The following is a 57,671-nucleotide window of genomic DNA, read 5'->3' as shown; positions in this document are numbered from 1 at the left end:
GCGAACCCGTATAGTGCAGGTGGTTCGAGACGAGCTGGTAGAGCCGTTCCTCGTCATGGCGCGTCATGTCGTCGGACACATCGACCATGCCCTTGTGCATGAGGTCGCCGCCATGGTGGTGCAGCTTTTCCAGCATGTCGTCCTCTTCCGGCACCGGTTCGAGTTCGACCATCGCCATGTTGCAGCGGCGGGCGAAATCGCCTTCCTCGTCCAGCACATAGGCGACACCGCCCGACATGCCGGCCGCGAAGTTGCGGCCGGTCTGGCCGATGACGACGACGACGCCGCCCGTCATGTATTCGCAGCCATGATCGCCCACGCCCTCGACGACCGCGACGGCACCGGAATTGCGCACGGCAAACCGCTCGCCGGCCACGCCGTTGAAGTAGCACTCGCCCGAGATCGCGCCGTAGAGCACCGTGTTGCCGACGATGATCGATTCATGCGGCACCGCCCGGTTGTCCTCCGGCGGACGCACGACGATGCGGCCGCCCGAAAGGCCCTTGCCGACATAGTCGTTGCCGGCACCGATGAGGTCGAAGGTGACGCCGCGGGCAAGGAACGCGCCGAAAGACTGGCCGGCCGTGCCGTGCAGCTTCACGGAGATCGTGTCGTCCTTCAGACCCTTGAAGCCGTAACGCTTGGCGACGGCGCCCGACAGCATCGCACCGGCCGAACGGTCGACGTTCTTGATGTCGACCTCGAAGGCGACCGGCGTCTTCGATTCGAGCGCAGGCTTGGCCTCCTCGATCAGCTTGCGGTCGAGTACGTCGTGGATCGGATGGTTCTGCCGCTCGGTCCAGTAGGTTGCCTCCTTCGGCGCTTCGACCTTGTGGAAGATGCGCGAGAAGTCGAGACCGTTGGCCTTCCAGTGCGAAATCATCTTCTCCTTTTCGAGCAGCTCGGAGGCGCCGATGATCTCGTTCAGCGAGCGAACGCCGAGCGAGGCCAGGATTTCGCGCACCTCTTCGGCAACGAAGAAGAAGTAGTTGATGACATGCTCCGGCGCGCCCTTGAAACGCTTGCGCAGCACCGGATCCTGCGTGGCGACCCCCACCGGACAGGTGTTGAGATGACACTTGCGCATCATGATGCAGCCGGCCGCAATCAGCGGCGCGGTGGCGAAACCGAACTCGTCGGCCCCGAGCAGCGCGCCGATGACGACGTCGCGACCGGTCTTCAGGCCGCCGTCGACTTGCAGCGCGATGCGCGAGCGCAGCTTGTTCAGCACCAGCGTCTGGTGGGTTTCGGCAAGGCCGATTTCCCAGGGCGAGCCGGCATGCTTCAGCGAGGTGAGCGGCGAAGCGCCCGTGCCGCCGTCGAAGCCGGCAATGGTGATGTGGTCCGCGCGCGCCTTGGCGACACCGGCGGCGACCGTGCCGACGCCGACTTCCGAGACGAGCTTGACGGAGATATCCGCCTCGGGGTTGACGTTCTTCAGGTCGTAGATGAGCTGCGCCAGGTCCTCGATCGAATAGATATCGTGGTGCGGCGGCGGCGAGATGAGGCCGACGCCCGGCGTGGAGTGACGGGTTTTCGCAACCGTCGCATCCACCTTATGGCCGGGCAACTGGCCGCCCTCGCCGGGCTTGGCGCCCTGCGCGACCTTGATCTGCAGCATGTCCGCATTGACCAGATATTCGGTCGTCACACCGAAGCGGCCGGACGCGATCTGCTTGATCGCCGAACGCTCCGGGTTGGACGACCCGTCCGGCAGCGGCAGGTAGCGGTCTGCCTCCTCGCCGCCCTCGCCGGTGTTCGACTTGCCGCCGATCCGGTTCATGGCGACGGCAAGCGTCGTGTGCGCCTCACGGCTAATCGAGCCGAAGGACATCGCGCCCGTCGAGAACCGCTTGACGATATCGACAGCCGGCTCCACCTCGTCGATCGAGATCGGCTTGCGGCCGGCCGCGTCCGCGCCCTTGATCGAAAAAAGGCCGCGGATCGTGTTCATGCGCAGCGCCGAGCTGTTCACCAGTTCGGCGAATTCCTTGTAGCGATCGGCCGCATTGCCGCGCACCGCATGTTGCAGCGAGGCGATGACGTCGGGCGTCCAGGCATGCTCCTCGCCGCGCATGCGGTAGGCGTATTCGCCGCCGATATCCAGCGTGTTGGCGAGCAGCGGATCGCGGCCGAAGGCCGCCTTGTGGCGATTGAAGGTCTCCTTGGCGATCTCATCGAGGTCGATGCCCTCGATGGTCGTCGCCGTGCCGAAGAAGTACTTGTCGACCAGTTCGGACGACAGGCCGATGGCGTCGAAAATCTGCGCGCCGCAATAGGACTGGTAGGTCGAGATGCCCATCTTGGACATGACCTTCAGGATGCCCTTGCCGATCGCCTTGATGTAGCGATAGACGATTTCCTCCGCATCCACCTCCTTCGGAAACTCGCCGCGCTTGTGCATGTCGGTGAGCGTGTCGAAGGCCAGGTACGGGTTGATCGCTTCCGCACCGTAACCGGCGAGAAGACAGAAGTGGTGCACTTCGCGCGGCTCGCCGGATTCGACGACGAGGCCGACCGAGGTGCGAAGCCCCTTGCGGATCAGATGGTGGTGCACGGCGGCGGTCGCGAGAAGCGCCGGGATCGCCACGCGGTCCGGCCCGATCTGGCGGTCGGAGAGCACGATGATGTTGTAGCCCGAGGTGACCGCCTGTTCGGCGCGCTCGCAGAGCCGGTCGAGGATTTCCGGCAGGCCTTCGGCACCGCGCGAGACGTCATAGGTGAAGTCCAGCGTCTTGGTGTCGAAGCGGTCCTCGACATGGCCGATGGAACGGATCTTTTCGAGATCGCCATTGGTAAGGATCGGCTGACGCACTTCCATGCGCTTGGCCTTGGCCGCGCCGCCATGGTCAAGGATGTTCGGGCGCGGACCAATGAAGGAGACGAGGCTCATGACCAGTTCCTCGCGGATCGGGTCGATGGGCGGGTTCGTCACCTGCGCAAAGTTCTGCTTGAAATAGGTGTAGAGCAGCTTGGTCTTGTCGGACATGGCCGAGATCGGCGTGTCCGTGCCCATGGAGCCGATCGCCTCCTGCCCGGTCGTCGCCATCGGCGACATCAGGAGCTTGGTGTCCTCCTGGGTGTAGCCAAAGGCCTGCTGGCGGTCGCGCAGCGAGACGTCGCGGCGCAGCGCGCGCGGCTCGACCGGGCCGAGGTCTTCCAGGATGATCTGGGTGTTGTCGAGCCATTCACGGTAGGGATGCTTTGCAGCAAGCGCGGACTTCACCTCCTCATCGGAGATGATGCGGCCCTCTTCCATGTCGATGAGCAGCATCTTGCCCGGCTGGAGGCGCCACTTCTTGACGATGCTCTCTTCCTTGACCGGCAGCGTACCGGCTTCGGAGGCAAGGATGACGCGGTCGTCGTCGGTGACGAGATAGCGCGCCGGACGCAGGCCGTTGCGGTCGAGCGTCGCGCCGATCTGCCGGCCATCGGTGAAGGCGACCGCGGCCGGGCCGTCCCAAGGCTCCATCAGCGCGGCGTGATACTCGTAGAACGCCTTGCGCTGCTGACCCATCAACTGGTTGCCGGCCCAGGCCTCGGGGATGAGCATCATGACGGCATGCGCCATGGAATAGCCGCCGCGCACAAGGAATTCGAGCGCGTTGTCGAAACAGGCGGTATCCGACTGGCCCTCATAGGAGATCGGCCAGAGTTTGGTGATGTCCTCGCCGAACAGCGGCGACGAAACAGAGGCCTGGCGGGCCGCCATCCAGTTGACGTTGCCGCGCAGCGTGTTGATTTCGCCGTTATGGGCGACCATGCGATAGGGATGCGCCAGCTTCCACGACGGGAAGGTGTTCGTCGAGAAGCGCTGGTGCACGAGCGCGACAGCCGATTCGAAGCGCGGATCGGCAAGGTCCTTGTAATAGGCGCCCACCTGGTAGGCGAGGAACATGCCCTTGTAGACGATGGTCGTCGAGGAGAGCGAGACCGGGTAGAAGTTGCTCTCTTCGCCCTCGTATTCGTCGTAGATACGGTTGGAGATCACCTTGCGCAGGGTGAAGAGGCGGCGCTCGAATTCGCCGTTCGTCGCGGCCTCACGGCCGGCGCCGACGAAGACCTGAACATGGCGCGGCTCGGTGGCGGCAATCTCAGGGGCCTTGGAGAGGGAAGAATTGTCGACCGGCACGTCGCGGAAACCGATGAGGACCTGTCCCTCTTCGGCAACGACATCCCCGATGACCTTCTTGAAATAGTCGACGAGCGTCTCATCCTGCGGCATGAAGATGTGGCCGACGGCATATTCGCCTGCCTTCGGCAGCGTGATGCCCTGCTTGGCCATCTCCTCGCGGAAGAAGCGGTCCGGAATCTGGACGAGAATGCCTGCACCGTCGCCCATCAGCGGATCTGCGCCGACGGCGCCGCGATGCGTCAGGTTTTCGAGCATGAACAGCCCGTCCTGCACGATCTGGTGCGACTTCTTGCCTTTCAGATGCGCCACGAAGCCGACGCCGCAGGCGTCATGTTCGTTGCGCGGGTCATAGAGTCCCTGTTTTTTCGGCAGGCCCGTTGTAGAAGCGCGCGTTTTGGCGCCCGTCGCAGTCGTCTGCGACCGGGTCTGCCGACAGTCATGTGCTTGGGTCTTCTCCATCATCGTCTTCCCTCCTGTGGCCCATCCTGCGGGCATTCGTTTTCGCCCGTGTGACCGTCATCTGCCTTTCGGCTGGGCCGGCCCCGCGAGCGACTGCTTCATGAACCCGATGCGACCAACAAGCGACGGTCGACCGGAATGATCATCAGGACCGTCTGGACAGCCAGGGTTTCGGAAGAACTCTCTTCCCTCCCCCGGCGCCGTTTCGGCAACGCGCCGCAGTCGCGGACGGTGCCTCTTCGGTCTCTTGACCGAAATAGGACAGTAAACCTGTCCTATTTCATGGGCTCTATGCCAGAAACCCCCCCCGGCCGCAAGGCCATCATGCCAAATAATCACCACCTCATGAAGAAAAATTGCCCGCCCCGCCATATGCTTAAAATTAAATTACGGACGCCCGGCACATTGTTTCCATTCCTTTCATTCTGGAGCCATGCGGCACTTTCGGCGGTTTTCGGCGATTGATCGCCTTCATTTCTCCATTATGGTCCTTTCGCAGCCTCATTCGAACTGGAAACCGCATGTTTTTCGCTTCCGACAACTGGGCCGGCGCCCATCCCGACATCGCACAGAGCCTCGTGACCGCAGCCGGCGGCTTCGCCTCGGCCTACGGCACCAGCGACCTCGACAAGCGTGTGGAAAAGACCTTTTCCGAGATTTTCGAACGCGACGTCGCGGTCTTCTTCGTCGGCACGGGCACGGCGGCCAATTCGCTGGCGCTCGCCAGCTTCAATCGCCCCGGCGGCCAGGTCTTCTGCCACCGCGAGGCCCATGTGAATGTCGATGAATGCAATGCGCCGGAATTCTTCGCCACCGGCGCCAAGCTGGTGCCGATCGACGGCCCCGCCGGCAAGCTCTCCCCGGATGCACTTGCCGCCGCCATCGGCCGCTTCCCACCGGATTTCGTGCATGGCGGGCAGCCGATGGCCGTCACCATCACCCAGGCGACCGAAGCCGGCACGGCCTATACGCTGGACGAAATCGCCGCCCTTTCAGACGTCGCGAAGAAGGCGCACCTGCCGCTGCACATGGACGGCGCGCGTTTCGCCAACGCCCTAGCGCATCTCGGCACGACGCCGGCGGAAATGACCTGGAAACGCGGCATCGACATCCTCTCCTTCGGAGGCACGAAGAACGGCTGCTGGTGCGCCGAAGCGCTGATACTGTTCGATCCCGGCAAGGCGCAGCAGATGCATTTCCTGCGCAAGCGCTCGGCCCAGCTCTTCTCCAAGTCCCGCTTCATCGCCGCCCAGTTCGACGCCTATTTCAAGGACGGCCTGTGGCTGAAACTCGCCCGCCATTCCAACGCCATGGCCGCCCGCCTTGCGACCGGTTTTGCCACATCGGATACGGCACGCCTCGCCTGGCCGACCGGCTCGAACGAACTTTTCGTCGTCATCCGCAACGATGCGATGAAAGCCTTGAAGGACAGGGGCGCGGTTTTCTACGACTGGCCGGCCGGCCCCGAGCTGAAGGCGACCATGCGCGCGGACGAAACCCTCATTCGCCTCGTCACCAGCTTCGCCACGACAGAAGAGGACGTCGACAGGTTCCTGTCAGTGCTTTGACACACGAAAAAGGCGGCGCCCTGCGGCGCCGCCCTTGTTCATTCCCGAGACAGCGAAAAATCAGTTCGTCTGCGCTTCGATCTGCTTGGCTTCGCGCTGGACGGCGGCGATCTCGATACGGCGCGGCTTGGCGGCTTCCGGAATCTCGCGGAGAAGATCGATGTGGAGGAGACCGTTCTTCAGCGAAGCGGCGCGCACTTCCACATGATCGGCGAGCTGGAAGCGGCGCTCGAAGGCGCGCTTGGCAATGCCGCGGTAAAGATACTGGTTTTCCTCAGCCGCTTCGTCCTTCTTCTCGCCCTTGACCGTCAGCGCATGTTCGCGCGCTTCGATCGACAGTTCACTCTCATCGAAACCGGCCACCGCCATGGTGATGCGATAGGTGTTTTCGCCGGTGCGTTCGATGTTGTAGGGCGGATAGGTCTGGGCCTGATCGGGCTGGCCGAGGCTGTCGAGCATGGTGAAGAGGCGATCAAAGCCGACGGTGGAGCGATAGAGGGGGGAGAAATCGACGTGACGCATGGTGTCCTCCTTTAGAGCAACGGTTGCGATCTTCCTGAAGGCGACACCCGATTTCTAAAGGTGCAGCCCGGTTAAACCGGCCTCCGCCCCATTCTGGCGACGGAAACCTCGACGGACCCTGTTGGCGCCCGTGACAATGAGATGGGAATGGGTTTTCGGCCGTTCAAGGGGTCCCAAGCGGCCGAAAAGGCCACGCCCTAAAAATTTTCGAGATGAACGGCGGATGAACGGCGACTTCGGGCAGCGTTCAGATTGATCCCGCTAGAACAGCGTCATCGGAAGCGAAAACTTCTGACGACCGGGGTGTAACGTCCCTTCCTTCCCGGTCAAATTGCGCCGGACTGCATGTGAAGCCACCCCCGTGCCCACATGCAGCCGGCTTTTTTCTTTGACGACACTTGCGCCAGCGCCTATCCATCGATCATCGACGCCCGCCGAGACCCGCCAGCGCCATGGATTCCATCCTCAACGCCACCGCCGACAATCCCGTTCCGGAGAACCATTCCGCCGGTTTCCTGGAGGGCAGTGGCGGCGTGAATATCCGCTATGCCGTGTTCCGCTCGAAGGAGCGCGAGGCCAAGGGCACGGTCGTGCTGCTGCAGGGCCGCAGCGAATGCATCGAGAAATACTTCGAGACGATCAACGACCTCACGGCCCGCGGCCTGTGGGTCGCCACCTTCGACTGGCGCGGCCAGGCCGGCTCGGACCGGCTGATACCGGACAGCCGTGCCGGCCACGTGATACGGTTTTCCGACTACGAAGCCGATCTCTCGCTCTTCCTGGAGAAGATCGTGCTGCCAGATGCCCGCCTGCCCTTCTTCATCGTCGCCCATTCGACCGGCGCGCTCGTCGCCCTCTCGCAGGCGCCGGCCCTTGAAAACCGCATCGAGCGCATGGTGCTCGCCGCGCCCTTCATCGCGCTCGCCGGCCAGTCGATGAGCCAGCGCAAGATCACCATCATCGCCCGCCTCGCGTCGCTGCTGGGTTTTGGCAAGCGCACCTTCCGCAAGGGCGACCCCCCGCTGGACTTCGCGCACAACATCGTGACGTCGGATCAAAAGCGATTTGCCCGCAATGCCGGTATCTTCACCGAACATCCGGAGCTTTCCATCAGCTGGCCCTCCGCCCGCTGGCTGAACGAGACGCTGAAGACCATGGCGCGCGTGACGCACCAGGATCATCTGACGCGCATCCGCATTCCCACCCTGCTGCTGTGCCCGACGCGGGACGCCCTCGTGCCGCGCAAGGCGATCGGCGATCTCGCGCGTATCTTCCGCGCCGCCCGCCTCATCGAGATCGACGGCGCACGGCACGAGCTGTTCCAGGAGGCTGACCGCTATCGCGCGCAGGCGCTCGCTGCGATCGACGCCTTCATTCCGGGAAGCGACGCCGAGCGGACGGGGCTCGGCGCCTGACCGCGAAGCTTCATGCCTTCAGCAGCGCCATCGCCTCGTCATAGACCTTGCGGTTGCCGGCCGCGATAATCTCGCCACCCATTTCCGCCGGGCCGCCATCCCAGGCGGTGATGATGCCGCCCGCCTGCTCGATGACGGGAATGAGGCCGCCGACATCGTAGGGCTTGAGCCCGCATTCGACGACGAGGTCGATATGGCCGGCGGCAAGCAGCGCATAGGCGTAGCAGTCAACGCCATAGCGGAAGAGCCGCACCTTCTCCTGCACGGCTTCGAACCGCGTCTTGCGGCTCTCCGTGAAGAGATGCGGCGAGGTGGTGAAGAGAATCGCGTCGGACAAGCTGTTGCAGGAGCGGGTCGACAGGACCTTGCTGCCGTCCGGCCCGGCATAGTGCGACGCCTTGCCGTCAGCGAAATACCGTTCGCCGGTGAAGGGCTGGTCGATCACCCCCATGACAGCCTCGCCATTGCGATAGAGACCGATCAGCGTGCCCCAGACCGGCACGCCGGAAATGAAGGCCCGCGTGCCGTCGATCGGGTCGATGACCCAGACATATTCCCGGTCGAGACCGACCGAACCATGCTCTTCACCAAGGATGCCATGCTCCGGAAAATGCTGCTCGATCAGCGCCCGGATCGCCAGCTCCGCCGCCCTGTCGCCCTCCGTCACCGGATCGAAGCCAGCAGCTTCCTTGTTGACGACATCGGCACCGGCGCGAAAGCGTGGCAGGGTTTCCTTCCTTGCAGCTTCGGCAAGGCGGTCGAAGAAGGCGCGATCAGGCAACATGGGGGATCTCTCGGAGGGACTGCGGACCGCCCTTCCTTACTGCATCGACACGCAAAACGGAACCGGGATGGTGCGAAAGCCTGCGCAGCGCAGGCAAAGGAAATTGCTTAACGGATCGCAAATTTGTTCCGCAGTTGCGCTTGACATTTGTGCAGCGCAATATTATTGTTTTCTTACAGTCACTCGTGGCTGTAAATACCCTCCTTGGGTGTTTCCTCCCTAGACTTAACCGCGCCCCAAGCGCGGTTTTTTTTGAGAGGAGACCGGCCCCTATTCGGCCGCCAGCGCCCGGTCGACGGCGTATTCCTCGACATGGTCGGAAAAATCCTGCAGGAACGCTGAAATCGCCGTCTGCAGCACCGCGAAGTCTGGTCGCTTGGCCAGTGTCGTTTCATCGACATAAAGGCCGCGGTTCACCTCGATCTGCAAGGCATGCAGCCCCTTGGCAGGCCGGCCGTAATGTTCGGTGATGAAGCCTCCCGCATAAGGCTTGTTGCGCACCACGGAAAAGCCCATGTCCTCCAGAAGCCGCATAGCAGTGCGTGAAAGCTCGCCCGACGCACTGGTGCCGTACCGGTCGCCGATGATGAAATCCGGCCGCATGCCCGTGCCGGAGACGCGGATATTGCCCGGCATCGAATGGCAATCGATCAACACCGAGAAGCCGAAGGTGACATGGGTGCGCACGACAAGACGGCGCAGGCACGCATGATAGGGCTTGTAGACCGTCTCCACCCGCTCAAGCGCCTCCTCCACGGGAAAACGCTGGCGGTAGATCTCCATGTTCTCGGCGACGACCCGTGGCACGGTGCCGAGCCCGCCGGCGACCCGAATCGAATTGATGTTCGCAAAGGAGGGCAGCGCACCCTCGAACATGCGCGGGTCGAGCTCGTAGGGCTCGCGATTGACGTCGAGCCAGGCACGCGGGAAGTGCGCGATCAGCATCGGCGCGCCGAGCGCCGGCGCGACCGAGAACAGCTCATCGACATAATGATCTTCCGAACGGCGGATACCAAGTGAATCGAGACGCGACTGCGCCAGAAAGCCCTGTGGATAACGTCGGCCGCTGTGGGGGGAATTGAAGACGAGGGGCACGCTTTGCGAAACCGGCTCCAGCACTTCGAAGTGGCTGTTTTCGCTCAAAGCCTCCGCCATTGTTGCCCTTTTCCATGCCTTCAAGTCATTGCGTGTGCCATGTTGCCAGCGGCCACCCTGCGTGTCCATACTGAGAAACAAGGGATAAGGGCTTGCCCTGCCCCATTCACCGGATATTTACCGGAATACGCTCTTGTAACAGAACCGCCCGTCCGCGGGCAGACAACCTTAGCAACGGTTCCCGAACTCCATGACACCCAAGATTCTCCTCGCAGAAGACGACAACGATATGCGCCGGTTCCTCGTGAAGGCGCTCGAAAAGGCGGGCTACCAGGTGCTGTCCTATGACAACGGCGCCAGCGCCTACGACCGGCTTCGCGAAGAGCCCTTCTCGCTGCTCCTGACCGACATCGTGATGCCGGAGATGGACGGTATCGAGCTGGCCCGCCGCGCAACGGAACTCGACCCGGACCTGAAGGTCATGTTCATCACGGGCTTCGCCGCCGTGGCGCTCAACCCGGATTCCAAGGCCCCGAAGGACGCCAAGGTTCTGTCAAAACCGTTCCACCTGCGCGATCTCGTTGAAGAAGTCAACAAGATGCTGGCCGCCTAACCCCCGGAAAAGACCGCAAAATCGGCCCGTAAAAAAAGCTTCAAAAAGCTATTGACGCGCCTCAGGGTTTTGTGGTCTATGCCCCTCATCGGATGGGCGTGTAGCTCAGCGGGAGAGCACTACGTTGACATCGTAGGGGTCACAGGTTCAATCCCTGTCACGCCCACCATTCGAATTCCAGAGGCCTTTCGGGAAACCGGAAGGCCTTTTGTTTTTCCGCTGTCGCGTCTTGCCGGCAAGGCCGGGCGCTGGGTACGAAGCATTCTCCCCCACAGCGCAAAACCTGCTTCGCCGACCCGCCCCTGATCCTGACCGGAAACCGGCGCCTGCAAGGTGAGGATCCGGAGAATCCAACAGCGCGCTCCAACTCCCCATCACACCGTCATGTTTTCAGCCCGCGCCGGCGCGGCTCTTGAAAATTGTCCGGCTTTCCTCGCGGCACGCCGCATGCCGCCGGCTTTTTGCTCCGTCCGGATGGCTACGCGGAAATACACATATGCCGTGCAGGAAAGAGTTGACGACGAGGGGTATTTTGCGGTCATATGGGTGGCACGTCCAGCCGCATATCGCACTGCGGACCAGCGCCAAGCAGGTGAAATTACACCCGAATCCGGCAGGTCGGCGGCACGCGGCGCGCATACTCCACCACTCGATTACCCCAGGAAACCGTAAAGTGTTTATCGCCTGGCTATGCTTGCGGCCGTCTACCCCTCTACCAAAGATGGCGCACCCCGTTGGAGGACGGGCATTCGAAAAGTCGACGTGATCGGAGGAGTATCCATGAGCGACGCATCCAGCATACACCCGGTGGACGAGAAACTGCCCGCAGGCAGGCTCGCGACGCTGGGCATCCAACACGTACTCGTCATGTATGGCGGCGCCGTCGCCGTGCCGCTCATCGTCGGGCGCGCCCTGCAGCTCAGCCCCCAGGACGTGGCGTTCCTGATTTCTGCCGACCTCTTCGTCTGCGGCCTCGTCACCATCATCCAGTCGCTCGGCTTTGGCCGGCATGTCGGCATCCGTCTGCCCGTCATGATGGGCGTGACCTTCGCTTCCGTCGGCCCGATGGTCTCCATGGCAACGATGACGCCGGGAACGGAGGGTGCCCGCATGATCTTCGGCGCCATCATAGGTGCCGGCTTCATTGCGCTGCTGATCGCCCCCATCATGGGCCGGTTGCTGCGCTTCTTCCCGCCCGTCGTGACAGGCACCATCATCCTCGTCATCGGCGTGTCGCTGATGCGCGTCGGCATCAACTGGACGTTCGGCAACCCCTTCGGCCCGACCGCGCCCAAGCTGATCGACCCGGCGCATGCCGAATGGCTCGCCCAGATGAAGACGCTCGCCGAAAGTGGCAGCCCTGCCGTGCCCAGCGGTTTTGCGATCGCACCGACCGTGTCCAACCCGGTCTATGCCGAGCCGAGCCATATCGCGCTGTCGGCACTGGTGCTCGTCTCGATCCTCGCCATCGCTCGCTTCGGCCGCGGCCTCATCAGCAACATCGCGGTCCTCAGCGGCGTCGTCATCGGCTGCGTTGCTGCCTCCATCCTCGGCATGATGCATTTCGACCGCGTCGCCGATGCCGGCTGGTTCGCCGTCGTCACGCCGCTGCGCTTCGGCATGCCGATCTTCGATCCCGTGCTGATCGCCACCATGACGCTCGTCATGATCGTCGTCATGATCGAATCGACCGGCATGTTCCTGGCATTGGGCGAAATCACCGAAAAGCCGGTTTCCCAGCAGAAGCTGACCGCAGGTCTGCGTGTCGATGGTATCGGCACGATGATCGGCGGCCTGTTCAACACCTTCCCCTATACCAGCTTCTCGCAGAATGTCGGCCTCGTCGGCGTCACCGGCGTGAAGAGCCGCTATGTCTGCGTCGCCGGCGGCATCATCATGATCATCCTCGGCCTCATCCCGAAGATGGGTGCCCTCGTCGAGGCCGTGCCGACCTTCGTTCTCGGCGGTGCCGGCCTCGTGATGTTCGGCATGGTGGCCGCGACGGGCGTGCGCATCCTCACGACGGTGGACTTCAAGTCCTCGCGCAACAACCTCTTCGTGGTTGCGGTCTCGGTCGGCTTCGGCCTGATCCCGCTGCTGGCCCCGAACTACCTGATGTGGATGCCGCATGCGATCCATCCCATCATCGAATCGGGCATCGTGCTCGCCTCCATCGTCGCCGTGCTGCTGAACGCCTTCTTCAACGGCGTACGCTTCGAGCAGTCCGATGCCGTCGAGGCCGCCCGCATGGCCGACTCGCATTAAAGGCCACTCGCTCACCTCAAACCCGGCTTGCCTCTGCGCAAGCCGGGTTTTTCCGTGAACAAGGGAGCACGCGGCATTCTCCTGAGTCCACTTCCAAGGCATAGCTGAGGGCGTGGCGGACAACCGCCTCCGGGAAAGGCGGTTTCGAGGAGTATTCATGGCCGGCATGCTGAATGGACGCGAAGCGCTCGTGTTGGCCGTCACCCTGTGGACGGCGCTATCGATCAACGACATTCTCATGTTGCCCGGCGGCCTGCCCATCATCGCACCGGGTTGGCTGAGCAGCATCCTGCTCGCGCTGCTTCTCGCAAGGGTGTTGCAGCGCCTTCAAAATCTGTCGAAGGTCCAGGCGATAGGTTTCGGCACGCTTTGCGTGTTCGCCGCCGCGACCACCCAGGCGGTGTTCGACATCACCGTCATCATGACGGTCGGCCCGCACGCCTTGCCCGGCGGCCAGAGCGTGCCGGGCTTCGCCATCGCCAATACCTGGGAGAAGGCTCTCCTGCAGTTCCGCTTCAGCCTGATCTGGAACGGCATTGTCTTCGGCTTCTATGTGGCGGCGCTCTCCCTGCTCAATGCGCAGCGCCGCAAGCTGGACGCGGAGATGCGGGCGCTGCGCTACGAACTCAACCCGCATTTTCTTTTCAATACCCTGAACTCCATCGCCGGCCTCATCGAGGAGGGATCGGCGGGGCGGGCTGACCGCATGGTCCTGTCGCTTTCGCGCTTTCTCCAGAAGACGCTTTCGCTCGACCCGCTCCACGATGTCCCGTTGGCCGAGGAAATCGCCCTGCAGCGCGACTACCTCGAAATCGAGCATGAGCGCTTCGCAGACCGCATGGCCTTCGATATCCGTCTGCCGGCCGAACTGGAAGGGGTGATGGTCCCCAATCTCATTCTCCAGCCGCTGATCGAGAACGCCGTCAAACATGGCGTCGGCCCGTCGCGAAAACACGTCGCGATCGTGCTTGAGGCGAAACGGGAGGGGGATCATCTCGTGCTGAGTGTCGAGAACGACCTTCCAACTGAGGACATGGGCAGAAAGCCGCCTGGAATGGGCATAGGCCTTCGCAACATCCGGGAGCGGCTGCAGGCCCGCTTCGGCAACCGGTGGCGTTTCTCGTCAGGTCCGGTGGATGGCGGCCGCTACCGGGCCACCATCACCTTGCCGCTCCGAAACGCCTGAGGGCGATCACCGGCATCCCATCAATTCAGAGGGATCGAAAGGCCGCCGCCCGAAGCCGCCGGGCGAGCGTAGGTCGTGTTGTTCGCAGCGGTCGTGCTGCATCCTGCCAGCGACAGGACCGTAAGTGCGGCGACGACGAAACCGGTGATAGGGCGCATGAATCTCTCCTTTGCGGTATGCCCGTATGACATAGGCATGACGAAGGCTTGCGTCCACCGCCGCCGCCTTCATATCCCGTGCGTTCATCGTCAAGCCCGGGATGCCACACCCGCCAGCTTCGTCATGGCACCTCGGTGCGCCCCATCAGGCCGGAGATATCTCGCGCGGCGAGATCGAGAATATGGCGCGAGCAGGCCTCCGCGCGCGCACCATCCCGCAAACGCAGCGCATCGACCAGCGCCCGATGCACGCCGAGCGCTTCGTCATGACGCTCCGTCGCCCGGTTGGAGGCGTGCAACGCGTAGGAAAGGGCAGCGTGGATGATCGAGGACAACTGGTGGAAAACCTGGTTGTGACTCGCTTTCAGCAGCGTCTCGTGGAAACGTGTATCGGCGGCGGTGAAGGCTTCTAGGTCGCCTTCGGCATAGCTCATGTCGTCACAGGCGCACTCGAGGTCGGCAATCTCCTGCGCCGTCGCGCGGGCGGCCGCGAGGAAGGCGGCAGCCGGCTCGACGGTGCGTCGTGCTTCGAGGATGGAGCCGAGAAGCTCGGCCGAGAGCACGTCCGGGCCCATCCATTCCAGGATTTGCGCGTCGAGCACGTTCCACTCCGAACGGTCGCAGACCAGCGTGCCGACCCTCGGCCGGCCTCGCACGAGCCCCTTCGTCTCCAGCACCTTCAGCGATTCACGGATGACGGTGCGGCTGACGCCATAGCTTTCGCACAGGTCGCTTTCCCGCGGCAGAGCCCCGCCGGGCGGAAAACGCCCGCCGCAGATATCGCCCCCGATCGCCGCGGTCACGTTATGACGCACCCGGGGTCGGCGCGATGACGGCCGATGCGCCTGCCTTGCGAGCTTCTCCGCCACGTTGCCCCCACCAGTTCAATCATTGATCATACAAATCGGAAGCAATCATACGACAAATTGACGGCCAGGGCCATTACCACCTGTTGCGGAGCACAGGCAATTCGCAATATTGACTTTTGCTGACAAAGTGCATAATGCGCCGACCTCAACAGCAGGAGCCGCCATGCTCGCCGACATCCCCCCCGTGCTCGTCCTCAACCCGAAAGACAATGTCGGGGTCGTTCCTGCCAATGTCGACGCCGGCCGCATGCTGGTGAACGGCGTTTCCGCCATCGAGCGCATACCGCGCGGACACAAGGTGGCAATCGCACCGATCGCGGAAAACGAACCGGTGCGGAAATACGGCCAGATCATCGGATATGCGACACGGGCAATCCGCCCCGGAGAACACGTTCACCTGCAGAACCTTGCCATTCTCGACGTGGCGCTGAAACACGAATTCTGCGTCGACAATGCGCTCCCGGCAATGGTGCCGGCGGCTGAGCGTCGCACGTTCGATGGCTACGATCGCGGCAACGGCCGCATCGGCACGCGCAACTACATCGGCATCCTCTCGACCGTGAACTGTTCCGCCACGGTCTCGCGCTATGTGGCGGAGCATTATGCCCGCAAGTTCCGCGAGACCGGCCATGACAATATCGACGGCGTGGTGGCGCTGACCTATGGCGGCGGCTGCGCGCTGAACCTCAAGTCCGAGGGCGGACGCATTCTCACCCGCACCTTCAAGGGCTATGCGCGCAACCCGAACTTCGGCGGCATCCTGATGATCGGCCTCGGCTGCGAGACCTTTCAGTACGGCCCGCTGGTCGAGGAGGCCGGGCTGGAGGAGGGGAAAACCTTCCGCACCATGATGATCCAGAACCAGGGTGGCACGCGCAAGACGATCGAGGCGGCTTGCGAGATGATCGACGACATGCTGCCGGATGTCGGCCGCATCCGCCGCACGCCACAGCCCTTGTCGGGCATCAAGCTGGCCCTCGAATGCGGCGGGTCGGACGGCTATTCCGGCATCTCCGCCAATCCGGCCCTCGGCATCGCCTCGGATCTCCTGGTCAAGGAGGGTGCGACGACGGTGCTGTCGGAAACGCCGGAAATCTATGGCGCGGAACATCTCTTGACCCGCCGCGCCGCCCGGCCTGAAGTGGCGGAAAAACTGCTGGCCCGCATCGACTGGTGGCGAGACTACACGGCAAAGAACGACGCCGAACTCAACAACAACCCCTCGCACGGCAACAAGGCCGGCGGCCTCACCACCATTCTGGAAAAATCGCTCGGCGCGGTCGCCAAGGGCGGCTCGATGCCGCTCAACGCCGTCTATGAATATGCCGAGGAGGTGACGGAGCCGGGCTTCGTCTTCATGGACACGCCCGGCTACGACCCGGCGGCCGTGACCGGCCAGATCGCCGGCGGCTGCAATCTTGTCGCGTTCACCACCGGTCGCGGCTCGGTCTCCGGCTACAAGCCGGCGCCGTGCATCAAGATCGCCACCAACACGCCGATGTACGAACACATCAAGGAGGACATGGATATCAATTGCGGCACGATCGTCGACGGCACTGAGACGATCGAGGAGGCCGGCCGCCGCATCTTCGAATTCGTCATCGAAACCGCCTCCGGCCGCAAGACGGCGAGCGAAGCGTTCGACTACGGCGACAACGAATTCGTGCCCTGGCAGGTCGGCGCGATCACCTGACCGTCAGAGGTGCATGACGATGTTGACGAGTGTGCCCGCAGGATCGCGCACGAAGAACCGTCGCACACCCCAAGGCTCGTCCGCCGGTCCGTATTCGACGATGTAACCGCCCTCAAGGACCGCTGCATAGACGGCATCGAGATCGTCCACCTCGACCGAAAGACCCGGCACCGGCGTGCCGGAACCGCCCTCGGAGGCAAAGCTCACCTGTAATGGCATACGATCCTGCGTGCCGTAGGTGACGATCCAGCCGTGGTCCATCAGCAGCTCCAGCCCGAGTATCCCGCGATAAAAAGCGGCCACGCCCGCCGGATCGGCCGTTTCGATATTCGCGACGATGCGCCTGACCGTCATCCTTTCCTCCTCACCGAGCGACGGGCGTCGCGTAGGCAGGCATGTCCGGCCGGTGCGCCGCACGCAGCTCCGCGACGCGGCCGATCACCTTGGGCAGCGAGACCGTGATGTGATGGCGGAGCGTTTCGGCCGCACGCGCCCTGTCGTCGACGTCGAGCGCACGGAACACCGCAAGATGCTCCGCTATGAAGGGCTCGTCGGCCGGCATCCGGTGCGAAACGCCGATAATGTGCTTGCTGACATTCAGCATGAAACGGGCACGGCGCAGCGCGATCAGCAATTCGCGGTTCGGGCAATAGCCAAGGCAGGTGATGTGCAGGTCGGTCTCAAGGCCGTCCATCGCTTCGACGGAGAGATCCGGATAGACGGCCAGCGCCTCTTCCAGTCGCTGCGTCATCGCACCGCGCTCCGCGGGCGGGATGAAGGGCGCAGCCTGGCTCAGCGCCAGCGGCTCCAGCGCGACGCGGATATCGTGCAGGTCGCGCATGCGTTGCTCGTCGAGCGGCACCAGCGTCCAGCGCATGCGCTCGTCTTTTTCCGTGATGCCGAGTGCTTCCAGCCGGGTCAGCGCATCACGCGCGACCTGCCGGCCGACGCCGCGCGCACGGGCCAGCTCCACCTCGTTGATGCGGTGGCGGCCGAAGACGGACAGATGCACCATCTCGCGCTCCAGGCTCTCGTAGATCGCCTCCCAGGCCGGTGCCTTGCGCAAGGCCGGCGCCTCCTCGTCGAGGCCGAGCATCTCGGCGGTCAGCACCGCCCGCTTCGGCCCGCCGCGCCCCTGCCCCACCAGAAAACCGCGCCCATCGAACCGCCGGATCTGCCCCGCCGCCTCCAGAAGCGCGAAAGCCTGGCGCACCGGCGTACGGGTGGAGGCGAAGAGGGTCGCGACCGGCCCTTCAAGCAGCAGGGCGCCCTTCGGCAGCCGCCCGGAAGCAATCGCCTCGGCAAGCACCTCGCGGATACGCAGATAGAGCGGGCTCTTGTCGAGCGCCCCTTCGGCGCTTTCCACACCCGTTTCCGCCAAAGCCTGCCCCGTGCCGATCATGGCGCGGACCATCGCATGAATGTACCGTGCCGACAACGGTCATGTCTGCCATGACTCCCGGCAAGGAAATTGCGTCGCACCGGCGAAAAATCTCCATTCCTTTCGTGACGCGCGGGGCATTTTGCGCTAGGGAACCCTGCTGAGGCTCGCAATGCGGCCCGAAAAAGCCCATATGTCAGCCGCGTCCACTCGAGGAATTGACCATGCCCGCATATCGCTCCCGAACCACCACCCACGGCCGCAACATGGCCGGTGCCCGCGGCCTCTGGCGCGCAACCGGCATGAAGGATTCGGACTTCGGCAAGCCGATTATCGCGGTGGTGAACTCCTTTACCCAATTCGTGCCCGGCCACGTCCATCTGAAGGACCTCGGCCAGCTCGTCGCGCGCGAAATCGAGAAGGCTGGCGGCGTCGCCAAGGAATTCAACACGATCGCCGTCGACGACGGCATCGCCATGGGCCATGACGGCATGCTCTATTCGCTGCCGTCGCGCGAGATCATCGCCGACTCGGTCGAATACATGGTCAACGCGCATTGCGCCGACGCCATGGTCTGCATCTCCAACTGCGACAAGATCACGCCCGGCATGCTGAATGCCGCGATGCGCCTCAACATCCCCGCGGTCTTCGTCTCCGGCGGCCCGATGGAGGCCGGCAAGGTCGTGCTGCACGGCAAGACCCACGCGCTCGACCTCGTCGACGCCATGGTCGCCGCCGCCGACGACACGATTTCCGACGAGGACGTCAAGGTCATCGAGCGCTCCGCCTGCCCGACCTGCGGCTCCTGCTCCGGCATGTTCACGGCCAATTCGATGAACTGTCTGACCGAAGCCCTCGGCCTGTCACTGCCGGGTAACGGCTCCACGCTCGCGACCCATGCCGACCGCAAGCGCCTCTTCGTCGAGGCGGGCCACCTGATCGTCGACCTCGCCCGCCGCTACTACGAGCAGGAAGACGAGAGCATCCTGCCGCGCTCGGTCGCCAACAAGAAAGCGTTCGAGAACGCCATGTCGCTCGACGTTGCCATGGGCGGCTCGACCAATACCGTGCTGCACATTCTGGCGGCCGCCTATGAAGGCGGCATCGACTTCGACCTCGACGACATCGACGCACTGTCGCGTCGCGTCCCATGCCTCTCCAAGGTCGCGCCCGCCAAGCAGGACGTGCACATGGAAGACGTGCACCGCGCCGGCGGCATCATGCGCATCCTCGGCGAGCTCGACCGCGGCGGTCTCATCCATCGCGACACGCCGACCGTGCATTCCGAAACCCTCGGTCACGCCATCGACCGCTGGGACATCACCCGCACCAGCAGCGAGACTGTGCGCACCTTCTTCCGCGCCGCACCGGGCGGCATCCCGACGCAGGTCGCCTTCAGCCAGGAAGCACGCTGGGACGAACTCGACACCGACGGGGAAACGGGTGTCATCCGCTCCGTCGAGCATCCCTTCTCCAAGGATGGCGGCCTTGCCGTCCTCTCCGGTAATATCGCGCTCGACGGCTGCATCGTGAAGACCGCCGGCGTCGATGAATCGATCCTGAAATTCTCCGGCCCGGCTGTCGTCTTCGAAAGCCAGGATGCAGCCGTCAAGGGCATTCTCAGCGGCGAGGTGAAGGCCGGCGACGTCGTCGTCATCCGCTATGAGGGCCCGAAGGGCGGCCCGGGCATGCAGGAAATGCTCTATCCGACGAGCTACCTGAAGTCGAAGGGTCTTGGAAAGGCCTGCGCGCTGATCACCGACGGCCGCTTCTCCGGCGGCACGTCCGGCCTTTCGATCGGCCATGCCTCGCCCGAGGCCGCCCAGGGCGGCGCGATCGGCCTCGTGCGCCAGGGCGATCTCATCGAGATCGACATCCCCAACCGCACGATCAACCTTGCGGTCCCGGAAGAAGAACTCGCCGCCCGCCGTACCGAACAGGACAAGCTCGGCTGGAAGCCGGCCGCGCCGCGCAAGCGCAATGTCACGACGGCGCTCAAGGCCTATGCCGCCTTCGCCGCCAGCGCCGACAAGGGCGCCGTGCGCATCCTGCCGGAATAAGCTTCGACCGGGCGCGAACATCCTGTTTCGCGCCCGGCTGTTTGCTCAGAGGTGGCGCGTCTCGGCCGGCGTATTCCACCAGGCATTGTTGCGGCCGTCAAAATACTGGATCGGCAGCGCTGCCAGTTCGCTGTCCTCGATACCATCGAGGCAGGCGACATTGATCGAGACATACTCCCCGCCGATCGCTTCGACATAACCGTGGCCGAAGGACGAGACGCCGCAGGTCTTGCAGAAGCGGTGGTGGCCGCTCATCGTGCCGAACTGGTAGTCGGAAAGGTCAGCCTCGTCGCATTGCAGGCGAAAGGCATCCGGCTTGATCTGGGCACCCCAATAGCGCTTCTTCGAGCAGATCGAGCAATTGCAGCGGCCCGTCCCCGCGGAGAGGTCAATATCGGCCTCATAGCGGATTTTTCCGCAATGGCAGCTTCCCTTGTAGGTCTTCAACATCACGTTCTCCTCGCTTGCACCGACCCGACTAAAATGACAACATGCTGTCAAAACCACCTTCGCAAAATGACAGCATGTTGTCAATATGAGCTCTGACCGCACTCCCGCCGGCGATGCCTTCGCCACCTTTGCCATCTCGGTCCTGCGCCTCGCCGGGCATTTGCAGACGGCGGGCGACGCGCTGGCCAAACCCGCCGGCCAGACCAGCGCCCGCTGGCAGGTGCTCGCCGCCGCCGCCCATGCGCCCATGTCCGTCGCCGATGCCGGCCGGGCGCTTGGCATGACGCGGCAAGGCGTTCAGCGCGTCGCCGATCTCCTCGAGAAGGACGGCCTCGTCGCCTATGCCGAGAACCCCGCCCACCAGCGCGCCAAGCTGATGGTGCTGACGGATGACGGCGTGGCGGCGCTGACGGCCATAAGGGCGCGGCAGGCAGTTTGGGCCAATGCGCTCGGCGACCTGCTCGGCGAAAAAGACATTCAGGCGGCAACCAGAACCATCGCCGCAGCGTTACAGGCCGTCGAGAAGCAGACCGTGCCCGACGACTGAGACCGGGCGTCGCTTTGACACGGTCGAATAATGTTGATATCAACTTATTTGTCGAAAGCCCGTGAAAGAGGAGTTCCGAGCATGAGACCGCACCACGAGATCGTATCCGAAAATGAATGGCTGGCAGCGCGAAAGGCGTTGCTGGTGCTGGAGAAGGAGGAGACAAAGCTGCGCGACAAGGTGCGCGCCGAACGCCTCTCGCTTCCCTGGGTCAAAGTCGAGAAGATCTATACTTTTGAGACACCCGATGGCCGCAAGACCCTGGCCGACCTGTTCGATGGCCGCAGCCAGCTCATCGTCTACCACTTCATGTATGGTCCTGATTGGGAGGCCGGCTGTCCCGGCTGTTCCTTCATGGCCGACCATATCGACGGCATGCTGCCGCATCTCAACAACCACGACGTCACGATGATCGCCGTCTCCCGCGCACCGCTCGAAAAACTCACCGCCTACAGGAAGCGCATGAATTGGACATTCCCGTGGGTTTCCGCCTTTGGCAGCGACTTCAACTTCGACTACCATGTCTCCTTCACCAAGGAGGAGCTGGCGAGCGGCAAGGTCATGTACAATTACCGCGAGACGAACGCCGCCGATGCGCATGACGAGCTTCCCGGCCTCAGCGCCTTTTTCAAGGACGAGGGCGGCACCGTCTACCACACCTATTCCGACTATGCCCGTGGCGGCGAGGAGGCGCTCGGCACCTTGATGATCCTCGACCGTGCGCCAAAGGGCCGAAACGAGACCGGCACGCTCAGCTTCGTCAAGCGCAAGGATGAGTATGCGGATGCGCCCAAAGCGCGATCCTGCTGCGACTGAGTCCGTCCATCAAGAAAATGGAGAACCGCATGCACAAGGATTATGGCACATTCTGCTGGTACGAATTGATGACGCCCGACGTGCCCGCCGCCGAGCGGTTCTACGCCTCGGTCGTCGGCTGGTCGACGCGCGATTCCGGCATGGAGGGCATGAACTACACCCTCGCCTATGCCGGTGAAACACAGGTGGCCGGGCTGATGGAACTGCCCAAGGAAGCCGAGGGCATGCCGCCGATGTGGATGGGCTACATCTTCACCGACACGCTCGAGGAGACCCTTGGCGACATCGAGAGGAATGGCGGAAAAACCCACCGCCAGCCGCAGGATATTCCCGGCGTCGGCCGCTTTGCCGTCGTCGCCGATCCGCACGGCGCCGTCTTCTCGCTCTTCTCCACCGAGGACGAAAGCCCCGACCGGCCGGAAATGATGACGCCCGGCCATATCGGCTGGAACGAGCTGATGGCCGGCGAACTCGACGGCGCCTGGGACTTCTATTCGAAAACCTTCGGCTGGACGAAGGACATGGCCGTCGACATGTCGGATGCCGGCATGGGCACCTACCAGACCTTTGCCGTGCGCGGCGGCAATGCCATCGGCGGCATGATGACCAACCCGCCCGGCACGCCCATGCCGCCTTTCTGGAGCTATTACTTCGTGGTCGAAGGCCTCGACGCGGCCGGAAAACGCGTGACGGACGGCGGCGGCCAGGTGGTTATGGGGCCGATGGAAGTGCCCGGCGGCGCCTGGATCCTCAACTGTGTCGATCCGCAGGGCGCATATTTCTCGCTCGTCGCGACGAGCCGGTGAGCCTCGACTGCGCGGGGCGGCCCAGCCGCCCTGCCTTTCCACAGCCTTCATGAAACAGTCATGGAGCCGTCATGACGAGACGGTATGAATAAACCGTCAGAACCGGACAGGCTCCGGCTGCAGGATGCGCCTTCTGACCGCCGACGCCGGCATGATCTGTAGCTGCGTATCTTTTTCAGAAATCATCCCATGCGTCTTTCCATCAAGCTTTCGCTTGCAGCCCTGCTGCTGGCTGTTATCGCCATTTCCGCGACCAGCATCGCAAGCCTCACGCTGAGCGCCAGCCAATCGACCGCGGCCGCCATGACAAAACTCGAAACGTTGGCCGACGGACGGCGCAACGAGCTGGCGCAATATCTGCAATCGGTCGTCAAGGAGACGCGCGATCTTGCCGGCCAGAAGGTGATCGCCAAGGCGCTCGACGATTTTTCCGGCGCACTAGGCGCCATCGAGGGCGACCGCACGGGTGAGCTGCAACGCCGTTACGGCGGCAAGGCCGACCTGAAATCCGCCGAGGTCGATAAATTCGACCAGTTGCACGGCCGCTACCACGGCTTCTTCCAGCGCAACGCCGAGGCACAGGGTTTTGACGACATGCTGCTGGTCAACCTCAGCGGCGACGTCGTCTATTCACTGAAGAAACACGGCGATTTCGGCGGCAATGTCTTGAGCGGCGCAACGCTCAAGGACACCGGCCTCGCCAGGGTTTTCGCGGAGGCGGCACCAGGTACGGACACGGCCATCGTGTCCTTCGGGGATTTCGAGGCCTACGCCCCCGCCGGCCGCGCCATGGCCTTCCTCGCCGCACCCGTCTCCTCCGTCGCCGGCAAGATCGGCGTACTCGTCGTCGCACTGCCGAGCGAGCGCATCACTGCCAGGCTGAACAATCCGGTCGGCCTTGGCGAAACCGGCGAGGCCATGCTGCTGAACGCCGAAGGCACCCTCCTCACCCGCCCCGCGCATGGGGCTGATGCCGACATATTCGCCATGCGCATCGCACCGGACCTGCTGACTGCCGCGGACGGTACTGATATCGCCAAGGCGACCCTTCCCGATCATCGCGGCCGCGAGGCAAAACTTGCCGCCGCGCGCTTCGATTTCCTCGGCCACACCTGGACGGTCGCCGCCGTCATGGCCTCCAGCGAGGTTTTCGCCGGCCTCAATCGCCTCATCAACTGGACCCTGCTGATCTCGCTCGGCGTGCTCCTCGTCACCGCCGCCGTCGGCTTCCTCTTCGCCAGCCGCCTCTCGCGCCCGATCACCGCCCTCGTCTCCGACATGGGGCGCCTTGCCGCCGGCGACACCACCATCGCCTGCAACGGCCAGGAGCGTCGCGACGAAATCGGCGACATGGCCCGCTCCGTCGTCGTCTTCCGCGACGCGGCAATCGAAAAGGAACGTCTGCAACGGGAAACGGCGACGATGCGCGAAGACGCCGAAAGCGAACGTGCCGCCCGCGATGCCGCCAAAGCGGCCGAGGACGCAGAGACGGAAGCCGCCGTCCAGCACCTTGCCGAAGCGCTGCAACACCTCGCAAGCGGCGACCTCACCCGGCAGATCGACACGCCCTTCATTGCCGCGCTCGATCGCATCCGCACGGACTACAACGTCTCCGTCGAACGCCTCGCCGAAGCCATGACGACGGTGCGCATCAACACCCACCGCATCCGCGACGATTCCGGCGAAATGCAGGAGGCACTCGTGCAGCTTTCCAGCCGCACCGAGCGCCAGGCCGCCTCGCTCGGCGAGGCCGCGACGGCGCTTGCCGAGATGACCCAGGCCGTGCAATCGGCCGCCGAGCGCACGACGGTCGCCGAGCGCCTCGCCTCCGATACCAAGAAAAGCTCCGCCGCTTCCGAACAGGTCGTCGACAATGTCGTCGGCGCCATCGGCAAGATCGAGACCTCCTCGCGCGAAATCGGCAACATCATCGGCGTCATCGACGATATCGCCTTCCAGACCAACCTTCTGGCGTTGAATGCCGGCGTCGAGGCCGCGCGGGCCGGGGAGGCCGGCAAGGGTTTCGCCGTCGTCGCCCAGGAGGTGCGCGAACTTGCCCAGCGCACGGCAAGCGCCGCGCGCGAGGTGAAGGCGCTGATCACCAAGTCCGCCGGCGAGGTGGCGCGCGGGGCGGGCCTCGTGCGCGAGACCGGCAGCGTGCTGCGCGATATTGCCGGCAAGGTCCATGCCATCGACGCCGAGATCAAGGAAATCGCCCGGGCCGCGCGCGACCAGTCCGCCGGCATCCACGAGATCAACACGACGATCCGCCAGCTCGATACGGTCACGCAGCAGAACGCCGCGATGGTCGAGGAAAGCAGCGCCGTCACGCACCGTCTTTCGGACGAGTCGGCGATGCTCGCCCGTCTCGTCGGCCAGTTCGAAATCCCGCATGAGGCACCGGCGGCGCGCCCCATGCTCCGGCGCATCGCGTAATCCTTTGAAAGCGCGCGGCGATCGCGCTTGCAATCTTTCTTCGCATTGCACAAACTCCCCTCGATGACGGCAGAAGACCGTCCGAGGGGATCAAAGCGCGCATGTCGATCAAGGCCGGTATCTACCACCTCACCCACTATATCTACGACAAGCCGGTCCGCCTTGGACCCCAGATCATCCGGCTGAAGCCGGCGGCGCATTCCAGAACCAAGGTCATCAGCCACTCGCTGAAGGTTTCGCCGGAAAACCATTTCGTAAACCTCCAGCAGGATCCCTACAGCAACTACCTCGCCCGCTACGTCTTCCCCGATCCGGTGACGGAGCTGAAGATCGAGGTCGATCTCATTGCCGACATGACGGTCTACAATCCCTTCGACTTCTTCGTGGAGGAGGAGGCCGAACACTGGCCCTTCGATTATCCGGAGGACCTCAGCGAAGACCTGAATATCTATCGCACGCCCGAGCCGCTGACCCCGGCGCTCGAAGACTTCCTGAAGACGATCGACCGCTCGCGCCAGCGCACCGTCGACATGGTTGTCGGCCTCAATGCGCGGCTGCAGCAGGAGATCGGCTACGTCATCCGCATGGAGCCCGGCGTGCAGGCGCCGGAGGAGACGCTGACGGTTGCCCGCGGTTCCTGCCGCGATTCGAGCTGGCTGCTGGTGCAGATCCTGCGCAACCTCGGTTTTGCCGCCCGCTTCGTCTCCGGCTACCTCATCCAGCTCACACCGGACCTGAAGGCGCTCGACGGCCCCTCGGGCACCGACGTCGATTTCACGGACCTGCATGCCTGGTGCGAGGTCTATCTACCCGGCGCCGGCTGGATCGGTCTCGACCCGACCTCCGGTCTCCTCACCGGCGAAAGCCACATCCCGCTCGCCGCCACGCCACACTACCGCAACGCCGCGCCGATATCCGGCGGCTATTTCGGCGAGGCGAACACCGAATTCGACTTCGCCATGACGGTGAAGCGCGTCGCCGAGCACCCGCGCATTACAAAGCCGTTTTCCGACGAGAGCTGGGACGCGCTGAACGCGCTCGGCCGCGAGGTCGATAGCGTGCTCACCGCCAATGACGTGCGCCTCACCATGGGCGGCGAGCCGACCTTCGTCTCCATCGACGATTTCGAATCCGACGAATGGAACACCGCCGCCGTCGGCCCGACCAAGCGCGAGAAGGCCGACACGCTGATCCGCCGGCTGCGCGAAAAATTCGCGCCCGGCGGCTTCCTGCATTACGGCCAGGGCAAGTGGTATCCCGGCGAAAGCCTGCCGCGCTGGACCTTTTCGCTTTACTGGCGGCGCGACGGCAAGCCGATCTGGCAAAACCCCGATCTCATCGCCGAAGAGGGCAGCGATGCGGACGTCGGCGAGGCCGATGCCAGGGCCGTGCTCACCGGCATTGCCGAGGAGCTCGGCGTCGAGCCCGACATGGTGCAGCCGGCCTACGAGGACCCCGCCGAGTGGATCATCAAGGAAGGCAATCTTCCCGAAAATGTCGATCCGTCGAACTCCAAGCTGGAAGATCCGGAAGAGCGCAGCCGTATCGCCCGCGTCTTCGAGCGCGGCCTCACCACGCCGACCGGCCATATCCTGCCGATCCAGGCCTGGAACGCCCGCGCCACCGGCCGGCGCTGGATCAGCGAAAAATGGCGCACGCGCCGCGGCAGGATCTTTCTCGTTCCCGGCGACAGCCCCGTCGGCTACCGCCTGCCCCTCGGCGCCCTGCCCTACCTCTCTCCTTCCAGCTATCCCTATATCAACCCGGCCGATCCCTCCGAGGACAAGCCGCCGCTGCCGGATTTTTCCAAACCCGGCCGCGCCATGGCCGAGGCCTCGTTCCAGGCGAGCGAAACCGGCCAGGACCGCATCGAGCAGGTGCGCAGCGAAATCGTCGGCGCGGTGCGCACGGCGATGAGCGTCGAGGCACGCGACGGCCGGCTCTCGATCTTCATGCCGCCGGTCGAACGGGTCGAGGACTATCTCGACCTCGTGACGGCCGCCGAGCGCGCGGCGGAGCGGCTCGGCCTGCCCGTGCATATCGAAGGCTACGCGCCGCCGCAGGACGAGCGCCTGAACGTCGTCCGCGTCGCGCCGGACCCTGGCGTGATCGAAGTCAACATCCACCCCGCCACCGACTGGCAGGATTGCGTCGACATCACCAGCGCCGTCTACGAGGAGGCACGCCAATCCCGCCTCGGCGCCGACAAGTTCATGATCGACGGCCGCCACACCGGCACGGGCGGCGGCAACCATGTGGTCGTCGGCGGCAGGAGCCCGAACGACAGCCCGTTCCTGCGTCGCCCGGACCTGCTGAAAAGCCTCGTGCTGCACTGGCAACGCCACCCCGCGCTCTCCTACCTGTTTTCCGGCCTGTTCATCGGCCCGACCAGCCAGGCCCCGCGCATCGACGAGGCCCGGCACGATTCGCTCTACGAACTGGAGATCGCGCTTTCCCAGGTGCCTGCCCCCGGCGAAGGCGCGCCGCCGCTGCCCTGGCTGGTCGACCGGCTGTTCCGCAACCTCCTGACCGACGTCACCGGCAATACACACCGCTCGGAAATCTGCATCGACAAGCTGTTCTCGCCAGATGGACCGACCGGCCGCCTCGGCCTCGTCGAGTTCCGCGGCTTCGAAATGCCGCCGAACGCCCGCATGAGCCTTGCCCAGCAATTGCTGATCCGTGCCCTCATCGCCCGCTTCTGGCTGACCCCGGCGAAAGGAAGTTTCGTGCGTTGGGGCACCACGCTGCACGACCGTTTCATGCTGCCGCATTTTGTCTGGCAGGATTTTCTCGATGTGCTCGCCGACCTCAAGGCGAACGGCTTCGACCTTCGCCCCGAATGGTTTTCCGCCCAGCTCGAATTCCGCTTCCCCTTCTGCGGCGAGGTCGAATACGAGGGCGCGAAGCTGGAGGTGCGCCAGGCGCTCGAACCCTGGCATGTCATGGGCGAACAGGGCGCGATCGGCGGCACGGTGCGCTATGTCGATTCCTCCGTGGAACGTTTGCAGGTCAGGCTGGAGACGACCAATCCGGAGCGCTACACCGTCGCCTGCAACGGCCGGCCGGTTCCACTGAAGGCGACCGGCACGAAGGGCGTTTCCGTCGCGGGCGTGCGCTACAAGGCCTGGCAGCCGGCCTCGGGCCTGCATCCTGTGCTGCCCGTCAATACACCGCTTACTTTCGACATTTATGATACATGGTCGCGGCGCGCGATCGGAGGCTGCATTTACCACGTTGCCCATCCGGGTGGACGCAACTATGACACCTTTCCGGTCAACGGCAACGAGGCCGAGGCGCGCCGGCTGGCGCGGTTCGAGCCCTGGGGGCACAGAGCTGGCGGTTATACGCTGTGGCCGGAAACCCCGCCGGCGGATTTCCCGCTGACGCTGGATTTGCGCCGGCCCGCCGGTATCTAGTGTTTAGCCTCCTCCAGGAGTGAATGGATTGAAGACCACGAGTATGGGGGCGGAACGCAGGGCGGCCAGTGCGGCGAAAGAGCCGGCTCACGCCTATGCCCCACTTCCCGAGGTGGCCGACGAGATGGTCGACACCGACGGCAAGGTGCGCCCCGTCTGGCGGCATTTCCTGAATGCGCTCGGCCGCATGGACGAGGCCGACCTTGCCGGCCGCTTCGCCCGCGCCGACCGGTATCTGCGCGATGCCGGCGTCTTCTACCGCGCCTACGGCAAGGAGGCGAACACCGACCGTGCCTGGCCGCTCTCGCACATTCCCGTGCTGATCGATGAAGCGGAGTGGGAAAACCTCTCCCGCGGCCTCATCCAGCGCGCCGAACTGCTGGAGGCCGTCGTCGCCGATATCTACGGCAAGAACGAGCTTGTCGCGAGCGGCCTCCTGCCTCCTGCCCTCGTCGCCTCCAACAGCGAGTTCCTGCGCCCGCTCGTCGGCGTGCATCCTGCCGGCCAGCATTTCCTGCACTTCGTCTCCTTCGAGATCGGCCGCGGGCCTGACGGCAACTGGTGGGTGCTGTCCGACCGCACGCAGGCTCCCTCCGGCGCCGGTTTTGCGCTGGAAAACCGCGTGGCAACCACCCGCGCCTTCTCCGATGTCTACGCGGAGACCCACGCCCATCGCCTCGCTGGCTTCTTCGGCGCCTTCCGCAACACGCTGCAGGCCAACAAATCGGCCGAGGACCGCATCGCCGTCCTGACGCCGGGCCTTGCCAACGAGACCTATTTCGAACACGCCTATATCGCCCGCTATCTCGGCTTCATGCTGCTGGAGGGCGAGGACCTGACGGTCGTCGGCGGCAAGGTCATGGTGCGCACCGTCGCCGGCCTGAAACCGATCGGCGTGCTGTGGCGGCGGCTTGACGCCTCCTTCGCCGATCCGCTGGAGCTGAACCAGAACTCCCATATCGGCACGCCCGGCATGGTCGAGGCGCTGCGCTCCGGCTCCGTCACCTTCGTCAACGCGCTCGGCACCGGCATCGTCGAGACGCGCGCCTTCCTCGCGTTCCTCCCGAACATCTGTCGGCAACTGCTCGGCGAGGACCAGCTCCTTCCCTCCGTTGCGACCTGGTGGTGCGGCCAGAAGAGCGAGCGCGAACATGTCGCGGCTCATATCGAGCGCATGGTCATCGGACCGGCCTATTCCACGCGGCCGTTCTTCGACGACAACGAACAATCCGTGCTCGGCTCGACGCTGCGCGACACCGCGAAACAATCGATCGCCGAATGGCTGGCCTCCGACGGTGCCAAACTGGTCGGTCAAGAGGCCGTGACGCTCTCCACCACGCCGGCTTTCGTCGAGGGGAAACTCGTGCCGCGGCCGATGTCGCTGCGCGTCTTCGCCGCCCGCACGCGCGACGGCTGGCAGATCATGCCCGGCGGTTTCGCCCGCATCGGCGCCGGCGACAATGTCTCGGCCATCGCCATGCAGGAGGGCGGTTCGGCGGCGGACGTCTGGATCGTCAGCCCGAAACCCGTCGAGCGCACGTCGCTGCTGCCCGCCGAAGAGGTTTTTACCCGCAACATGCCCGGCAGCCTGCCGAGCCGCGCGGCCGACAACCTCTTCTGGCTCGGCCGCTACATCGAGCGAGCGGAAGGGGCGCTGCGCATCCTGCGCGCCTGGCACGGCCGCTACGCCGAATATGCCAATCCGGAACAACCGCTGCTGAAGGACGTCAGCGACTATCTCGAAGCGCTCGACATCGATACGTCGGAGGCCGTGCCGACGAGCCTCATCCGCAACATCGACAGCGCCGTCTTCTCCGCCAGCAACATCCGCGACCGTTTCTCACCGGATGGCTGGCTGGCGCTGAACGACCTTTCCAAGACGGCGCGCCGCTTCCACGTCAACGTGCAGGCCGGCGACGACGCGACGCGCGCCATGACCGTGCTGTTGCGAAAGCTCGCAGGCTTCGCCGGTCTCGTGCATGAAAACATGTACCGCTTTACCGGCTGGCGTTTCCTCTCCATCGGCCGCTATCTCGAACGCGGCCTGCACATGACGCGCCTGCTCGGCCACATGTCCGGTGAAGACGCGCCCGACGGCGCGCTCGACATGCTCCTGGAGATCGGCGACAGCGTCATGACCCACCGCCGTCGCTACAATGTCGCGACCGCTCGCCTGACGGTCACCGACCTGCTCGCGCTCGACCCGCTCAACCCGCGCTCGATCCTCTACCAGCTCAACGAGATCAAGAACGAAGTTGAGCAACTGCCGAACGCCTATGCCAACGGTCAGATGTCGCCCTTCTACCGCGAGGCGATGCGCCTGCATGCGGGCCTGGCGGTGATGACGCCGGAAACCATGACGGATGCGGTGTACAAGCGTTTCGAGGCGGAACTCGAAAAGCTGTCCGACATTCTTGCGAAGACCTATCTGAGCTGAGCGAGGGGGAGGCGCCGAAACCATGCTCTACGACGTCAACCTCCATATCAGCTACCTCTACGACACGCCGGTTTCCGGCGGCCGGCATATCGTGCGAGTGCTGCCGCTGTCGATCGGCGGGCGCCAGCGGCTGGTCGCCGGCACGGTGGGCGTAACACCCGGCCCCGGCGAACGGGTCGACCACAACGACTTCTTCGACAACCCGATGAGCGCCATCCTCTTTCGCAATGCGCATGAGCGGCTGGATATCCGCATGCAGGCGCGCGTGCATGTCGACGTGCCGGAACCGGCCGCCGACTTTTCCCCACGCGTTGCCGACCTGCCGGAGGATATCGCCAACTACTGGTCGCTCGATGCCGGCTCGCCGCACCACTATACCGGCCCGAGCCCGCGGCTGAAGGATTGCCCCGAGATTGCCGAATACGCCCGTTCGATCGTCAAACCCGACATGACGATCCGCGCCATCGCCACGGCCGTCTGCGCGCGCATCCACAAGGATTTCACCTACGATCCGAAGGCGACCAACGTCGACACCACCCCGCGCGAGGCCTTCAAGCTGAAGCGCGGCGTCTGCCAGGACTTCACCCATGTGATGATCGTGGCGCTCCGCAGCCTCGGCATTCCCGCCGGCTATGTCAGCGGGTTCCTGCGCACCATCCCCCCGCCAGGCAAGGAGCGGCTGGAGGGGGCGGATGCCATGCATGCCTGGGTGCGCTACTGGTGCGGCCGGGTGAACGGCTGGATGGAGCTCGACCCGACCAACAACATCCCCGCCGGGACCGATCACATCGTCGTCGGCTACGGCCGCGACTATGCCGACGTCGCCCCGGTCATCGGCGTGCTCAAGGGCTACGGCCAGCACAAGACGAGCCAGGCGGTCGACGTCATTCCGGTGCGGCAGACGGCGTAAATCCCGTTTGGAAACAATCGGAAAGGCCGGATTTTCAAGGTCTGTGCAATTTTACGAAAACTATACCACGCGCCCGAACCGTTAAATAACACTTCGCTGCTAGCTTCCCCCCACATTATGAAGATGGTGGGTGAGTTCTCATGACGAAGAATACGGAAAGAAAGACCTGGGTCTCCCGCCTTCTGCGGGACCGCGGCGGTAATTTCGGAATGATGACGGCGCTCGTCTTCCCGGTCATGCTGGCCGCCGGTGGCGTCGCCATCGACCTGACCACCATGGTCATGAAGAAAGCCGAATTGCAGGACGCCGCCGACGCGGCCGCCCTCGCGGCGGCCTCCGCACTGGCCAACGACGGCAAGAGCATCTCCGAGGCGAAGGTCATCGCGATGAGCTTCCTGAAGACACAGATGAGCGGCTCGACCAAAGAGGAAGAGGAAAAGGCCAAGACGGAAGGGACGAGCGGTTCGGACGGCAACGAAAATGGCGTGGAAGAATACGATTTCGATGCCTCGACCGTCGTCGAGATCATCGAAACGGCGCTGGTCGGCAACGGCAAATCGTTCAAAGTGAACGTCTCGACAAGCTACGAGATGAAGTTCAACCCCTTCACGCGGCTTCTCGGCCAGACGAAGACCACGATGAACGCCGCAAGCTCGGCGGAAAGCGCGACGGAATCGAAGAACGCCCTCTCGATGTTCCTCGTGCTCGACAAATCCGGCTCGATGGCCTGGATCACCAACGAGAAGGACGCAGCGGTAAAGTCCTGCATCAACTGGACGGAATCGAACTGGGGCAACACCAAGACCAAGGCGACGAGCCCGTGCTACGTTTCCAAGATGGCCGCGCTGAAGCTCGCTGTGGCAAGCCTTTTCACCCAGTTCAAGGCGGCCGACCCGACAGACACCTTCGTGCGCACAGGCACCATCGCCTATGATTCGGTGAGCTATACACCAAGTGCGCTGGCCTGGGGCTTCACAAGCTCGCTGGACTACGTCAACAAGCTCGACGCCAATGGCGGCACGGCCTCCGGCGCAGCCATGAAGACGGCTTACAACAGGCTGAAGGAAGCGTCCGAAAACACCGCTCACAGGGATAAGAACGGCCAGGTTCCGACCAAATACATCGTTCTCATGACGGATGGCGACAACAACAACACGGCCGACGACACGAGCACGAAGGCAACCTGCACCTCGGCCAAGAATGATGGCATGGAGGTCTACACCGTTGCCTTCATGGCACCGACCCGCGGCCAGAATCTGCTCAAGGATTGTGCATCGAGCGCTTCGCACTATTTCCAGGCCGAGAACATGGCAGCCCTCGTCGCGGCCTTCAAGGTGATCGGCGAGCGGACCTCCGCGGTGGTCTCCCGCCTGACCAAATAAGCGGCATCCCGCTATAGGAAAAAGCAAAACCCGCTGGGCTGGCCCAGCGGGTTTTTTAGCATATTCAACGTGTTTCAGGCATGTCGAAAATGCATGCGGCCTTTCTAGAAAAGCCTGTTGCAAGCGCTTCGGATAGATGCATAAATTGATTTAAACGCGACTTTCGCGAGAACGGACGCACAGAATGCGAGGGGGCAAAGTTCACCAATGATGAACCGGGTTACCAACAACGATCTCGCTCCCGCCCCCCGATCATCCGATCGCGAACAACTTGCGACCGAGCTTCTGGAGCGCCTCAAATATCGTATCGGCAAGGACCCGAAAGTGGCCAAGCCGCATGACTGGCTGACGGCGGCCATCCTCGTCGCGCGCGATCGCATCACCGACAAGTGGATGGACTCCACCCGCCGAACCTATGCAACGGGCGCAAAGCGCGTCTACTATCTATCGCTCGAATTTCTCATTGGTCGCCTGATGCGCGACGCCATGACGAATATCGGCATCATGGACGAGATGCGCCACGCGCTCGCCTCGCTCGGCGTCGATCTCGACATCATCGCCGAACTGGAGCCGGATGCTGCCCTCGGCAACGGCGGCCTCGGGCGCCTTGCCGCCTGTTTCATGGAAAGCATGGCGACGGTCGACGTGCCGGCCTATGGCTACGGCATCCGCTACGTGCACGGCCTCTTCCGCCAGCAGATGGCGGACGGCTGGCAGGTGGAGCTTCCGGAAACCTGGCTCGCCCATGGCAATCCCTGGGAGTTCGAGCGGCGCGAAAGCTCCTACGAAATCGGCTTCGGCGGCGCCGTGGAAACGATCAATATCGGCGAAGACAAGCAGCGCTTCGTCTGGAAGCCGGCCGAACGCGTCATCGCGACGGCCTATGACACGCCGGCCGTCGGCTGGCGGGCCAAGCGCGTCAACACGCTGCGCCTATGGGCCGCCAACCCGATCGACCCGATCCTGCTCGATGCGTTCAATGCCGGCGACCATATCGGCGCCCTGCGCGAGAGCAACAAGGCGGAGAGCCTGACGCGCGTCCTCTACCCGGCCGACGCCACCTCCGCCGGCCAGGAACTGCGCCTCAGGCAGGAGTTCTTCTTCTGCTCCGCCTCGCTGCAGGACATCCTGCGCCGCCACCTGCAGCAATATCCCGATTTCACGTCACTGCCGGATGCCGTGGCGATCCAGCTGAACGACACGCACCCGGCCATTTCCGTCGCCGAACTGGTGCGATTGCTCACCGACGTGCACGGCATCGAGTTCGATACGGCCTGGGATATCGCCCACCGCACCTTCTCCTACACCAACCACACGCTGCTGCCGGAAGCACTGGAAAGCTGGCCGGTGCCGCTGCTCGAGCGCCTGCTGCCACGCCATATGCAGATCGTCTACGCGATCAATGCCAAAATTCTCGTCGTGGCGCGCAAGGAAAAGGGTTTCGAGGACCAGCGCATCCGCAACATCTCGCTGATCGAGGAATCGGGCGAGCGGCGTGTGCGCATGGGCAATCTCGCCTTCGTCGGCTCGCACTCGATCAACGGCGTTTCGGCACTGCACACCGAACTGATGAAGGAAACGGTGTTCGCCGACCTGCACAAGCTCTATCCGGACCGCATCAACAACAAGACCAACGGCATCACGCCACGCCGCTGGCTGATGCAGTGTAATCCGGGGCTTTTCAACCTGATCCGCGAAGCGATCGGCGATGCCTTCATGGACGATGCCGAGGCGCTGAAGGCGCTCGACGCCTTCGCTGACAACCGAGATTTCCAGGAGCGTTTCGCCGCGATCAAGCGGGAGAACAAGAACCGCCTCGCCAATCTCGTCGGCAGCCGCATGGGCGCCAGGATCGATCCCGCCGCGATGTTCGACATCCAGATCAAGCGCATCCACGAATACAAGCGCCAGCTGCTGAACATCATCGAGGCCGTGGCGCTCTACGACCAGATCCGCTCGCACCCGGAACTCGACTGGGTTCCCCGGGTAAAACTCTTCGCCGGCAAGGCGGCGCCGAGCTACCACAACGCCAAGCTGATCATCAAGCTCGCCAACGACGTGGCGAAGGTGATCAACAACGACCCGGCGGTGCGCGGCCTGCTCAAGGTCGTCTTCGTTCCGAACTACAACGTCTCGCTCGCCGAGATCATGGTGCCGGCCGCCGATCTTTCGGAGCAGATTTCCACTGCTGGCATGGAAGCGTCTGGAACCGGCAACATGAAGTTCGCGTTGAACGGCGCGCTGACGATCGGCACGCTCGACGGAGCCAATGTCGAGATGCGCGACCATGTGGGCGAGGAGAACATCGTGATCTTCGGCATGACGGCGGAAGAGGTGGCGAAGGTCAGGGCCGAGGGGCACAATCCACGCGCCATCATCGAGCAATCGAAGGAGCTGTCGCAGGCGCTCGCCGCAATCTCCTCGGGCGTTTTCTCGCCTGATGACCGCAACCGCTTCGCCGGTCTCGTCGATGGCCTCTACAATCACGACTGGTTCATGGTCGCAGCCGATTTCGACGCCTATGCCAGAGCCCAGCGCAATGTCGATGCCATCTGGAACGACAAGGCATCCTGGTACTCCAAAACCATCCGCAACACGGCCCGCATGGGCTGGTTCTCGTCCGACCGCACCATTCGCCAATACGCCAAGGAAATCTGGAGAGCCTGATGACCGCACCGCCGAAAAAAGGCACGACGGGGGGACCGTCAGAGCTTCTGGCGAAGGCAGACATCGACGCGATCTTGGAAAGCCGGCACTGGGACCCATTCGCGGTGCTCGGCCTGCACGCGGCCGGCGACGGCCATGTCGCCCGCTGCTTCCTGCCCGGCGCCGCAGAGGTGACCGCCGAGACGCTCTCGGGCAAGGAGATCGGCGTGCTGACGCAGGTCGATCCGGCCGGCATCTTCGCCGGCGAGGTCTCCCTCAAGAAGCTTCAGCCGATCCGCTACCGCGCACGCAATGACAGCGGCGAGTGGGTGGTGGTCGATCCCTATTCCTTCGGCCCGGTGCTCGGCCCGATGGACGACTACTACATCCGCGAGGGCTCGCATCTTCGCCTCTTCGACAAGATGGGCGCTCATCCAATGACGCTCGAGGGCATCGAGGGCTTCCACTTCGCCGTCTGGGCGCCAAATGCCAAGCGGGTCTCCATTGTCGGCAACTTCAACAACTGGGACGGCCGGCGGAATGCGATGCGGCTACGCCGCGACACAGGCATCTGGGAAATCTTCCTGCCCGGCATCACCACCGGCCATGCCTACAAATACGAGATCGTCGGCATCGACGGCGAGGTCCTGCCGCTGAAGGCCGATCCTTTCGCCCGCCGCTCGGAGCTCCGCCCCGCCAACGCCTCCATGACGACAGGGCCGATCGACCAGGCCTGGGAGGACAAGGCGCACCTGGCGCACTGGGCCTCGGCGGACGCCCGCCGCCAGCCGATCTCGATCTACGAGGTGCATGCCGGTTCCTGGCAGAAGAACGACAATGGCGACTTCCTCACCTGGGACGAACTGGCGAACCGCCTGATCCCCTACTGTGTCGACATGGGCTTCACCCATATCGAGTTCCTGCCGATCTCGGAATTCCCCTTCGACCCGTCCTGGGGCTATCAGACGACCGGCCTCTACTCGCCGACCGCCCGCTTCGGCGAGCCGGAGGGTTTTGCCCGCTTCGTCAACGGCTGCCACAAGGTGGGCATCGGCGTCATCCTCGACTGGGTGCCAGCGCATTTTCCGACCGATGCGCATGGCCTTGGTCATTTCGATGGCACCGCACTCTATGAGCACGAGGATCCGCGGCAAGGTTTTCATCCGGACTGGAACACCGCGATCTACAATTTCGGCCGCGCCGAGGTCCTGTCCTACCTCATCAACAACGCGCTCTACTGGGCGGAAAAATTCCACCTCGACGGCCTGCGCGTCGATGCGGTCGCCTCGATGCTCTATCTCGACTATTCGCGCAAGCACGGCGAATGGGTGCCGAACGAATATGGCGGCAACGAGAACCTGGAGGCCGTGCGCTTCCTGCAGTCGATGAACGCCCATGTCTATGCCGCCCATCCCGGCATCCTGACCATCGCGGAGGAATCCACCTCCTGGCCGAAGGTTTCGGCGCCGGTGCACGATGGTGGCCTCGGGTTCGGCTTCAAGTGGAACATGGGCTTCATGCACGACACGCTGCAATATCTGTCGCGCGAACCGGTGCACCGCAAGTTCCACCACAATGACATGACCTTCGGCCTGCTCTATGCCTTCACGGAAAACTTCGTGCTGCCGCTCAGCCATGACGAAGTCGTGCACGGCAAGGGCTCGCTGATCGCCAAGATGGCCGGCGACGACTGGCAGAAATTCGCGAACCTGCGCGCCTATTACGGCTTCATGTGGGGTTATCCCGGCAAGAAGCTATTGTTCATGGGCCAGGAATTCGCGCAATGGCAGGAGTGGAGCGAGGCCCGCGCACTCGACTGGAACCTGCTCGAATATCCGTTGCACGAAGGCATGCGCCGGCTCGTGCGGGATCTCAACGGCACATACCGCCGCAAGGCGGCGCTGCATGCGCGCGACTGCGAAGGCGACGGCTTCGAATGGCTGATTGCCGACGACCGGGAGAACTCCGTCTTCGCCTGGCTGCGCAAGGCGCCGGGCGAGAAGCCGATCGCCATCGTCACCAACTTCACCCCCGTCTATCGCGAGAATTATGGGGTCCCGCTTCCGGTGGAGGGCCGCTGGCGGGAAATTCTCAACACCGACGCCGAAATCTACGGCGGCAGCGGCAAGGGCAACGGCGGCGCCGTACAGGCCAAGAAACAGGCAAATGGAAGAATAACAGCCACGATCACCCTGCCGCCGCTGGCGACGCTGATGCTTGAGCTGGACGCATAAATTCGACTGTCGGGAGGACACTATGGAGCAAAAGCGGATTCAACCCCTCGCCCGTGACGCGATGGCCTATGTTCTGGCGGGGGGTCGCGGCAGCCGCCTCAAGGAACTGACAGACCGGCGCGCCAAGCCCGCCGTCTATTTCGGCGGCAAGGCGCGCATCATCGATTTCGCCCTCTCCAATGCACTGAACTCCGGTATCCGCCGCATCGGCGTCGCTACCCAGTACAAGGCGCATTCGTTGATCCGTCACCTGCAGCGCGGCTGGAACTTCTTCCGCCCCGAGCGCAACGAGAGCTTCGATATCCTGCCCGCCAGCCAGCGTGTGTCCGAAACACAGTGGTACGAGGGCACCGCCGATGCCGTCTACCAGAATATCGACATCATCGAGGACTACGGCGTCGAATACATGGTCATCCTCGCCGGCGATCATATTTATAAAATGGACTACGAGCTGATGCTCCAGCAGCACGTCGATTCCGGCGCGCAGGTCACCATCGGGTGCCTGGAAGTGCCGCGCATGGAAGCAACCGGCTTCGGCGTCATGCATGTCGACGACAAGGACCAGATCATCGCCTTCGTGGAGAAGCCGGCCGATCCGCCGAGCATCCCCGGTAATCCCGACATGGCGCTCGCCTCGATGGGTATCTATGTCTTCCACACGAAGTTCCTGATGGATCTCCTGCGGCGCGACGCCGCCGACCCGACGTCGAGCCGCGATTTTGGCAAGGACATCATCCCCTACATCGTCGAGCACGGCAAAGCCGTCGCCCATCGTTTCACCGCCTCCTGCGTGCGCTCCGATTTCGAGCGCGAGGCCTATTGGCGCGACGTCGGCACGGTCGATGCCTATTGGCAGGCCAATATCGACCTCACCGACATCACCCCGGAACTCGACATCTACGACAGCTCCTGGCCGATCTGGACCTTCGCCGAGATCAAGCCGCCGGCAAAGTTCGTGCATGACGACGAGAACCGCCGCGGCTCGGCGATCTCCTCACTCGTCTCCGGCGATTGCATCATCTCCGGCTCGACGCTGCATCGCAGCCTCCTCTTCACGGGCGTGCGCGCCAATTCCTATTCCCGTCTCGAAGGCGCCGTCGTGCTGCCCAACGTCATGATCGGCCGCCATGCCAATCTCAGGAATGTCGTCATCGACAGGGGCGTCGTCATTCCGGAAGGCCTCGTCGTCGGCGAGGACCCGGTGCTCGACGCCAAGCGTTTCCGCCGGTCGGAAGGCGGCATCTGCCTCATCACCCAACCCATGATCGACAAGCTGGAGCTCTAGTCGTCCTCATGAACATCCTTTCGGTGGCATCCGAAGTATTCCCGCTGGTCAAGACGGGGGGCCTCGCCGACGTCGCCGGCGCATTGCCGATCGCACTCGCCGGGCATGGAACGCACATGCGCACGCTCATGCCCGGTTACCCCGCGGTCATGCAGCGGCTGGGAAGCGTCGAGGTGGTCGCCACCTTCGACGACCTTCTCGGCGAACCTGCGCGCATCCTCGCCACCGTGCACGAGGGCCTCGATATCCTCGTACTCGATGCCCCCGGTTTCTTCGACCGGCCAGGCGGGCCCTATACGGACGCCACGGGCAAGGATTTCGTGGACAACTGGCAGCGCTTCGCCGCCCTGTCCTTCGCAGGCGCGGAAATCGCCCGCGGCCTGTTGCCGGACTGGCGGCCGGACATCGTGCATGCCCATGACTGGCAGGCGGCAATGACGGCCGTCTACATGCGCTATACCGGCCTGCAGCACATTCCCACCATCGTCACCGTGCACAACCTCGCCTTCCAGGGCCAGTTCGGTGCCGATATCTTCCCGGGCCTCGGCCTGCCGCCGGAAGCCTTCACCGTCGACGGGCTCGAGTATTACGGCGATGTCGGCTTCCTCAAGGGCGGCCTGCGCACCGCCTGGTCGATCACCACGGTCAGCCCCACCTATGCCCACGAGATCATGACGCCGGACTATGGCATGGGGCTCGAAGGCCTGATCAATGCCCGCGCAGGCGACCTCGTCGGCATCGTCAACGGCATCGACACCACCGTCTGGAACCCCGAAACCGACAGCCAGATCGCCCGCCCCTATGCCGCCGGCTCGCTGAAACAGCGCGCGGTCAACCGGCAGGCACTGGCCGAACGGTTCAATCTCGAACAGGACGACGGCCCGATCTTCTGCGTCGTCAGCCGCCTCACCTGGCAGAAGGGCATCGACCTCATCGCCGAAATCGCCGACTGGATCGTCGATCAGGGCGGCAAGCTCGCCGTGCTCGGTTCCGGCGACCAGGGCCTCGAGGGCGCTCTGCTCGCGGCGGCCTCCCGCCATCGCGGCCGCATCGGCATCGTCATCGGCTACAACGAGCCGCTGTCGCATCTCATGCAGGCCGGCGCCGACGCGATCCTCATCCCCTCGCGCTTCGAGCCCTGCGGCCTCACCCAGCTCTATGGCCTGCGCTACGGCTGCATTCCCGTCGTCGCGCGCACCGGCGGCCTTGCCGATACCGTCATCGACGCCAACGAGGCCGCCCTTTCCGCCCGCGTCGCCACGGGCTTCCAGTTCACCCCGATCAATGCCGAGGGCCTGCGCCAGGCGCTGCGCCGTGTCTTCAAGGCCTGGCGCGAACCAAAAATCTGGGGCCGCATCCAGAACCAGGGTATGAAGTCGGACGTTTCCTGGGAAAACAGCGCCGCGCGCTATGCCGACCTCTATTCCAGCCTACTTTCGCGAGTGTAAGCCGATGACCATCAAGACCATATCGACCACGCCCTATTCCGACCAGAAGCCCGGCACGTCCGGTCTGCGCAAGAAGGTCCCCGTCTTCCGGCAGAAGAACTATGCGGAGAACTTCATCCAGGCGATCTTCGATTCCCTGGAAGGCTTCGAGGGCCAGACGCTGGTGATCGGCGGCGACGGCCGCTACTACAATCGCGAGGTCATCCAGCTTGCCATCAAGATGGCCGCCGCCAACGGGTTCGGCCGCGTGCTGGTCGGCCGTGGCGGCATTCTCTCGACCCCCGCTGCGTCCAATGTCATCCGCAAATACAAGGCCTTCGGCGGCATCGTTCTGTCGGCCAGCCACAATCCCGGCGGCCCGACGGAAGACTTCGGCATCAAGTACAATATCGGCAATGGCGGCCCGGCGCCGGAAAAGATCACCGACGCGATCTTCGCCCGCACCAAGGTCATCGACAGCTACAAGATATCCGACGTCGCCGACGTGAATCTTGACCTCGAAGGCACACACGAGATCGAGGGAATGACGATCACCGTCATCGACCCCGTCGCCGACTATGCCGAGTTGATGGAACAGCTCTTCGATTTCAACGCGATCCGCGGCTTGCTCGCCGGCGGCTTCCGCGTCGTCTTCGACGCCATGAGCGCCGTCACCGGCCCCTATGCCAAGGAGATCCTCGAAAACCGCCTCGGCGCCACCAAGGGCTCGGTGCTCAACTTCATGCCGCTGCCGGACTTCGGCGGCCACCACCCGGACCCCAACCTGGTACACGCCCGCGCGCTCTACGAGACGATGATGGCCGACGACGCGCCGGACTTCGGCGCCGCCTCCGACGGCGACGGCGACCGCAACCTGATCATCGGCAAGGGCATCTTCGTCACCCCGTCCGACAGCCTGGCGCTGCTCGCCGCCAACGCCCATCTTGCGCCCGGCTACGCCAAGGGCCTCGCCGGCATCGCGCGCTCCATGCCCACCTCGGGCGCCGCCGACCGCGTCGCGGAAAAACTCGGCATCGGCATTTTCGAGACGCCGACCGGCTGGAAATTCTTCGGCAACCTGCTCGACGCCGGCCTTGCCACGATCTGCGGCGAGGAGAGCGCCGGCACCGGTTCCGACCATGTGCGCGAGAAGGACGGCCTCTGGGCCGTGCTGCTCTGGCTCAACATTCTCGCCGTGCGCAAGGAAAGCGTTCTCGACATCGTCGAACAGCACTGGGCGACCTACGGCCGCAACTACTATTCCCGTCACGACTACGAGGAAGTCGACACCGATGCCGCGAACGGTCTTGTGGCGAACCTGCGCGACCAGCTAGCCACCCTTCCCGGCAAGAGCTTCGGCTCCCTCACCGTCGCAACGGCAGACGATTTTGCCTACAACGACCCGGTGGACCAGTCGGTCAGCAAGAACCAGGGCATCCGCATCCTCTTCGAAGGCGGTTCGCGCGTGGTCTTCCGCCTCTCCGGCACCGGCACCTCGGGCGCGACCCTGCGCGTCTACATCGAGCGCTTCGAGCCCGACGCCGCGCGCCACGACATCGACACGCAGGAAGCTCTCGCAGACCTCATCGCCGTCGCCGACGAGATCGCCGGCATCAAGACCCGAACCGGCCGCGATGCGCCGACCGTGATTACCTGAGATGACGATCACCGCCCCTTCCTTCGCGCCGGGCGCCACGCTCTCCGGGGACGGGGTGGAGTTCGCGGTCTATTCGCACAACGCCGGCCGGGTCGAGCTTTGCCTGTTCGACAACAATGGCGACAAGGAACTCGCCCGCCTCGCAATGGGGCGGGACGAGAACGGTTTCCACCGTGTCTTCGTCGAAGGCGCGACCGCCGGAACATGCTACGGCTTCCGCGCCGATGGCGTCTATTCCCCCGACCACGGCCTCTGGTTCGACCCGGCAAAACTGCTCGTCGATCCCTATGCCAAGAAAATCGACCGCCCCTTCGTGCACGACGGCCGCCTCACCCGCTTCGGCGTCGAGACTGCGGATATCGTGCCGAAGGCCATCGTCACACGAAACCGGCCGGTCGATGTAAAAGCGCCGCTCTTCCGCCCCGGTGGCTTCGTCTACGAGGTAGCGGTGCGCAGCTTCACCATGCTACACCCCGACGTGCCGGAGGCGGTGCGCGGAACCGTCGGCGCGCTTGCCCATCCCGCCGTGCTCGCCCATCTCAAGCGCCTCGGCGTCGATGCCGTCGAGCTGATGCCGATCACCGCCTGGATCGATGAACGCCATCTGCCGCCTCTCGGTCTTTCCAACAGCTGGGGCTACAACCCGATCGCGCTGATGGCGCTCGATCCGCGCCTCGTTCCCGGCGGCATGAAGGAACTCGCCGACACCGTCGCGGCACTGCGCGCCGAAAACATCGGCGTCATCCTCGACCTCGTCTTCAACCATTCCGGCGAGAGCGACCGCCACGGCGCGACGCTCTCCATGCGCGGCCTCGACAACCTCACCTATTACCGCCATGTGGAGGGCCGCCCCGGCGAGCTGATCAACGACACCGGCTGCGGCAACACCATCGCCGGGGAACACCCGATCGTACGCCAGCTCGTGCTCGACAGCCTGCGCCATTTCGTGCGCCATGCCGGCGTCGATGGCTTCCGCTTCGACCTTGCCACCATCCTCGGCCGCGAGGCGGACGGTTTTTCCGCAAGGGCCGCGCTGCTCTCGGAAATCTGCGCCGACCCGCTGCTCAAGGACCGCGTGCTGATCGCCGAACCATGGGACATCGGGTCCGGCGGCTACCAGCTCGGCAATTTCCCGGAACCCTTCCTCGAATGGAACGACCGCTATCGCGACGACACGCGCACCTTCTGGCGCGGTGACAGCCACCGGCTCGGTGCCTTCGTCACCGCGCTTGCCGGCTCTTCCGACATCTTCTCCCGCCATGGCGGCGACCGCACCCGCTCCGTCAATTTCCTCGCCGCCCATGACGGCTTCACCCTGATGGACCTTGTCTCCCATACGGTGAAACACAATGAGGCGAACGGCGAGGACAACCGCGACGGCCACAACGAGAACCATTCCTGGAACAACGGCGCCGAGGGCGAGACGACGGACGGCGCGGTGCTCTCGGCCCGCCGGGCGGATGTGAAGACGCTGCTGGCGAGCCTCTTCCTCTCGCGCGGCACCGTCATGCTGACGGCCGGCGACGAGGGCGGACGCAGCCAGAACGGCAACAACAACGCCTATTGCCAGGACAACGCCATCACCTGGATGCACTGGGACCGGCTCGACGACGGTCTGATCGAACACACCGCCATGCTCTCTGCCATTCGCAAGCGTTTCCCCGCCCTCACGGAAACGACCTTCTGGAGCGGCACCGGCGATATCGAATGGCGGACACTGGCAGGCACCCCAATGACAGTCGGCGACTGGGAAGCGCCGTTCGCCGGAACCCTGCTTGCCATCCTCAAGACGCCAGATCTACAGCAGCAGCGGATCGTCCATCTCGCAATCGCCATCAACCGGACGCATGGTGAGCAGGCGCTCGCCCTGCCGCCACCGGAGGGACGCGACTGGACGAGCCTGCTTTCCACCAACCATCCCGCGACCAGCCTCATCCATCCCCGCAGCGTCGAGATTTTTGTCGAAAAGCACTGATCTTCATTGTCCGGACAAACCATCTCTCTAAAGCATGTCGCGCAAACGCGCCGCGCTCTTGCGAGAATACCGAATCCAGGCGCGCATCGAGCGGCAGGAAAACCCTATGCCAGAGACCATTCACCTGAAGGACATCGGCAGCCTCGTCGGCACCGAACTCGGCCTATCGCGCTGGTTCACGGTCGACCAGACGATGATCGACCGTTTTGCCGAAGCGACGGAAGACCACCAGTTCATCCATACCGATCCCGTGCGCGCAGCCGCAGAAACGCCCTTCGGTGGCACGATCGCGCACGGCTTCCTGACGCTCTCACTGCTTTCAGCAATGAACTACGATTGCGTGCCGCGCATCGTCGAGCAGACGATGGGCATCAACTACGGCTTCGAGAAGGTCCGCTTCATGACGCCGGTGAAAAGCGGAACGCGTGTGCGCGGCCGCTTCGTTCTCGCCGAAGCGCGCTTTCGCGGTGCCGGCATGGTGACCATCCGCTATGACGTCTCAGTGGAGATCGAGGACGAACGAAAACCCGCCCTGACCGCCGACTGGATCACCATCATCCAGTTCGATCCCAAGGACCGGCCGGAGGACGTGTGAAAATCCGTCTCGCCGCACCGGAAGACATCGCGATCCTCGGTGCCTGCGACTTTTCCTTCCTCGTCACCCGCGAAGCTGTACCACCTTTCGACGGCGACTGGTTGGCGCAGGCCCTGCCTGTGGAGCCCTATGCCAAGAGCTACGGCTTCGACGCGGATGACCTCAAAACCGACCTGAACGACGAGGACAAGGCGCTCTTCGTCGTTGTCGGGGACGAGGCGCCGGTCGGCTATATCGTACTCTCGAAGGGATGGAACAATTTCGCCTTCATCGATGACATCGCCGTCGATACGGAGTGGCGTGGCACAGGCGCGGCGCAGCGCCTGATACAGCAGGCGTTTCGCTGGGCGAAGGACAACGGCCTGCCGGGTATTCGTCTCGAAACCCAGACGACCAATGTTGCCGCCTGCCGGTTCTATCTGCGCCAGGGTTTTACCCTCGGCGGCTATGACCGGCACCTGTACGAAGGGCTGTCCCCCGGGACGCGGGAGACAGCCCTGTTCTTCTATCGGTTCTTCTGATCGCGGTCAGAGCCCGGCGTCTTCCGCGCCCTCGGCAAGCAGGCCGAAGGCATAGGGCGAGAAGGAGCGCCAGCATTCCACGCGATAGTCTTCCTCGCCGGTGCGCAGGAGCACGATCTCGATCTTGCCGAGCACCGTGCGCGCCGCGGCGCCAACCGGGAAGATCGCATTGCCGAGATCGAGCGGGCAGCCACTGGCAATCGCTCCGGCCGCGTTGGGGCCGGAAACGAGGATCGCCGTGTTGCGATGCGAGACATCCGTCGCCGAATGCAGCGCGGAAACGCCCGATGCAATGCCCATCAGGTCGGCCCCGTTCTCGTCGATCAGCAGCCATTCGTCCGGCCCGAGCCAGAGCGCGTGGCGCCCGCTGACGGAGGCCGAGGTTTTCGGCCGTCTCGGCAGTTCGAGGCCGAAGGCCAGCGAAAGCGTGCCGATGGCATCTTCGCCTGCACGCAGCGAAAGACGGGTTGCAGGGGCGGCGGGCGTGACGTGTGCGCCGGCGGAACCACCATGACGGCCGGCGAGCGGCGCCTTGCGAAGAGCGTGATCAGCCATTGAGGCGTCCTCCTTCCTTGTCGATGAACACCATGTCGCTGACCTCGACCGCGATGGTACGGTCGGGCATCGGCACGTAGAGCGTCTGGCCAAGCCGTGCCTGACCACCGGCGATAAGCGCCATGGCGATCGAGCGGCCGCAGTTTTCCGACCAGTAGGACGAGGTCACATGGCCGAGCATTTTCATCGGCTTCGGCTCGTTCGGATCGGCGACGATCTGCGCGCCCTCCTCCAGAACAACGTTCGGATCCTTGGTCAAAAGGCCGACGAGCTGCTTGCGCCCCTCCTTGACGAGGTCCGGACGCTTCAGGCCGCGGATGCCGACGAAATCCGTCTTCTTCTTGGAGACGGCCCAGCTTAGGCTGGCATCGTGCGGCGTGACGGTGCCGTCCGTATCCTGGCCGACGATGATATAGCCCTTTTCGGCGCGCAGGACGTGCATCGTCTCCGTGCCGTAGGCGCAGGCGCCGAGCGGTTCGGCGCGGGCCCAGATGGCTTCCCAGACGGCCTGGCCGTAATCGGCGGGAACGTTGACTTCGTAGCCCGCTTCGCCGGTGAAGGACATGCGGAAAAGCCGCGTCGGCACGCCGCAGATCTTTCCTTCGCGCACGCTCATATGCGGGAAGGCTTCGTTCGAGATGTCGATGCCTTCGATGAGCGGCTCGAGGATTTCGCGCGCCTTCGGACCCTGCACGGCGATGACTGCCCACTGTTCGGTGGTCGAGGTCAGCCAGACCTTCAGATGCGGGAATTCCGTCTGTAGATAGTCTTCCATGTGGTTCATGACGCGCGGCGCGCCGCCCGTCGTCGTCGTGACGTGGAAGCGATCCTCCGCGAGGCGCCCGACGACGCCGTCGTCATAAACGAAACCATCTTCGCGCAGCATGATGCCGTAGCGGCAACGGCCGGGCTTCAGCGTATCCCAGGCGTTGGTGTACATCAGGTTCAGGAATTCGGCGGCATCGGGGCCGACGACTTCGATCTTGCCGAGCGTCGAGGCATCGAAGAGGCCGGCAGCGCTACGCACCGTGCGGCACTCGCGGTTGACCGCGTCGTGCATGGTCTCGCCGGAACGCGGATAATACCAGGCACGCTTCCAGTTGCCGACGTCTTCGAAGACCGCGCCATGCGCATCTTCCCAGGCATGCATGGGCGTCTTGCGCGCCGGATCGAAGAGTTCGCCGCGCGAATGGCTGATCAGCGCGCCGAAGGTGACGGGCGTATAGGGCGCGCGGAAGGTGGTGAGGCCGATCTTCGGGATCTCGCGGTTCAGCACTTCAGAGGCGATGGCAAGGCCATGGATGTTGGACAGCTTGCCCTGGTCCGTCGCCATGCCGTTGGTGGTGAAGCGCTTGATGTGCTCGATCGAGTGCATGCCTTCGCGCACGGCAAGGCGGATGTCCTTGGCGCAGACGTCGTTCTGGAAATCGACGAAAGCCTTGACGGTCGTATCGACGCCGGCGCCCTCGCCCGCGCCGGCCATGCCGCCGGTCCATTCGAAGGCGTTTTCACCCGAGAGCTCGACCTTGCCGCCGCCCTCGTTGCCGGTAGCGCGGGCCATCAGCTCGCCCGCGGCCAGCGATTCCTCGATGGTCGCCTGGAGGCCGTCCGTGCCATTGCACGAACCGACCGAGAGGCAATCCTGCGCATAGGTTCCCGGCAGAAAGCGGCCGGAGGCGGCATCATAGGCCACCTTGCCGCGCGACTGCGAGAAGAGATGGACGGAGGGCGTCCAGCCGGCGGACATCAGCAGCGCATCAACCGGGATGGCGCGGGCCGAGCCGCCGCCGTTGCGGGCGACCGACATGGAGGAGACGCGCAGCTTGCCCTTGGTGTCGACGACCGAATGGCCGGTCAGCACCTCGATGCCAAGCTTGCGGGCTTCCGCCAGAACGGCTTCGCCCGGCTTCTCTCTGTTGTCGACGATGGCGGCGATGGTGACGCCGGCACGCTTCAGGTCGAAGGCGGCCTCATAGGCCGAATCGCTTGCCGTATAGACGCCGACCTTGCGGCCGACGGCGACGCCGAAATGGTTGAGATAGGTACGCGCCGCTGAGGCGAGCATGATGCCCGGCCGGTCGTTGTTGGCGAACACCATATGGCGCTCGATCGAGCCGGTAGCCAGGATGACGCGCTTGGCACGGACCTGCCACATCCGCTCACGCGGCAGCTTCTTGTCAGGCTTTGCGAGGTGGTCGGTGACGCGCTCGACGAGGCCGACGAAATTGTGGTTGTAGTAGCCGAAGGCCGTCGTGCGGGTGAGGACGGTGACGTTCTCCATCGCCTTCAGCCTGGCAGCCGTCGCCTGCGCCCAGTCGTAGCCGTTCCGGCCGTCGATCGTCACCGACGTGTCGTAATGCAGCGCACCGCCGACTTCCGGCTGCTCGTCGCAGAGGATGACGCGGGCGCCGGCTTCGGCAGCGGCAAGTGCTGCCGAAAGGCCGGCGACGCCGCCACCGGCGACGAGTACGTCGCAATAGGCATAGCGGCTGGCGTAGTGGTCCGGATCCTCTTCCGTCGGCGCGACGCCGAGGCCGGCGGCCTTGCGGATGAAGGGCTCGTAGACCTTTTCCCAGGCGGCCTTCGGCCACATGAAGGTCTTGTAGTAGAAACCGGCGGCGAAGAACGGCGACATCAGGTTGTTGACGCCGCCGATATCGAAGGCGAGCGACGGCCAGCGGTTCTGCGAAGAAACCTTCATGCCGTCAAAGACTTCCTGTACCGGCGCGCGCACGTTCGGCTGGCGGCGGGCGGCATCGCGCGAAACATCGATCAGCGCGTTCGGCTCTTCCGGGCCTGCCGACAGGATGCCGCGCGGGCGATGGTACTTGAACGAGCGGCCGACGAGGTGCACGCCGTTGGCGAGCAGCGCCGAGGCGACGGTATCGCCTTCCAGCGCGTCGAATGTCTTTCCGTCGAAGGTAAAACGCGCTGTCTTGGCCGGCGTCAGGCGGCCCTGACCGGCAATGCGATTGGCGCCGCTCATTGCGCGGTTCCTTCCGTGGTTTCAAAGGTTTCGGCGGGTTTTTCGGTGGTTGTCGGCGCACCGGAGAGATCAGGCTTAGGCTCGCCCGCCTTGTAGCTCATGACGAACTTGTCGCTCACCGTGTCGCGTGCCGCGTTGAAGAAGCGGCCGCAGCCATGGATATGGCGCCAGCGTTCGAAGATCAGGCCCTTCGGGTTGTCGCGCAGGAAGAAATACTCCTGGAACTCCTCGTCGGTGATATCGGCCATGTTGGTCGGCCGGGCGATGTGCGCGTCGCCACCGTGGCGGAATTCGAGCTCCGAGCGCTCTTCCTCGCAGTAGGGGCAGTAGATCAGCAGCATGGTATCCTACCTGTTTAAAGCTCTGGTTCCGTCACGAGCGTGCCGGGTTCCTGGTCGCAAAGTCGCTGGCCCATGGAGACGAAGGGCACAAGCCGATAAAGCAGTTGCGCGCTATCCTCGTAGGGGGCCAGCACATCCGTTATTCCGACATTGGCCACACTCATCGCAAAGAGGTTGATGTCGATGTTGTAGGCGCGTTCCATGTCGTCGCCGGGGATGAAGTAGACCACCCGTTCGCCGAGCATCGTCGTGCACCCCAACATCCCGCTCTCCGCGAGAAAGGGCCAGTTCCGCTCGCCGGCCGCCTTGCGGATCGTCTGGAAACGGAAATCATCAGGCTCGGGAATGATCGAGCCCGCCGGCATCACACCGGCCGTCATCAGCAACCCGGCAAGGAGCGCGCCGTTCATCAATGGGCCACGGCCGCCGCCGCGGCCTCGTCGATGAGGCGGCCTGTGCGGAAGCGGTCCAGCGTCAGGCCGGAAGCCAGCTTGTGCGGCTCACCCTTCGCGATGAGGTGCGCGAAGAGATGGGCCGAACCCGGCGTCGCCTTGAAGCCGCCGGTGCCCCAGCCGCAATTGACGAAGAGGTTCTTCACCGGCGTCACGCCCTGGATCGCCGAACGATCCGGCGTGTTGTCGGTGATACCGCCCCACTGGCGCATCATCTTGACGCGTCGGAACATCGGGAAGAGTTCGCAGATCGCATCCAGCGTATGCGTGATGATCTGCAGACCGCCGGTCTGGGAATAGGAGTTGTACTGGTCCGTACCCGCGCCGATGACCAGTTCGCCCTTGTCCGACTGCGAGATATAGGCATGCACCGAGTTGGACATGACCACGCAGGGGAAGATCGGCTTCATCGGCTCGGAGACCAGCGCCTGGAGCGGCACGGAATGCAGCGGCAGCTTCACGTCCGCCATCGACAGGATGACCGAGTTGTGGCCGGAGGCCGACACCGCGATCTTCTTCGCGCCGATGAACCCCTTCGAAGTCTCCACACCCGTCACCGCGCCGTCGGGCCCGCGGCGGATGCCCTTGACCTCGCAGTTCTGGATGACATGCACGCCGCGATCCGACGCGGCACGGGCATAGCCCCAGGCGACGGCGTCGTGGCGGGCGGTGCCGCCGCGACGCTGGAGGGCCGCACCGTTGATCGGATAGCGGGCGGAGGCAGAGATATCGAGAACCGGCACGAAGTCCTTCGCCTGCTGCGGCGTCAGCCATTCGTTGTCGATGCCGTAGAGCCGGTTGGCATGGACATGGCGCTGGAAGGACTGCTTGTCGTGCACATTGTGCGACAGCATCATCACGCCGCGCGGCGAGTACATGACATTGTAGTTGAGATCCTGGCTGAGCCCTTCCCAGAGCTTCAGCGAATGCTCGTAGATGTCCATGCTCTCGTCATAGAGATAGTTCGAGCGGATGATCGTCGTGTTACGGCCGGTATTGCCGCCGCCGAGCCAACCCTTCTCGATGACCGCGACATTGGTGATGCCGTGTTCCTTGGCAAGATAGTAGGCCGCGCCCAGGCCATGGCCGCCGCCGCCGACGATGATCACGTCATATTCCTTGCGCGGCTCGGGCGAGGTCCATTGCGCCTCCCAGCCCTTGTGGCCACGCATCGCCTCGCGGGCGACGGCGAAAACCGAATATTTGCGCATCCCATGTCCTCAAAATCGCGCCGGCCCGGCCGGCTTGTTTCCTGCCCAGAAAGAAAGCAAATCCTGACGCACCACGCCGTATCCTTTGCGACGCATTCAGGCGCACCTTGTACCACATGCGACATGAGCGTCACGGAAGCTTTGCCATGCTTTCCCACCGGCACCCCACAAATATCCTCAGCTTCCCGGCGCTTCAGGCTGGACTTCGCTGCTGCGATCTGGTATCCGACCCACCAATTGCCAGCCTGGTGGGCTGCGCGAACGCAATCTATTTGCCCGGCGACCCGTGCTCGGTGGGCGTACAACAAACAAAGGAACGGGATTCTCGTGCAGGTACTTGTCCGCGACAACAACGTTGATCAGGCTCTCCGCGCTCTCAAGAAGAAGATGCAGCGCGAAGGTATTTTCCGTGAAATGAAGATGCGCGACTTTTACGAAAAGCCGTCGCAGAAGCGTGCGCGTGAAAAGGCTGAAGCCGTCCGTCGCGTTCGCAAGCTGGCTCGCAAGCGCGCCCAGCGCGAAGGCCTCATCGGCGGTCGTCCCGGCGCCCGTTGATCGGCCGTCTTTTCGACGTTTTCGGATGCAAGACCGGGCGGGGGCGAACATTTCGCCGCCGCCTTTTTTGACGTGACCGGACGTTTTTTCACAGATGTGAAAGACTTCCCGTGCAATTCCGGGCGCTATCGCTACGCACCGTCGCCGGAATTGCTTTCAAGCGTAGCGTTTTCATCGCGCATGAGGCGCGACAGAAGCCCACTTTGAGGATTCGCACTTGGACATGGCTGCATCTACCGGGTTCCCGACCGACCGCTTCTCTCCCTCGGCTGCCCGCCTGCGCCGCCCCCTGATGGCCGCCGTCGCCGCCACGTCCATCGCGCTCCTTCTGACCGGCTGCCAGTCGACCGCTACGTCGACGGACGTGCTGAAGGTCGAGCGCGCCCAGGGCTCGGAAGAGAACATCTCCTCGCTCTCGGCAGTGATCGCCGCAAACCCGCAGGACCCGGCCGGCTACAATGTGCGCGGCTCCGCCTATGGCCGCGCCGGCCAGTATCGCCGCGCGATCGACGACTTCAACCGCGCGATCGAGCTCAATCCGCGCTTCTACCAGGCCTATGCCAACCGTGCGCTCGTCGAGCGCAGCCAGGGCAATCAGGCGCAGGCGGCGAGCGACTACAACACTGCGCTGCAGCTCAGCCCGAACTACGACGTCGCCTATATCGGCCGCGGCAATCTTTATCGTCAGGCCGGCCGCCTCGACGAGGCCTTCCGCGACTTCAACCGCGCGATCGAACTCGATACGACCGATCCGCGCGCCTATCACAATCGCGGCCTGATCTTCCAGGCCCGCCGCCAGCACGACAAGGCCATCGAGGACTTCTCAAAGGCCATTTCGCTCTCGCCGAACTCGGCCGAGCCCTACAATGGTCGCGGCATTTCCTATGCCGCGCAGGGCGACGACGACAATGCGTTCCAGGACTTCAACACGGCGATCAACCTCGACGGCAAGCTTGCCGAATCCTGGGCAAACCAGGCGCTGATCTACGAGCGCCGCGGCGACATGGCCCGCGCGGCAAAATCCTATTCGCACGCCCTGAAGCTCGACCCGAACTACAAGCCGGCCAAGGACGGCCTTGCCCGCACAAGAGGCGCCGCCTCGGCTGCAAAGCCCGCTTAAGCTACGCACCTCTCGTTCGTCATCCTCGGGCCAGCCCGGGGTTCTCCTTCCAGGAGATTCTGAAACAAAAAAAGCCCGCGATCATCTCGCGGGCTTTTTTGTCTCGGATGAAACCCTCTTAGTGGTTCATCGCCTTGACGATATCGTCGGTCATCTTCTTGGCATCGCCAAGCAGCATCATCGTGCCGTCCTTGTAGAACAGCGTGTTGTCGATGCCGGCATAGCCCGAGCCAAGCGAGCGCTTGACGAAGAGGCAGGTCTTCGCCTTGTCGACGTCGAGGATCGGCATGCCGTAGATCGGCGATGACTTGTCGTCGCGGGCGGCGGGGTTGGTCACGTCGTTGGCGCCGATGACATAGGCGACATCCGCCTGGGCGAACTCGGAGTTGATGTCCTCGAGCTCGAACACTTCGTCATAGGGCACGTTCGCTTCGGCGAGCAGCACGTTCATATGGCCCGGCATACGGCCGGCGACCGGATGGATCGCGTATTTCACCTCGACGCCGTTCTTCTTCAGCGCATCGGCAAGCTCGCGAACCGCATGCTGCGCCTGCGCCACCGCCATGCCGTAGCCCGGCACGATGATGACCTTGGAGGCGTTCGCCATCAGGAAGGCCGCGTCGTCGGCAGAACCCTGCTTGACCGTGCGCTGCACACCGTCATCCGCCGCTGCCGCGCCGCTGTCGCCGCCGAAGCCGCCAAGGATGACAGAGATGAACGAGCGGTTCATGCCCTTGCACATGATGTAGGACAGGATCGCACCCGAGGAGCCGACCAGCGCACCGGTGATGATCAGCGCGAGGTTGCCGAGCGTGAAGCCGATGCCGGCCGCAGCCCAACCCGAATAGGAGTTGAGCATCGAGACAACGACGGGCATGTCGGCGCCGCCGATCGGCACGATGAGCAGCACGCCGAGCGCCAGCGCCAGAATGACGATCAGCCAGAAATCGAAATGGCTTTCCGACAGGGTCAGGCCGACGATGAAGAAGACGATCGCCGCGAGCAGCACGATGTTGATGACATGCCGGTAGGGCAGCATGATCGGCTTGCCGGACATGCGCCCGTCGAGCTTCAGGAAGGCGATGATCGAGCCGGTGAAGGTGATCGCGCCGATGGCGGCACCCAGCGCCATTTCGATGAGCGCCTGGCCGTGGATCTCGCCGACCTGGCCGAGGCCGAAGGACACCGGCGAGTAGAGCGCGGCGGCAGCGACCAGCACGGCGGCAAGGCCGACGAGCGAGTGGAAGCCCGCCACGAGCTGCGGCATCGAGGTCATCGGGATCGAGCGCGCGATATAGGCGCCGGCACCGCCGCCGATGGCAAGGCCGAGCACGATGAGCACGAGGCCACCGAAGGACGGCGTCGCGAGCAGCAGCGTCGTGCCGATGGCGATGCCCATGCCGATCATGCCGAGCATGTTGCCGCGGCGGCTGGTCGTCGGATGCGACAGGCCGCGCAAGGCCATGATGAAGAGCACCCCGGAAACGAGGTAGAGGAAGGCTGCGAAGTTTGCGTTCATCGGGCCGCCCTCACTTCTCTTTTTTCTTGTACATCGCCAGCATGCGCTGGGTGACGAGGAAGCCGCCAAAGATGTTGACGGAGGCGAGGATGAGCGCGACGAAGCCGAAGCCGGTCGCCACACCCGAGAGCGAGATACCGACGGCGAGCAAAGCGCCGACGACGATGACCGAGGAGATGGCGTTGGTGACGGCCATCAGCGGCGTGTGCAGCGCGGGTGTCACCGACCAGACGACATAGTAGCCGACGAAAATCGACAGCACGAAGATCGCCAGACGGAAGACGAAAGGATCGATCGCCCCGCCGGAAACGCCGTGCGCCGCCGCAGCGGCCGCATCCGGCACATATTCGGAAGCGGCGCGGACAGCTTCCACCGCGCGTTCCAGATCAGTGATCGCCTTGTCGAGAAGTTCGTTCGCCATCACTTGCCCTCCCCTTGCTGAACGCTACCGCCAAAATTCGGGTGCACCACGGCACCGTCCTTCGTCAACATCGTCGCCTTGACCAACTCGTCCTCGACATTGACCGAAACCGACTTCGTTTCCTTGTCGACCATGGTCTCGAGGAAGGTGATGAGGTTCTTGGCGTAGAGCGCCGAAGCGGAGGCCGCGATACGGCCGGGCACATTGAGATAGCCGATGACCTTGACGCCTTCGACCTCGGCAACGCGGCCTGCCTCAGCACCCTCGATGTTGCCACCGCGCTCGACCGCGAGATCGACGGCAACGGAACCCGTGCGCATGGCCGCCAGCATCTGGCGCGTCACAAGCCGGGGGGCAGGACGGCCGGGAATGAGCGCCGTCGTGATGATGATGTCCTGCTTGGCGATATGGTCGGCGACGAGCGCGGCCTGTTTCGCCTGATACTCCTTGGACATCTCTTTCGCATAGCCGCCGGCGGTTTCGGCGGCCTTGAACTCGTCGTCCTCGACGGCGATGAACTTGGCACCAAGCGAAGCGACCTGCTCCTTTGCGGCCGGGCGCACGTCCGTCGCGGAGACGGCGGCGCCGAGGCGGCGCGCGGTCGCGATGGCCTGAAGGCCGGCAACACCGGCACCCATGACGAAGACTTTCGCGGCCGGAACCGTACCGGCAGCGGTCATCATCATCGGCATGGCGCGGTCGTATTCATGGGCGGCGTCGATGACGGCCTGATAGCCGGCAAGGTTCGCCTGCGAGGACAGAATGTCCATCGACTGGGCGCGTGTGATGCGCGGCATCAGTTCCATGGCGAAGGTGGTGAGACCGGCACTGGCCATCTCGGCGATGGCGGCTTCGTTGCCGTAGGGATCCATCGTGGCAATGACGATGGCGCCGGCCTTGTAGGCGGCGATTTCGGCGGAGGTCGGCCGCCGGACTTTCAGGACGACGTCCGCTGCCCTTGCCTCTTCGGGCCCGACGATGCGTGCGCCGACAGCTTCGTAATCCGCATCCAGGATGCGGGAGGCAAGGCCGGCACCGGTTTCCACCAGCACGTCGAGCCCCAGGCTTTTCATTTTCTTGACTGTTTCAACGGAGCCCGCGACGCGGCCCTCCGCCGGATCACTTTCCCGTGCTACAAAAACACACTGACTCAAACCGTGGTCCTCCCCCCGAGACTGGCCGTGTTAAATCACGGCGCCGGAATGGCGCCGTGTGACAATCCGCAGATGCGGTTGTTTAGGTCAACGCAGCAGGAAGTAGCCGACGACGTTGAGAATGATGAGCAGCAGCAGCGCGCTGAAGAAACCGGCGCTGGTGAAGAAGCCGGCCGCCATGGCGATCAGCAGTGCGACGCAGAACAGCGTGCCGTATTTGGCGCCGGCGATGAAGAGGTCGTAGGTCTTCTCATGCTCCGGGTAATCCATCGCAGCGCCCGTCTCGACCGGTCCGGAATGATGTTCAGCCATAGTCTACCTTCTCCTAAGCACCCGCACCTGTCAGCGGAAAAGCCTCGCTGACAGGCACCGAAAACAGATTCCCTCAAGCGTGAAGACACGCGTCTTTCTGGCCATACACAATGGATCGGCAAAGCGCAACGGCAAGGCAGGCAGAGCGTTTCGACCTTTCTCGTTTCCGAAACAGAACGGGCCGGTTTCGCAAGAAACCGGCCCGTCATGCGACATCAAAACGCGGGGCGCTTATCCGGCAAAGGCATTTCCGGAAAGCTGGATGCGCTCGCCGCCGAAATGCGCGCGGCGCGCGGTCGGACGCACGGTCAAAGGGCTGAACGGCAGGCCGTCGCCCCGGGCAAACATCATGCGGCGCTCATAGGGTTCGGATTTAAAGAATGGGAAGCGCTGGTAGAGCGAGGGCAACGTCTCCTTGACGTTGGTCGCCAGCAGCATCAGGTCGATAATGAACTTGCCGTGGTTGCTCTTCGGCGAAGCCACGAAATCGGCATCGAAGACGCGCTTGTAGAAGGCCGAATGCGCAGGCTTGACCATCTGCACGCAACGGTCCGTCTGGAAGTAATCCGTCGCCATGGTGGCGATACGCAACGTCAGATACGGGATTGCCGGCATCTCGCTCCAGATTTCCGGGTCGGCGGCCAGACGAACCGGGTCGATCAGCGACATGCCCGCATCGAGGAAGGCATTGATTTCATCCGGAAAAACCTTTCCCGACGAAGTGACGCGGTGCTCCGGCGTGACGTGGTGCAGGCGCACCGTCGAGATCAGCCGCTCCTCGTAATAGATGCCGAAAACATAGGCATGGCTATCGAAATCGACCTCGTCGATCAGGACCGCCTGCTCGTCGAGATGCATGACAGCGCCCGCCTTGTAAGCTTTGTAGCGGATGCGGGCGACGTCTTCCATGTCCTCGCCCGTCTCGACGCGGCGGTACTCGATCCTGTCGAGCAGCCCCAGAAGCTTGTCCGAAAAGCGGTTGGTCGCCGTCTCTACGCTGGCCATTGTCCCCGTATCCTCGATTGCAAGAGCACCGGCAGCCACCGCGCTGCCACCATTACAATCGTCGATATAAGACAATTTGTGTAAAATACCATTCATTAACCTTAATAAATGGTTAACGCTAATTTTGAAGACACTGATACGCCGTATCGAATTCATACGTCACGGAGGAAGAAGACAGGAAGGATCAGGCGACGCGGCGGCCGCGGCGGCGGGATTCGCCGGATTTGCGGGCGAGAGTCTCGTAGAGATCACGCAGTGCGTCAGGCGACATGGGCGCCGCGAAGACATAACCCT

General features: G+C 63.7%; 44 protein-coding genes, 1 tRNA gene and 1 pseudogene (2 of these 46 only partly in view). 26 read left to right on the top strand and 20 right to left on the bottom strand.

Annotated elements, in window-relative coordinates:
• On the bottom strand, positions 1-4,597 hold the 5' portion of the coding sequence (gene gltB / locus EXZ48_RS01525) for a glutamate synthase large subunit (RefSeq protein ID WP_130514096.1). Its footprint begins 128 nt before the window's first position; only the first 4,597 of its 4,725 coding nucleotides appear in the window; its start codon is at positions 4,595-4,597; its stop codon lies beyond the left edge, outside the window.
• 518 nt (positions 4,598-5,115) lie between these two features.
• On the opposite strand from gltB, the gene EXZ48_RS01520 reads away from it, so the two are divergent.
• On the top strand, positions 5,116-6,162 hold the full coding sequence (locus EXZ48_RS01520) for a low specificity L-threonine aldolase (RefSeq protein ID WP_050743794.1): 1,047 nt from the start codon (positions 5,116-5,118) through the stop codon (positions 6,160-6,162).
• Between the two features lie 60 nt (positions 6,163-6,222).
• On the opposite strand, the gene EXZ48_RS01515 is transcribed toward EXZ48_RS01520, so the two are convergent.
• On the bottom strand, positions 6,223-6,684 hold the full coding sequence (locus EXZ48_RS01515; RefSeq protein WP_023515711.1) for an Hsp20 family protein: 462 nt from the start codon (positions 6,682-6,684) through the stop codon (positions 6,223-6,225).
• A gap of 452 nt (positions 6,685-7,136) precedes the next feature.
• Here EXZ48_RS01515 and EXZ48_RS01510 point away from each other — a divergent pair, with 452 nt between their 5' ends.
• Complete coding sequence (locus EXZ48_RS01510; protein ID WP_130514095.1) at positions 7,137-8,099, top strand: alpha/beta fold hydrolase; 963 nt, start codon at positions 7,137-7,139, stop codon at positions 8,097-8,099.
• Positions 8,100-8,109: 10 nt separating this feature from the next.
• Here the strand turns inward: EXZ48_RS01510 and hisN are convergent, their stop codons facing one another.
• Complete coding sequence (gene hisN, locus EXZ48_RS01505) at positions 8,110-8,883, bottom strand: histidinol-phosphatase (protein WP_130514094.1); 774 nt, start codon at positions 8,881-8,883, stop codon at positions 8,110-8,112.
• Between the two features lie 270 nt (positions 8,884-9,153).
• Positions 9,154-10,038 (bottom strand): N-formylglutamate amidohydrolase, encoded by an 885-nt coding sequence (locus EXZ48_RS01500; RefSeq protein WP_023512678.1) that lies wholly within the window; start codon positions 10,036-10,038, stop codon positions 9,154-9,156.
• A 190-nt stretch (positions 10,039-10,228) separates the two neighbouring features.
• Between EXZ48_RS01500 and cpdR1 the strand changes: the two genes are divergently transcribed.
• The 4 genes from cpdR1 to EXZ48_RS01480 all read left to right on the top strand — a co-directional run bounded on the left by cpdR1 (position 10,229) and on the right by EXZ48_RS01480 (position 14,042).
• Entirely contained in the window at positions 10,229-10,591 is a 363-nt protein-coding gene (cpdR1, locus tag EXZ48_RS01495) for a response regulator CpdR1 (protein WP_023512679.1), read from the top strand.
• Between the two features lie 94 nt (positions 10,592-10,685).
• A tRNA-Val gene (locus EXZ48_RS01490) sits at positions 10,686-10,760 on the top strand.
• Positions 10,761-11,371: 611 nt separating this feature from the next.
• A complete protein-coding gene (locus EXZ48_RS01485) occupies positions 11,372-12,856 on the top strand; it encodes a nucleobase:cation symporter-2 family protein (protein WP_130514093.1) in 1,485 nt (494 codons plus the stop codon).
• Positions 12,857-13,013: 157 nt separating this feature from the next.
• Entirely contained in the window at positions 13,014-14,042 is a 1,029-nt protein-coding gene (locus tag EXZ48_RS01480; protein ID WP_130514092.1) for a sensor histidine kinase, read from the top strand.
• A 20-nt stretch (positions 14,043-14,062) separates the two neighbouring features.
• Here the strand turns inward: EXZ48_RS01480 and EXZ48_RS34730 are convergent, their stop codons facing one another.
• Positions 14,063-14,200: a hypothetical protein gene (locus EXZ48_RS34730; RefSeq protein WP_023516037.1), complete on the bottom strand. Its 138-nt coding sequence runs from the start codon at positions 14,198-14,200 to the stop codon at positions 14,063-14,065.
• Between the two features lie 122 nt (positions 14,201-14,322).
• Positions 14,323-15,069, bottom strand: coding sequence for a FadR/GntR family transcriptional regulator (locus EXZ48_RS01475; protein WP_130514091.1), 747 nt, complete (start codon positions 15,067-15,069; stop codon positions 14,323-14,325).
• Between the two features lie 163 nt (positions 15,070-15,232).
• Here EXZ48_RS01475 and EXZ48_RS01470 point away from each other — a divergent pair, with 163 nt between their 5' ends.
• On the top strand, positions 15,233-16,762 hold the full coding sequence (locus tag EXZ48_RS01470) for a UxaA family hydrolase (protein ID WP_130514090.1): 1,530 nt from the start codon (positions 15,233-15,235) through the stop codon (positions 16,760-16,762).
• A gap of 3 nt (positions 16,763-16,765) precedes the next feature.
• On the opposite strand, the gene EXZ48_RS01465 is transcribed toward EXZ48_RS01470, so the two are convergent.
• Positions 16,766-17,116, bottom strand: coding sequence for a VOC family protein (locus tag EXZ48_RS01465; RefSeq protein ID WP_023516040.1), 351 nt, complete (start codon positions 17,114-17,116; stop codon positions 16,766-16,768).
• A gap of 10 nt (positions 17,117-17,126) precedes the next feature.
• Positions 17,127-18,200, bottom strand: a complete 1,074-nt coding sequence (locus EXZ48_RS01460; RefSeq protein WP_165909256.1) for a GntR family transcriptional regulator — start codon at positions 18,198-18,200, stop codon at positions 17,127-17,129.
• A 167-nt stretch (positions 18,201-18,367) separates the two neighbouring features.
• Here EXZ48_RS01460 and ilvD point away from each other — a divergent pair, with 167 nt between their 5' ends.
• Positions 18,368-20,203, top strand: coding sequence for a dihydroxy-acid dehydratase (gene ilvD / locus EXZ48_RS01455; RefSeq protein ID WP_023516042.1), 1,836 nt, complete (start codon positions 18,368-18,370; stop codon positions 20,201-20,203).
• 45 nt (positions 20,204-20,248) lie between these two features.
• Here the strand turns inward: ilvD and EXZ48_RS01450 are convergent, their stop codons facing one another.
• Positions 20,249-20,653 (bottom strand): GFA family protein, encoded by a 405-nt coding sequence (locus tag EXZ48_RS01450; RefSeq protein WP_130514088.1) that lies wholly within the window; start codon positions 20,651-20,653, stop codon positions 20,249-20,251.
• 85 nt (positions 20,654-20,738) lie between these two features.
• Here EXZ48_RS01450 and EXZ48_RS01445 point away from each other — a divergent pair, with 85 nt between their 5' ends.
• The 16 genes from EXZ48_RS01445 to EXZ48_RS01370 all read left to right on the top strand — a co-directional run bounded on the left by EXZ48_RS01445 (position 20,739) and on the right by EXZ48_RS01370 (position 45,746).
• Positions 20,739-21,200 (top strand): MarR family winged helix-turn-helix transcriptional regulator, encoded by a 462-nt coding sequence (locus EXZ48_RS01445; RefSeq protein WP_130514087.1) that lies wholly within the window; start codon positions 20,739-20,741, stop codon positions 21,198-21,200.
• 81 nt (positions 21,201-21,281) lie between these two features.
• Entirely contained in the window at positions 21,282-22,016 is a 735-nt protein-coding gene (locus EXZ48_RS01440; protein WP_023512845.1) for a thioredoxin family protein, read from the top strand.
• A gap of 29 nt (positions 22,017-22,045) precedes the next feature.
• A complete protein-coding gene (locus EXZ48_RS01435; RefSeq protein WP_023512846.1) occupies positions 22,046-22,822 on the top strand; it encodes a VOC family protein in 777 nt (258 codons plus the stop codon).
• 189 nt (positions 22,823-23,011) lie between these two features.
• The gene (locus tag EXZ48_RS01430) at positions 23,012-25,258 is read left to right on the top strand and encodes a methyl-accepting chemotaxis protein (RefSeq protein WP_130514086.1); all 2,247 of its coding nucleotides are present in this window, start codon (positions 23,012-23,014) and stop codon (positions 25,256-25,258) included.
• A 101-nt stretch (positions 25,259-25,359) separates the two neighbouring features.
• Positions 25,360-28,677 carry a DUF2126 domain-containing protein gene (locus EXZ48_RS01425; protein ID WP_130514085.1) on the top strand — a complete coding sequence of 1,106 codons (3,318 nt, stop codon included), beginning with the start codon at positions 25,360-25,362 and terminating at the stop codon, positions 28,675-28,677.
• A gap of 43 nt (positions 28,678-28,720) precedes the next feature.
• The gene (locus tag EXZ48_RS01420; RefSeq protein ID WP_130514224.1) at positions 28,721-31,114 is read left to right on the top strand and encodes a circularly permuted type 2 ATP-grasp protein; all 2,394 of its coding nucleotides are present in this window, start codon (positions 28,721-28,723) and stop codon (positions 31,112-31,114) included.
• 22 nt (positions 31,115-31,136) lie between these two features.
• A complete protein-coding gene (locus EXZ48_RS01415) occupies positions 31,137-32,024 on the top strand; it encodes a transglutaminase family protein (RefSeq protein ID WP_050743780.1) in 888 nt (295 codons plus the stop codon).
• Between the two features lie 140 nt (positions 32,025-32,164).
• Positions 32,165-33,406 (top strand): TadE/TadG family type IV pilus assembly protein, encoded by a 1,242-nt coding sequence (locus EXZ48_RS01410; protein ID WP_024270890.1) that lies wholly within the window; start codon positions 32,165-32,167, stop codon positions 33,404-33,406.
• A gap of 207 nt (positions 33,407-33,613) precedes the next feature.
• Positions 33,614-36,073: a glycogen/starch/alpha-glucan phosphorylase gene (locus tag EXZ48_RS01405; RefSeq protein ID WP_130514084.1), complete on the top strand. Its 2,460-nt coding sequence runs from the start codon at positions 33,614-33,616 to the stop codon at positions 36,071-36,073.
• Entirely contained in the window at positions 36,073-38,286 is a 2,214-nt protein-coding gene (gene glgB, locus EXZ48_RS01400; protein ID WP_023513434.1) for a 1,4-alpha-glucan branching protein GlgB, read from the top strand. The genes EXZ48_RS01405 and glgB overlap by 1 nt, the downstream gene beginning before the upstream one ends.
• Positions 38,287-38,308: 22 nt before the next feature.
• Positions 38,309-39,571: a glucose-1-phosphate adenylyltransferase gene (glgC, locus tag EXZ48_RS01395; RefSeq protein WP_024270891.1), complete on the top strand. Its 1,263-nt coding sequence runs from the start codon at positions 38,309-38,311 to the stop codon at positions 39,569-39,571.
• An 8-nt stretch (positions 39,572-39,579) separates the two neighbouring features.
• Positions 39,580-41,019, top strand: a complete 1,440-nt coding sequence (gene glgA / locus EXZ48_RS01390; protein WP_023514814.1) for a glycogen synthase GlgA — start codon at positions 39,580-39,582, stop codon at positions 41,017-41,019.
• Between the two features lie 4 nt (positions 41,020-41,023).
• The gene (locus EXZ48_RS01385) at positions 41,024-42,655 is read left to right on the top strand and encodes an alpha-D-glucose phosphate-specific phosphoglucomutase (protein WP_130514083.1); all 1,632 of its coding nucleotides are present in this window, start codon (positions 41,024-41,026) and stop codon (positions 42,653-42,655) included.
• 1 nt (position 42,656) lies between these two features.
• A complete protein-coding gene (gene glgX, locus EXZ48_RS01380; protein ID WP_130514082.1) occupies positions 42,657-44,630 on the top strand; it encodes a glycogen debranching protein GlgX in 1,974 nt (657 codons plus the stop codon).
• Positions 44,631-44,736: 106 nt separating this feature from the next.
• Complete coding sequence (locus EXZ48_RS01375) at positions 44,737-45,225, top strand: MaoC family dehydratase (RefSeq protein WP_130514081.1); 489 nt, start codon at positions 44,737-44,739, stop codon at positions 45,223-45,225.
• Entirely contained in the window at positions 45,222-45,746 is a 525-nt protein-coding gene (locus EXZ48_RS01370) for a GNAT family N-acetyltransferase (RefSeq protein ID WP_130514080.1), read from the top strand. The genes EXZ48_RS01375 and EXZ48_RS01370 overlap by 4 nt, the downstream gene beginning before the upstream one ends.
• 6 nt (positions 45,747-45,752) lie before the next feature.
• On the opposite strand, the gene EXZ48_RS01365 is transcribed toward EXZ48_RS01370, so the two are convergent.
• The 5 genes from EXZ48_RS01365 to EXZ48_RS01345 are packed head-to-tail and all read right to left on the bottom strand — an operon-like array spanning position 45,753 to position 51,291.
• Complete coding sequence (locus EXZ48_RS01365; protein ID WP_023514819.1) at positions 45,753-46,301, bottom strand: sarcosine oxidase subunit gamma; 549 nt, start codon at positions 46,299-46,301, stop codon at positions 45,753-45,755.
• Complete coding sequence (locus EXZ48_RS01360; protein WP_130514079.1) at positions 46,294-49,287, bottom strand: sarcosine oxidase subunit alpha; 2,994 nt, start codon at positions 49,285-49,287, stop codon at positions 46,294-46,296. Before EXZ48_RS01360 ends, EXZ48_RS01365 begins: the two co-directional genes overlap by 8 nt.
• Complete coding sequence (locus EXZ48_RS01355; RefSeq protein ID WP_050743770.1) at positions 49,284-49,628, bottom strand: sarcosine oxidase subunit delta; 345 nt, start codon at positions 49,626-49,628, stop codon at positions 49,284-49,286. The genes EXZ48_RS01360 and EXZ48_RS01355 overlap by 4 nt, the downstream gene beginning before the upstream one ends.
• A gap of 14 nt (positions 49,629-49,642) precedes the next feature.
• The gene (locus EXZ48_RS01350; protein ID WP_245461879.1) at positions 49,643-50,038 is read right to left on the bottom strand and encodes a hypothetical protein; all 396 of its coding nucleotides are present in this window, start codon (positions 50,036-50,038) and stop codon (positions 49,643-49,645) included.
• The gene (locus tag EXZ48_RS01345; RefSeq protein ID WP_024270892.1) at positions 50,038-51,291 is read right to left on the bottom strand and encodes a sarcosine oxidase subunit beta family protein; all 1,254 of its coding nucleotides are present in this window, start codon (positions 51,289-51,291) and stop codon (positions 50,038-50,040) included. The genes EXZ48_RS01350 and EXZ48_RS01345 overlap by 1 nt, the downstream gene beginning before the upstream one ends.
• 327 nt (positions 51,292-51,618) lie before the next feature.
• Between EXZ48_RS01345 and rpsU the strand changes: the two genes are divergently transcribed.
• Together rpsU and EXZ48_RS01335 are read left to right on the top strand one after the other, a co-directional pair.
• A complete protein-coding gene (gene rpsU / locus EXZ48_RS01340) occupies positions 51,619-51,846 on the top strand; it encodes a 30S ribosomal protein S21 (RefSeq protein WP_024270893.1) in 228 nt (75 codons plus the stop codon).
• Positions 51,847-52,069: 223 nt separating this feature from the next.
• Entirely contained in the window at positions 52,070-52,966 is an 897-nt protein-coding gene (locus EXZ48_RS01335) for a tetratricopeptide repeat protein (RefSeq protein WP_023515778.1), read from the top strand.
• A 118-nt stretch (positions 52,967-53,084) separates the two neighbouring features.
• Here EXZ48_RS01335 and EXZ48_RS01330 read toward each other — a convergent pair whose 3' ends face one another.
• The 6 genes and pseudogenes from EXZ48_RS01330 to EXZ48_RS01305 form a co-directional block, all read right to left on the bottom strand.
• Positions 53,085-54,485: an NAD(P)(+) transhydrogenase (Re/Si-specific) subunit beta gene (locus tag EXZ48_RS01330; RefSeq protein ID WP_023515779.1), complete on the bottom strand. Its 1,401-nt coding sequence runs from the start codon at positions 54,483-54,485 to the stop codon at positions 53,085-53,087.
• 10 nt (positions 54,486-54,495) lie between these two features.
• Positions 54,496-54,906, bottom strand: coding sequence for an NAD(P) transhydrogenase subunit alpha (locus tag EXZ48_RS01325; RefSeq protein ID WP_023515780.1), 411 nt, complete (start codon positions 54,904-54,906; stop codon positions 54,496-54,498).
• Positions 54,906-56,060, bottom strand: coding sequence for a Re/Si-specific NAD(P)(+) transhydrogenase subunit alpha (locus EXZ48_RS01320; protein WP_130514077.1), 1,155 nt, complete (start codon positions 56,058-56,060; stop codon positions 54,906-54,908). The genes EXZ48_RS01325 and EXZ48_RS01320 overlap by 1 nt, the downstream gene beginning before the upstream one ends.
• Positions 56,061-56,147: 87 nt before the next feature.
• Positions 56,148-56,372, bottom strand: coding sequence for an aa3-type cytochrome c oxidase subunit IV (locus tag EXZ48_RS01315; RefSeq protein WP_023515782.1), 225 nt, complete (start codon positions 56,370-56,372; stop codon positions 56,148-56,150).
• Between the two features lie 231 nt (positions 56,373-56,603).
• Entirely contained in the window at positions 56,604-57,377 is a 774-nt protein-coding gene (locus EXZ48_RS01310; RefSeq protein WP_050743768.1) for a hypothetical protein, read from the bottom strand.
• 184 nt (positions 57,378-57,561) lie between these two features.
• Positions 57,562-57,671: pseudogene (locus tag EXZ48_RS01305) on the bottom strand (putative bifunctional diguanylate cyclase/phosphodiesterase); it runs 2,201 nt beyond the window's last position.

The sequence above is a fragment of the Shinella sp. JR1-6 genome (assembly GCF_004284735.1).
Taxonomy (GTDB): domain Bacteria; phylum Pseudomonadota; class Alphaproteobacteria; order Rhizobiales; family Rhizobiaceae; genus Shinella.
Note: the sequence above shows the minus strand (reverse complement) of the source record. Positions and strands in the feature narration are given on the sequence as shown.

What these genes read in the sequence shown, in the direction of transcription:
- glgC (WP_024270891.1), top strand. Translation starts at nt 38,309, where the DNA reads ATGGAGCAAAAGCGGATTCAACCCCTCGCCCGTGACGCGATGGCCTAT.
- EXZ48_RS01375 (WP_130514081.1), top strand. Translation starts at nt 44,737, where the DNA reads ATGCCAGAGACCATTCACCTGAAGGACATCGGCAGCCTCGTCGGCACC.
- EXZ48_RS01385 (WP_130514083.1), top strand. Translation starts at nt 41,024, where the DNA reads ATGACCATCAAGACCATATCGACCACGCCCTATTCCGACCAGAAGCCC.
- EXZ48_RS01465 (WP_023516040.1), bottom strand. Translation starts at nt 17,116, where the DNA reads ATGACGGTCAGGCGCATCGTCGCGAATATCGAAACGGCCGATCCGGCG.
- EXZ48_RS01405 (WP_130514084.1), top strand. Translation starts at nt 33,614, where the DNA reads ATGATGAACCGGGTTACCAACAACGATCTCGCTCCCGCCCCCCGATCA.
- EXZ48_RS01485 (WP_130514093.1), top strand. Translation starts at nt 11,372, where the DNA reads ATGAGCGACGCATCCAGCATACACCCGGTGGACGAGAAACTGCCCGCA.
- glgA (WP_023514814.1), top strand. Translation starts at nt 39,580, where the DNA reads ATGAACATCCTTTCGGTGGCATCCGAAGTATTCCCGCTGGTCAAGACG.
- EXZ48_RS01470 (WP_130514090.1), top strand. Translation starts at nt 15,233, where the DNA reads ATGCTCGCCGACATCCCCCCCGTGCTCGTCCTCAACCCGAAAGACAAT.
- EXZ48_RS01440 (WP_023512845.1), top strand. Translation starts at nt 21,282, where the DNA reads ATGAGACCGCACCACGAGATCGTATCCGAAAATGAATGGCTGGCAGCG.
- EXZ48_RS01445 (WP_130514087.1), top strand. Translation starts at nt 20,739, where the DNA reads ATGAGCTCTGACCGCACTCCCGCCGGCGATGCCTTCGCCACCTTTGCC.
- glgB (WP_023513434.1), top strand. Translation starts at nt 36,073, where the DNA reads ATGACCGCACCGCCGAAAAAAGGCACGACGGGGGGACCGTCAGAGCTT.
- EXZ48_RS01415 (WP_050743780.1), top strand. Translation starts at nt 31,137, where the DNA reads ATGCTCTACGACGTCAACCTCCATATCAGCTACCTCTACGACACGCCG.
- EXZ48_RS01360 (WP_130514079.1), bottom strand. Translation starts at nt 49,287, where the DNA reads ATGAGCGGCGCCAATCGCATTGCCGGTCAGGGCCGCCTGACGCCGGCC.
- EXZ48_RS01450 (WP_130514088.1), bottom strand. Translation starts at nt 20,653, where the DNA reads ATGTTGAAGACCTACAAGGGAAGCTGCCATTGCGGAAAAATCCGCTAT.
- ilvD (WP_023516042.1), top strand. Translation starts at nt 18,368, where the DNA reads ATGCCCGCATATCGCTCCCGAACCACCACCCACGGCCGCAACATGGCC.
- EXZ48_RS01350 (WP_245461879.1), bottom strand. Translation starts at nt 50,038, where the DNA reads ATGAACGGCGCGCTCCTTGCCGGGTTGCTGATGACGGCCGGTGTGATG.
- EXZ48_RS01410 (WP_024270890.1), top strand. Translation starts at nt 32,165, where the DNA reads ATGACGAAGAATACGGAAAGAAAGACCTGGGTCTCCCGCCTTCTGCGG.
- cpdR1 (WP_023512679.1), top strand. Translation starts at nt 10,229, where the DNA reads ATGACACCCAAGATTCTCCTCGCAGAAGACGACAACGATATGCGCCGG.
- glgX (WP_130514082.1), top strand. Translation starts at nt 42,657, where the DNA reads ATGACGATCACCGCCCCTTCCTTCGCGCCGGGCGCCACGCTCTCCGGG.
- EXZ48_RS01310 (WP_050743768.1), bottom strand. Translation starts at nt 57,377, where the DNA reads ATGGCCAGCGTAGAGACGGCGACCAACCGCTTTTCGGACAAGCTTCTG.
- EXZ48_RS01435 (WP_023512846.1), top strand. Translation starts at nt 22,046, where the DNA reads ATGCACAAGGATTATGGCACATTCTGCTGGTACGAATTGATGACGCCC.
- EXZ48_RS01420 (WP_130514224.1), top strand. Translation starts at nt 28,721, where the DNA reads ATGGGGGCGGAACGCAGGGCGGCCAGTGCGGCGAAAGAGCCGGCTCAC.
- EXZ48_RS01330 (WP_023515779.1), bottom strand. Translation starts at nt 54,485, where the DNA reads ATGAACGCAAACTTCGCAGCCTTCCTCTACCTCGTTTCCGGGGTGCTC.
- EXZ48_RS01520 (WP_050743794.1), top strand. Translation starts at nt 5,116, where the DNA reads ATGTTTTTCGCTTCCGACAACTGGGCCGGCGCCCATCCCGACATCGCA.
- EXZ48_RS01515 (WP_023515711.1), bottom strand. Translation starts at nt 6,684, where the DNA reads ATGCGTCACGTCGATTTCTCCCCCCTCTATCGCTCCACCGTCGGCTTT.
- EXZ48_RS01355 (WP_050743770.1), bottom strand. Translation starts at nt 49,628, where the DNA reads ATGCTGCTGATCTACTGCCCCTACTGCGAGGAAGAGCGCTCGGAGCTC.
- EXZ48_RS01510 (WP_130514095.1), top strand. Translation starts at nt 7,137, where the DNA reads ATGGATTCCATCCTCAACGCCACCGCCGACAATCCCGTTCCGGAGAAC.
- EXZ48_RS01335 (WP_023515778.1), top strand. Translation starts at nt 52,070, where the DNA reads ATGGCTGCATCTACCGGGTTCCCGACCGACCGCTTCTCTCCCTCGGCT.
- EXZ48_RS34730 (WP_023516037.1), bottom strand. Translation starts at nt 14,200, where the DNA reads ATGCGCCCTATCACCGGTTTCGTCGTCGCCGCACTTACGGTCCTGTCG.
- EXZ48_RS01480 (WP_130514092.1), top strand. Translation starts at nt 13,014, where the DNA reads ATGGCCGGCATGCTGAATGGACGCGAAGCGCTCGTGTTGGCCGTCACC.
- EXZ48_RS01500 (WP_023512678.1), bottom strand. Translation starts at nt 10,038, where the DNA reads ATGGCGGAGGCTTTGAGCGAAAACAGCCACTTCGAAGTGCTGGAGCCG.
- EXZ48_RS01315 (WP_023515782.1), bottom strand. Translation starts at nt 56,372, where the DNA reads ATGGCTGAACATCATTCCGGACCGGTCGAGACGGGCGCTGCGATGGAT.
- EXZ48_RS01425 (WP_130514085.1), top strand. Translation starts at nt 25,360, where the DNA reads ATGTCGATCAAGGCCGGTATCTACCACCTCACCCACTATATCTACGAC.
- EXZ48_RS01365 (WP_023514819.1), bottom strand. Translation starts at nt 46,301, where the DNA reads ATGGCTGATCACGCTCTTCGCAAGGCGCCGCTCGCCGGCCGTCATGGT.
- EXZ48_RS01325 (WP_023515780.1), bottom strand. Translation starts at nt 54,906, where the DNA reads ATGGCGAACGAACTTCTCGACAAGGCGATCACTGATCTGGAACGCGCG.
- EXZ48_RS01345 (WP_024270892.1), bottom strand. Translation starts at nt 51,291, where the DNA reads ATGCGCAAATATTCGGTTTTCGCCGTCGCCCGCGAGGCGATGCGTGGC.
- EXZ48_RS01430 (WP_130514086.1), top strand. Translation starts at nt 23,012, where the DNA reads ATGCGTCTTTCCATCAAGCTTTCGCTTGCAGCCCTGCTGCTGGCTGTT.
- hisN (WP_130514094.1), bottom strand. Translation starts at nt 8,883, where the DNA reads ATGTTGCCTGATCGCGCCTTCTTCGACCGCCTTGCCGAAGCTGCAAGG.